Origin of the sequence: Bacillus sp. FSL W7-1582 (assembly GCF_038593325.1) — a bacterium.
In the GTDB taxonomy this organism is placed as follows: Bacteria; Bacillota; Bacilli; order Bacillales; family Bacillaceae; genus Bacillus; species Bacillus altitudinis.
On sequence record NZ_CP151987.1, the window covers coordinates 1,278,193 to 1,333,920 of the forward strand.

Genomic DNA, 55,728 nt, shown 5'->3' on the forward strand with positions numbered 1-55,728 from the left:
ATTTATCGATGGTTAAATATATTAGCGATCGAATCGGTGTCATGTACTTAGGACATCTCGTGGAGATGACTAGCAGTGATGCTTTATATAAAACACCGCTTCATCCATATACACAAGCATTGCTGTCTGCTATCCCGATTCCAGATCCTGATGTGGAAGATAAACGCAAGCGGTTTATTTTAAAAGGAGAAATTCCAAGTCCAGTGAATCCGCCAAGCGGCTGCGTATTTCGGACAAGATGTCCTGCTGCAATGGATGTATGTGCGGACAAAAAGCCAGTATTACAAGCAGTCGAAGAAGGGCATGAAGTGGCTTGTCATTTATATGATAGGAAATAGATAGAGGGAAGAAGGTAAGCATTTAAAAAGCCAGCGAGTAGACAAGCTGGCTTTTTGGCTTTTATGAACGCCTAATAGGTAATGTACAGCATCTAAAAGAGCCGCCGGATTTAATGATTTCTGAAAAATCTACTTCAATGACGGTGTAGCCGTGGGCTGTTAATGCAGCATTTGTTTCTTGGTTGATTGGTAAGCTGATGACTTTTTTCTGTCCAATGGACAACACATTTGGTCCAAGTGTGAACTGCTCTTGCTCACTTATTTCAATGAGATCATAATGCTTTGTGAGCATATGAAGATCCTTTTCCGTAAAAGCTTCAGGGTAAATCAAGATCTCATGATGAGAAAGAATATTCATCACACAATCAAGATGCAAAATGTGAGAAGGAAGATGAATAGGAATGATGTCGTGATTCGGCAGTTCTTTTTTGAGCTGCTGGATGGCGGCTAGATTTGTTCTTTTGCTGATCCCCACAAATACCCGGGTTTGGTCTACAAGCACATCGCCGCCTTCAATCGTTCCATCATCCAGCGTGATGGTTGTCCATCCTTTTGTCTGTGCCCATTCTTTTAAGGAATGTTCTTCTCCTTGTCTGACAGGGGCTGCCATATTTGAAACAAATAAAGTCTGTCCAATTGTAAATCCAATATCCCGAGTGAAGACTTGTTCAGGGAAACGTTCATTTGCAGGAAGAAGGACAGGCCGGACATGATGGTTTTTCAGCGTTTGGATGAATTGCTTATGCTGCGTGAGGGCTTTGATTTGAGAAATATTTTCTCTTGCAAAATGCTTTTGGGTTTCATTGATGATCTGTTTAATTTCCATATAAATTGGACTGCATAAGAGGACTTCTTGTAAATCATCATATTCACTCATACATTGCGGCGTTTTATACACTTTCTCTGATTTCATAGAATCCATCAAAGGGCCTCCTTGTTTATCGATAGTTATATTATTCCTCCTTCTAGTAAATGTTGAAACATTTCCGAAAGAAAATCTCTCATGAGAGACTAAAGCAAAAAGTTTAGACAAACCTAATAGAATAGTGTTTAATAAAAGTCGTTCCGCATCAACGAAAACAGCAAGAAGGAGCTATGACGATGAGTGAAGAAAATTTCAAATACTGCAAGGAATCAAAAGTTGTGAAAACCAGCAGGGTATTCCCCCTCGATACGAATAACCACCAAACGTTATTTGGCGGAAAATTAATGAGTTATATAGATGACATTGCTTCCATCTCGGCAGCAAGACACAGCCGTAGTGAAACAGTCACCGCATCAATGGATTCAGTTGATTTTTTAGAGCCGATTGGACAGAAAGAGTCCGTCTGCTTAGAATCTTATGTGACATGGGTCGGCACATCTTCTATGGAAGTATTCGTCAAAGTCATTAAAGAAAACTTGATGTCTGGAGAACGCAGACTCGCAGCAACTTCATTTCTTACCTTTGTCTCGCTGGATGAAAACGGGAAGCCAAAACGAGTTCCACAAGTCATGCCGGAAACAGATGAAGAAATCATGCTTCATCAAACAGCGAAGCAGCGGGCAGAGGAAAGAAAAAGCCGCCGAAAGCATAGTAAAGCTTTGGCTGACGCACTTGGGACGGATAAGCCTTGGGCGTAAAAATCACCCTTTAAGCGGTGATTTTTTTCTGAGTCGGTATCTTGCATGGCAAGATAGTGTGTGGTAAGATCAAACTATCTTGTCATGCAAGGTACTGAAAGCGGAGGATCGATGATGACACAATCAACACAAATGCTAAAAGGAATTTTAGAGGGATGCCTGCTGTCGATTATTTCTGAAGGTGAAATTTATGGCTATGAAATGACAAAGAAGCTTGCGCACTATGGGTTTGATCAAATTAGTGAAGGCAGTATTTATCCGATCTTGCTGCGCATGCAAAAAGAACAACTAGTTCATACGTCTACAAAAGTATCGGCGAGTGGGCCGAAAAGGAAATACTATACGCTCACACAAAGAGGCGAAGAAGCGCTGACGGATTTTACCATGCGATGGCATGAGCTGTCAGGGAATGTAGAGCGATTATTACATAAAGGGAAGTGAGAAGATGGTAACAAAAGAAACGAGACACATCTTATTAGAGCTGCAACTCTATCTCATATCAAAAGGGAAAAATCAGGACGAGATCGACGAAGTGATGGATGAATTAACGACACACGCTGTCGAAGCTGAGAAAGATGGGAAAACAGGGGAAGATGTATTTGGCGGAGATCCACGGGGCTTTGCTGATGAGCTAGCGAAAGAGCTCTCTAGAAATCATAAAGACTGGGTTCCGTTTGTCAGTGCTTTTTTAATTGGATCTCTTTTTTACATGATGTTAGCAGATGCCATCAGTCAAAGTTTATCGTATTCTTGGTATGCACTCATTGGTTATCCGCTCATCATAGTGGCCAATGTGATCATGACCATTGTGATGTTTAGAGCTTCTGCCTTTCAAACAAGCAGGAGGGCATTCTTTTACTTTTGGATATTAGGTGTTTTTCAGATGACAGCCTTGATCACAGTGAAATTATTGGACCAAAAACTTGGTACTCCTTTACTTGTGCTGACCTCGAGCCAAAGATGGGGCGTCATTCTTCTGTTGCTGCTGTGTATTGTCTTATTAAATGCCATATTAAAGGCGAATATGATGTCGCTCATTCCGTTGATCTTCTTTGGACCGCAACTCCTATTCGAATGGCTTGGATGGACATCGCCTCTCATGCTTCTTTTCACAAGTCTGGTATCCATTGTGATTTTAGTCTTGCTCACAATCGCTTTTTACAGAAAACAAACAAGAAAAATGAACATTTAATGTAGATAGAGCACATCACTTGCGATGTGCTTCAGCGTGTAGACAAACCCTCGCATTCTTTGTCAGTCCTGCGTGCTGGTGCTCACGAATGTCAAATTCGCTCCGCGCCAGTACTCGTCCTTCCTAGACTGCAAAGGTTTTCTATCACGCTGAAAAGAAGACAAAGGGCTAAAATAAAGTTCATTTTAGCCCTTTGTCAACAATCTGGAGCACATCACTTGCGATGTGCTTTTCTTTTTCTAAAAAAATGTAGATATGGGATCACATTTTTCTTTACAATGAGAAGAGGACAAAAATGAAAAGGGGTTCTGTGATTGGATATTGTATGGGGGTATGTACTCGTTTTTATATTGGCTGCTTTACCTTTTTTTGAAGTGGTTGGTGTCGTTCCGCTGGGGATTTTAAGTGGTCTGCATCCTGTGACAACGGCAGTTATTGGATTCGTCGGCAACTTTCTTACCGTCTTGCTACTCATCGTCTTCGTGGACCGATTTAAAGCGTGGTGGCTGAAAAGGAAAGAGGAGAAACATGATGAAAAAGGAGAGAAAAAACAGCTGAAAGCCAAAAAGGTTTGGGAACGGTATGGTCTCCCTGGTTTGGCACTTATCGGTCCTTTTATCATTGGCAGTCATTTAGCGGCTTTTATGTGTATGAGCTTCGGTACGAAAAGAAAACAAGTCACTGTGTGGATGACGGTCAGTTTAATCATGTGGACCGCATTAGCTGCTAGTTTAACGGGTGCGGGGTTCCATTACTTTGCCCCAGATTCAAATGGGTTGTTCGGAGATATTTTTAGCAAGTAAGCAGGGGGGATAAAAAATGGCACATCAAACACGGATCGTGCTTGAAACAGAGCGTCTCAGACTGAGAACAATGGATGAAGACGATGCGCCTTTTTTATATGAAAAGCTATTCCAAGATGCAGAGGTCATGAAGTATTATCCTTCACTAAAGGATGAAAAGCAGACAAAAGAGTGGATTGCTTGGAATCAAAAGAATGACCGCACATTTCATACGTCCCTGTGGATCATTGAAGAAAAAGAAACGAAGGAACCTCTTGGTCAAAGCGGAATTGTTCTCCAAAACGTCGAAGGACAAACAGAGCTTGAAATTGGCTATATGCTAAAGAGATCGGCATGGGGAAAAGGATATGCTGTTGAGGCTGCAAAAGGCTGTCTTGCGTATGGTTTTGACGAAATGAAGGTGAGGCGAATGGTCAGCTTAATTCGCCCTGACAATGAAGCGTCAGTCAAGGTCGCAATGAAAATGGGGATGAAAAAAGAAAAAACCATTTCAAAATGGGATCAAATGATTGATGTTTACAGTGTTACTCGTGACGGAAAAAGCGGCTCGCTTGAATCATAAGGAGAGCCGCTTTTTCTTTTATAGACGCTGTTCTAACTGAAGTAAATATTTCTTTCGTTCGATTCCCCCGCCATATCCGCCAAGTTCACCGCTTGTTTGAATGACTCGGTGACAAGGAATGATGATGGCCAACTGATTGGCACCATTTGCATTTCCAACTGCCCGAACCAAATGGGGATCGCCAAGCATGATGGCAAGATCTCGATACGATCTCGTTTCGCCTGGCGGAATCTGTAATAGAAGATCCCATACCCTTTTCTGAAAAGGGGTGCCATGTATAGCAAGTGGCACAGTAAACTGCGTGAGTTTCTTTTCAAAATATAAGGCCAATTCCTTTGCTAATTGCTGATGGACGTTTGTTTCTCCAACTAAAATACGGGCATGATGTTTTTTTCTGATGTTCTCAATTTCTCTTTCTAATCCTCGCCTGTCCATAAATTCAAGCAAATACACATGGGTTGCATCTGAAATGCTCATCATCCGCCCAATCGGAGTGGAAATAAAATTCGCATGCAAAATATTGACTTGCGCCTTTTTGGGTGGATTTCCCATGATTTTCGTAAAGGCATCATTGAAGGCACTGGAAGACTCGTAACCGAAGGTGACTTGCTGATCAATGACTTTTTTTCCGTTTAGAATCTCTTTAAACGCTAGTCCCATTCGGCGTGATCTAGCATATTGAACAAAGGTCATTCCATAGATTTCTTTAAATTTTCTCCGAGCTGTTGCAGAGTGAATCCCTAATTGGCGAAAATCTTCTTCTTTCCATCGTTTCTCAGGACTCTCTTCAACTGCTGATACAAGTGTTTTGACTTCTTCTGGAATGCTGTTAGGATATGTTAAAGGCGTGCATCGCTTACACGGCCGATACCCTGCAAGCAGCGCCTCCTCTGCTGTAAAGAAAAACTCGCAGTTTTCATATTTTGGTTTTCTAGCAGTACATGTGGCATGACAGAAGATGCCGGTTGTTTTAATACCTGCAAAGAACGTGCCGTCATATTGCGGATTCTTATCAACAAGTGCTTGATAAAATTCGTGTTTTTGTTCGTCGGTCATCATCATTTGATCCACCTCTTGTTTTATTATATCAGTGATGTGGTCGTTCCTCTTTCTAACATTTAGTATACTTCGCTTTCATCCACTTTCTTTCGAAAAATGAACAAGTATATTTGAAGGGGAAAAGCAAAGTGGTAGACCGGCATATCAGGGTGTGATACACTTTTTTATACAGAATCGGCTTTACGCTAGATCTGCTTATCATGAATTGGTTTTCTAGGGTTCCGTGCGGGCAGCGCAGTCTGGACCGAGAGAAAACACATAGGGTCCTCTAAGAATGGGCCGTATGGACACGGAGGGATAAAAGCCCGGGAGATTTGATCAAACGATCGATTTCCGGGCTTTTTTTATTGCTTGGAATCGGTAAGAAAGGAAGAGATCGAATGAAATGGGGAAATGTTTTGATTGCAGCCGTATTTGAAGTCGGCTGGGTAATGGGGTTGAAATATGCTGGCTCTATATTGGAATGGAGTGCAACCATCGTTTGTATTGTCGTCAGCTTTTATTTACTCCTGAAAGCCACGACGGTACTTCCAGTTGGCACACTTTACGCCGTTTTCACCGGACTTGGAACAGCCGGTACGGTCATAGTAGGAATGGTCATGGGTGAGCCGGTACAGCTAGTAAAATTACTTTTGATCATGGTCCTTTTAAGCGGTGTATTAGGACTCAAATTGACCACAGGTGAAAAGAAAGGGGAGGCTGAATCGTGAGCTGGCTTTTACTCATTGGGGCAGGCATCTTAGAAATGCTTTGTGTCACCATGATGAATCAATTCCAGAAAGATCGCCATGTCAAATGGATTTTCTTCATAGCAGCTGGATTTTCGCTTTCCTTTCTGATGCTGTCTCTTGCGATGAATACAATTCCGATGGGAACGGCGTATGCGATTTGGACAGGAATCGGAGCAGCTGGAGGAGCGATTGTTGGGATGCTGTTTTATGGTGAGTCGAAAGACGCAAAACGTATTTTATTTATCGCACTGATTTTATCAGCAGCGGTCGGGTTAAAAATCATTGAATAAGAAAAGGCTGGCAATCATATGCCAGCCTTTTTGCTACATCGAATGATGATTGGAATCGTTTTCATTTTTGCGGTAAAGTTGACTCACAAGCAGAAAACACACACCAAATGTAAGTAAAGGAATGAGTCTTTCTCCGGTCATAAATAGATAAATGCCCGTGATGAGACATACGATGCCGAGCCAAAAGCTCACTTTACCAAACAAAGTCATGTTTTTCATCTCCATCACTCCTTTTGTGATAAAAGGTCTATTCATATTATATCACGCCAGGTGCAGAATTGAATGAATATTCAATAAAAAATACGACGCTTAATTGCTTTTTCTCTTTCCAGTCCAGTATAATATTTCATTAGAATGAAAAATGTAAATGAGGTCATAAGACATGAGAACATTGATTACAGAGAAACTTGAATTACACAGACAAAAGCATGAACAAAAAGGCAGGCTTTTAGTCAGTTGCCCGGATCAGCCTGGTATTGTGTCAGCTGTTTCTACTTTTTTATTTGAACATGGAGCAAACATCATTGAATCTAGTCAATACACAACAGATCATGAGAGCGGCCGGTTCTTTTTAAGAATTGAATTTGATTGGAAAGACATTTCTGCCAACTTAGATCAATTGAAAAGCAGTTTTGAGCCAATTGCGCAATCATTTCATATGACGTGGAGCATGTCGCGTGCAAGTGATCTGAAAAAGCTGGCGATCTTTGTATCCAAAGAGCTTCATTGTTTACATGAACTTTTATGGGAATGGCAAAGCGGTAATTTAATGGCTGAAATAGCGGTTGTCATCAGCAATCATGAAACGGCAAAAGATACAGTCGAAGCACTCGGCATTCCATTCCACTTCGTGAAAGCAAATAAAGACATTCGCCAAGATGCAGAAAAACAGCAACTTGCATTATTAGAAGAGTATGATATTGATGCGGTTGTGCTTGCGAGATACATGCAAATTTTGACGCCAGCCTTTATTGAACAGCACCCGAACAAAATCATTAATATTCATCATTCCTTCCTGCCGGCTTTTATAGGGGCTAACCCTTACAAGCGTGCATATGAGCGAGGGGTTAAACTGATTGGCGCGACTTCCCATTATGTCACCAATGATTTAGACGAAGGACCAATCATTGAACAGGATATTGAGCGGGTAGATCATAGAGATGATGCAGAGGCATTAAAAAATATCGGCCGCACGATTGAGCGCAGCGTGCTTGCCCGTGCTGTCAAATGGCATCTAGAAGATCGAATCATTGTCCATGAGAATAAAACGATTGTGTTTAATTGACCGCTTGACTTTTCTGAAGCAATTGGTGATAATATAAAAAAATTAACGAGCGTTGAGAAGGAATAGTAAGCAGGACCTGCTGTGTAAAGAGAGCAAATGACACGCTGAAACATTTGCCGCAGACAGCTGCTGAACCTACCCTTTGAGCCTTAGAGGAAAAATCTAAGCGCATGCCTGGCGTTACAGGAGTTGAGTGGAATAAGCAAACGTATGCTTATTCAATGAAGGTGGTACCACGGAAAATCCCTTTTTCGTCCTTTACATAAGGAGAAAAAGGGATTTTTTATGTGGTGAAAGGTATAGCGGAGGGAATCAATGATGAAAAAGCAAAGGATCGTCATAAAAATTGGTAGCAGTTCATTAACAGAGCAAAAGGGAGCCATTGATGAACAAAAAATGCAGGATCATGTCAAAGCCATCGCAAAGCTAAAAGAGGCAGGGCATGAAATCATCCTCATTTCGTCAGGTGCCGTTGCGGCGGGATTTGGCAGTTTAGGATATCCGTCAAGACCTGTGACCTTAAAAGGGAAGCAGGCTGCTGCTGCTGTTGGTCAAGGCTTGTTAATGCAGAAATATACAGAACTATTTTCACAGTTTCAGATGACGCCTGCACAAATGCTTTTAACACGTAATGACTTTTCAGATCGTACAAGATATCGAAATGCTTACGCAACGATGATGGAGCTGCTCGAAAGAAAAATTTTACCGATCATTAATGAAAATGATTCTGTGTCCATCGAGGAGCTTACCTTTGGTGATAATGACATGTTATCAGCACTGGTCAGTGGCTTAATTCATGCAGACCAATTGATCATTTTAACAGATATCAACGGAATTTATGATGCCAATCCAAGTGAGAATCCTGATGCGAAGCGGTTTGATGTGCTGACTCACATTTCAGATGAATTGTTCTCATATGCGAAGAGTACGGGTTCAAAGGTTGGAACAGGCGGGATGAAATCTAAGCTTTCAGCTGCACAAACAGCTCTCTCCCTTGGCGTTAAAGTCTTCATTGGCACAGGTGCAGGAGAAGACAAGCTTCTTCACATTCTCGCTGGTCAAGGGGACGGCACATATATTGGTGAACAAGACTTATCATCAGTCAATAACCGTCGCCAATGGATTCAATTCCACTCACCAGTCTCTGGGAAGATCATGATTGATGCGGGAGCAGAGGCGGCGATTTTGCATAATGGAAAAAGTCTTCTTCCAGCTGGTGTCATTGATGTAGCTGGTGAATTTTCTAAAGGAGAGGTCGTCGAAGTTGTTGGTCCAAACGGGTTAGTCGGTAAAGGACAAACATTGTATGATTCAGATGAGCTTCTTGGCATTAAAGGGATGCGAAGTCATGAGCTTTCTTATGAAAAACCTGAAGTCATTCACCGAGATCACTGGGTTCAGCACGTACAAAACTGAGGAGGGAAAACGATGAATGAAGTTCTAGAAAAAGCAAAAAAGGCAAGCGCGGCCAAAGATCAGCTGCTATTAAAAACAACTGAACAAAAGAATGCTGCATTAGACGCTATTGCAAAAGCATTAAAAGCATCTTCAGCGTATTTAATTGCCGAGAACCAAAAAGATGTTCAGGCGGCTATAGACAAAGAGTTCACGCCATCTGTGATCGACAGAATTACATTAACAGAAGAGAGAATTGAAGCGATTGCAGACGCTACGCATCAACTCATTCAGCTCAAAGACCCAATTGGCGAAACATTAGAGACCATTCAAAAAGAAAACGGGCTTTTCATTGAAAAAGTACGTGTGCCTCTTGGAACGGTTGGGATGATTTACGAAGCAAGACCAAACGTGACAGTCGATGCGGCCACTCTTTGCTTGAAAACTGGAAATGCTGTGATTCTTCGAGGAAGTTCATCGGCCATTCATAGTAATAAAGCGATTGTGAAAGTCATTCACGAAGCGCTGCAACCAACGGATATTCCCGTAGACAGTGTACAATTGATTGAAGATACAGGCCGTGAGACAGCTAAAACCCTGTTCACTTTAAATGACTATCTAGATGTCCTGATTCCACGTGGCGGGAAACATTTAATTGATCTTGTTGTGAGAGAGTCTACTGTTCCAGTACTTGAGACGGGTGCAGGGAATTGTCATATTTACATTGATGAAACAGCCCAAAAAGAAATGGCTGAACAAATTGTTCTGAATGCGAAAACACAAAGACCATCTGTTTGTAATGCCATTGAGAGCATTGTCATTCATGAAACATGGGCAAAAGAACATGGTGCTTCGCTCTTTGAAGCACTTCAGACACATGGTGTAGAGATACGGGGCGATGAAGCAGTATGTGCACTTGCACCGAGTGCCACATTAGCTAAGGCCACTGATTTTGAAACGGAATTTTTAGCGCCGATTGTCAGTATTAAAACCGTCAAGACCATGGAAGAGGCGATACAGCATATTCAAATGTATAGCTCTAAGCATTCTGAAGCGATCATTACGGAAAACGACCAGCATGCGGCACTTTTCTTAACAGCCGTTGATGCTGCCGCTGTGTATCATAATGCATCTACCCGGTTTACAGATGGCTTTGAATTTGGCTACGGAGCGGAAATCGGCATTAGCACACAAAAATTGCATGCTAGAGGACCAATGGGTCTGCCAGCCTTAACCTCTGAAAAATTTGTCATTCGTGGTCAAGGACAAATAAGAGAATAACCAATCCAAAAAGAGAGTCTTATCGCACAAGGCTCTCTTTTTCCTTTCATTTTTGTATTTCTCCGGTCAAGTATGATAAAATATGGTAATGTTTTATATTTTGAGAAGATTGGAGAAGGCAACGTATGGCGAAAATCATTCCCTCTTCGGATATTGGAGTGAAAATCAACAAGTGGTATGAATTAATCCGCAGATTTGATTCAGAACAAGCAGAACAGTTAAAGCAGGAAATTCGCACCTCTCTTGATTCAATGGAAGAAGATCAGAATTTGCTTCTCTATTTTTCTTTAATGGAATTCAGGCATGAGGTCATGCTCGATTATTTAAAGCCATTAAAGGAAGGAAAGCTTCGCGCCAACTTTTCCGAGCTTTCGAAAGAAATAGATGAGCATCAAACGCATGTCACAGGCATGCTTGAATATTACTATCATTTCTTCAGAGGCATGTATGAGTTCGGCCGGAGAGAGTACATTGCTGCCATATCGTCCTATCAAAAGGCAGAGCACAAGCTTTCTTTTGTATCCGACGATATTGAACGTGCAGAATTTCATTTTAAAATGTCAGAAATATATTATCACATGAAACAAACACACATTTCGATGCACCATGCCAAACTAGCGCTGGATGTCTATATTCAGCACGAACTATATGCGCTTCGTACCATTCAGTGTGAATTTATTGTAGCCGGTAATTATGATGATATGAGAAGGCATGAAAAGGCATTGCCACATCTCGAAAGAGCACTTGCAAGGTCAAGAGACTTTCAGAATGTGCGTTTTATTGCTTCTTCTTTGTTTAATATGGGCAACAGCTATTACAGAATGGGAGACTTGAACCGCGCACTCGACTTAATGAAAGAATCCATCTCATTATTTGATCAAAACCAATCTGATCATCTTCGTCGATCGATAGACCCTCTTTATACAGCCGCTCAGATCTTATACAAACAAGGTAAAAACAATGAAGCATTATATTACAGAGAAGAATGTATGAAACGAGCAGAAGCTCTGCAGGATGACATTCATATTCAGAAGACCATTTTTTTAGAAGCGTTGTACTTACGACAAGATGCAGAGCATATTAAACGAATTTTCCATTTTTTAGAATCTTCCTATGCATATCCAGATATAGAAGAGCTGGCTTTAGACACCGCAAAGTATTATAATGAAATGGAGGATTATGAAAAATCTTCCATGTTCTATGGGGAAGCGGAACATGCTCGTATCTATATTCAGAGAGGGGATTGTTTATATGAATTTTAAAAAATGGGCAGTCGTCTGTACAAGCATCACGATCTTGGCATTATGGATCACATCACCTAATGCCGACCCCGATAACAGAAACCATACGCTAGAAAAACCGAATCCGCAGCATATCACGATCTAAAAAGCCCTTTTTAAAGGGCTTTTTTTTATTGCCTTGATTGGTTCCATCATCGTGCGATGTACATTCATAAAAATAAAAAAAGGAGGAAAGATGAAAGTGAGTGTTTTTCATTGACTCTTGAATTTAGATTGTGTACAATTAAATTGTAGAAAATATTATTAGAGCGAAAGAGGGTTATATTCATGTCAGAAGTTTTATTTACTGCAACGGTATCAGCTGTAGGAGGAAGAGAAGGTAAGGTTGTTTCAACAGATGGTGTACTAGAGCATGATGTAGCAATGCCAGGAACGCCAAGAGCGAAAAAGCTTGAGAAAGCAACGAATCCAGAGCAATTATTCGCAGCGGGCTATTCTGCATGTTTTGATTCAGCCCTTCAAATGGTCGCAAGACAAGAGCGTATCCGTTTTGAAAGTGAAGTAACGGCACATGTAAGCTTAGTCAAAGACAGTTCAGACGGCGGTTTCAAACTAGGTGTCAAATTAGAAGTAAAAGGAACTGGAATTGAGCAATCTGCACTTGATGAACTTGTTCATAAAGCACACGGCGTTTGCCCATACTCAAAAGCAACGCAAGGAAACATTGAAGTAGAATTAGTAGCTGTCGCTCAATAATAGACATCAAAAAAAGGCTGAGGGAATATTCCCTCAGCCTTTTGATTGTGTTAATTTTTGCAAAAGCTCATGTAAAGAAGCGCGAAGTGTTTTCAGCTCTTCTTCTGATCTGCCTGTTCCAGACAGCATTTGAAATGGAATCGAAGTGGCCTTCTCTTGTAAAGCTTCTCCGTATTCTGTTAAACGAATTTGGACCGAACGCTCATCCTCTTTCGAACGTTCGCGGATGATGAGTCCATTTTGTTCCATTCGTTTTAGCATAGGTGTGAGTGTACCGGAGTCTAAATATAAAAGCTCTCCCATTGTTTTCACATTTAATGTCCCATGCTCCCATAACAAAAGCAGTGCCAAATATTGCGGGTATGTGATATTTAACTCTTCTAATAATGGTTTATACTGCTTCGTCATTTCTCTTGAACTTGCATATAACAAGAAACAAAGCTGATTTTCCAGCTTCATATGTTCAAATTCATTTGTCATATCTGTCACCAACTATTTTTTGTCATACTTATCATTGTATAAGATTTTCTTCCTTTTTAAAATAAATACAGACTAAAAATGAAAAATTCTTCAATGTGCCATAAATGTTTGAGCAACGAATAGAACGTGAAAGGTATAAGTAGAAGAAGGAGGAGATCAAGATGAAACCATTATTTACTGCAAAAGTAAAAGCACAGCACGGAAGAGCAGGACATGTTCGTTCTGATGATGGTGTGCTTGACCACAACATTGTGATGCCAAACGCAAAGAAAGATGGAGAAACTGGTACGAATCCTGAGCAATTATTTGCAGCGGGTTATGCGGCCTGCTTCGGAGGGGCGCTTGAACAAGTCGCCAAGAAGCAAGGTGTCGAAATTGAATCAGAAGTAGAAGGACATGTCAGTCTATTAAAAGATGAAAGTGATGGCGGTTTTAAACTTGGCGTGAAGCTGATTGTTTCCGCTAAAGGGCTTGACCATGACAAAGCGAAAGAGCTTGTTGAGGCTGCACATGAATTCTGTCCATATTCAAAAGCAACAAGAGGAAACATCGAAGTAGAGCTTGAAGTGGCGGAATCATGAAAAGAAAAAAGGGCTAAAATTTAGCCCTTTCTCAACAATCTACTGACACCTGCTGTGGAGCAGGTGTCTTTTTTTAATATTCTTTCTTTTTGTCGTATGTGTCCCATGCTTCAAATGGAGCAAGGGTTTTTTGAAGGGTCAGCTGGTAAAATGGAATGTTTCTTGATTCGTATTCTTTGTTGATTTCTTCATAAATAAAGGAGTCATCAAAACCAGAAGTCGCTGCATCCTTATGTCCAGCGGCAAAATATACGGCCTTTGGTCTAGCCCAATAGATAGCTCCAAGACACATTGGACAAGGCTCACAGCTTGTATACAAAATACAGTCTTCTAATTGGTATGTATGTAGTGTTTGGCACGCCTTTCGAATGGCTGTCACTTCTGCATGTGCGGTTGGATCATTACTCGTTGTGACATTGTTGCTTCCCTCTGCTATAATCTGACCGTCTTTGACAATGACCGCTCCAAAAGGGCCGCCTGTGCCACTATTTACTCCTTCTACTGCAAGATCAATTGCGCGTTGTAAAAAAGCTTCGTGATTCATTGTCTTCCTCCCTTTGTTCGACTGACTTCTCTAGTATAAACGAATCATGATAGAAAAGGAATCATTGTAGGAGGAGATCGAACAGGACAATTTACGGATAAAAAACCCCTGCCAAATGTTCAGCAGGGGAAGAGTGAGTTAATTATGCGTGCTGCGCTAGCTTTTTACGAGCGACTTCAGCAGCTGTCACCATGTTTTTCAAAGCAGCAATGGTTTCAGGTTCTTGTCTTGTTTTCAGTCCACAGTCAGGGTTGACCCAGAAGCGATCTGTCGGACAGACGTTCAGTGCATCATCAATGATTTTACTCATTTCTTCAACAGCTGGAACGCGCGGGCTGTGGATGTCATATACCCCAAGTCCAAGGCCTTTCAAATACGGGTGTTTTTCTAAATAATCGAGGAACCCGCCATGACTGCGTGAATGTTCAATCGTAATCACGTCTGCATCAAGGTCTTCAATCGTATCAACAATATCCTCGAAGTTGCTGTAGCACATATGTGTATGAATTTGCGTTTCATTTTGAACAGACGATGTCGATAGACGGAATGACTCTGCTGCCCAGTTTAAGTATGCTGCCCAATCACTCTCTTTTAAAGGAAGACCTTCTCTTAGCGCAGGTTCATCCACTTGAATCACTTGAATACCCGCTGCTTCTAACGCTTCTACCTCTTTGCGTAAAGCAAAAGCGATTTGGAAGGCAATGTCTTTACGAGAGATATCTGTTCTTGGGAAAGACCAGTTTAAGATCGTGACAGGCCCTGTCAGCATTCCTTTGACTTTTTTCTCCGTTAAGCTTTGAGCGTAAACCGTTTCTTTCACTGTCATTGGCTCTGTAAATTCTACATCTCCATAAATGATCGGCGGCTTCACGCAGCGTGATCCATAAGATTGAACCCAAGCGAATTTTGTAAAGGCAAATCCAGCGAGTTTTTCACCGAAGTATTCAACCATGTCTGTACGTTCAAATTCTCCATGAACGAGTACATCTAGGCCAATCTCTTCTTGAATATCAATCCATCTTTTTGTTTCTTTTTTAATAAATTCATCATACTCTGCATCTGTCCACTCATTTTTGCGCCATTTTTGACGAGCACTGCGCACCTCAGCTGACTGAGGGAAGCTTCCGATTGTTGTGGTTGGAAGAAGCGGCAGTTCAAGAGATTCATTTTGAATGCGTAGTCGTTCTTCAAAAGCAACTGGACGTTTAAAATCTTTTGATGAAAGATTATTGCGTTCTGCTGTCAGGTCCGCATTCGTTCCTTTCGCGAATTCTTTTAACGTCAGAAGTGCTTCATTTGCTGCATGGATGTCTGCATCAATGGCAGCCGCTCCTTTTGATAAGCCTTCTTTTAATAGCGTTAATTCAGCCAGTTTTTCAGTGGCATAAGAAAGTCCGTTTAATAGTTTTTCTTCAAGCTGTTCGCTTGGATGTTTTGCAACTGGGACATGTAGCAGGCTGCTTGAAGGCTGCAGCCATACTTCTTTCGGCTGCACGTCAGCAATCACTTCAGAAATAAACGATAATCTTTCTCCTAGATCTGATCTCCAAATATTTCTGCCGTCGATGATACCGGCTGCTAAAATTTTATCTTTTGGGAAGCCGTGTTTTTTCAATTGTTCAAGGTTTCGTCCTTGATCATGGACAAAATCAAGACCGATGGCTTCAACAGGATACGTCACAAGCTCTTCATAGGCATCTACTGAGTCAAAGTATGTTTGAAGGAGAACGTTTAAGGCAGGTACAGCTTCTTTAATCGTTTGATAGATGGCTTTTACTGCTTTCACGTCTTCACTTGAAGCTGTGACTAAAGCAGGCTCATCAATTTGAACCCATTTTACACCGGCTTCTTCAAGCTCTTTTAACAACTGAGTATAAAGCGGCACTAGGCGCTGCTGAATCTCTTTCACTTCATTGGCTTCATAGCCTTTAGAAAGAGAAACAAATGTATAAAGACCAAGGACGACAGGTTTTGTTTCAACACCAAACGCTTTTTTCACCTTTTCGTATGCTTCAAGCGGTTTGTTATGTGTGAGTTTGAATTCTGTGCTTTTTTCGTATTCTGGAACGATGTAGTGATAGTTTGTATTAAACCATTTTGTCATTTCACTTGAGACAGCATCTTTTGTTCCTCTTGCCATCGCAAAGTATGTATCTAGCGGGTCTTTCAAGCTGCGGAAGCGCTCTGGAATCCAATTGAACATAACGGCAGTATCCAGCACGTGATCATAGAAGGTAAAGTCTCCAGAAGGAACAACGTCAATTTGTTGATCAATTTGAGTTTTAATAGCGGCTAAAAATTGTTCATCGAGTGTGCTTAAGAGGGTTTCTCGGTCAGTTTGACCTTTCCAATAAGACTCAAGTGCTTTTTTCCATTCTCTGTTTAAACCAATTCGCGGGAAACCTAGATTACTTGTTTTAACAATTGTCAATTCCAATTCCTCCTCTAAATATAAAAAGACACTCACACTCATGGTCAAGATTGATGAGGGCAAATGTCTGGTTTAAAAAGACAAAATGTGTGTGCGAAAGAAGGCGTAAGTATCAATGACGAACGCTTTTCCGACATCTCCTATCAACCGTAGGGGGTTTGATGTGATAGAGCGGCTGGTATCCTGGCTCGCGAATTTGCAAGCTTTTCATCCTTCCCATCTTAATGACAGTGGATGATTAACGAAAAGCTCTCCTCACTTACAGTGGCGGGACCGCGCCGGATTTTCACCGGTCTTCCCAATTAAAATTCGATGTGTGATCGAATTACCGACTCTCAAACTATGAATTTATTGTGTTCGATTATATAACGTTCACTTCATTTCGTCAAAGTAAATTTTGAATAATTTTAATTAAAAAAATCCTGAGAAAATTCTATCTTTTCTCAGGACCTAACATGTACCTATAGAGACAAAAGTTCTGCTTCCAAAGTTTTCTCAAGAAGCACATCTGGTGCAGTTAAATATAAAAACCCATTTCCTACAAGGGTTTTCGATTGTTTTAGCGGAAGGGTTCTCCGTACGAGTTGAGCATATACCTCAGGTTCTGTCAGCTTACGCTGGAACGCTTCTTCTTCGGCATTTTTAATAATGGCGAGTGCACCGCTCACATGAGGGGCAGCCATGGAAGTGCCTGTTAGTCTTCCGTATTTATGGTTAGGGAGAGTGGATAAAATGTCTTCACCTGGAGCGACGAGGTCGATTTCTTTATTCGCATTGGAGAATTCAGAGGATTCTCTTGCAAGAGAGACAGAGCCGACGGCAATGACCTCATTGTATGCAGCTGGGTAGGAGAACTCTTCAGTACGCTCGTCTCCGTCACCTTCATTTCCTGCTGCGCAGACAACAAGCACACCGCTGCTTACCGCATGTTGGATGGCCTTTTGCAGTTCTGGTTCATTGCTTGGCCCACCGAGAGACATGGAAATGATATCAACCTTCTGCTCAACCGCATAGTTAATGCCATTGATAATCCATTCGTATTTCCCGCTGCCATTTTTCCCTCCAAGAACTTTTACGATCAACAGCTTGGCTTCAGGCGCAACACCTAAAATGCCGCCATTTTGATCCGTTGCTGCAATCGTTCCTGATACATGGGTACCATGCCCGTTGTAGTCTTTTACATTCTCAGCATCTCCATTGTCATCATCGGTAAAGTTTTTTCCTCCGATAATCTGATCTTTTAAATCGGGATGCTCCGTGTCGCAACCTGTATCAAGGACAGCAATGGTTATGCCTTTTCCTTTGAAGCCACTTGACCAAAGTTCGGGTGCTTTAATCTCCTGAATACTTTCCGGCGTCTCTTTCGCTTCCATCACATTGGCTTTTACTTCATACGGAATTAAGCGAATTTCACCTTTCATAAGAAAGCCCTCCTTATTTTGTTTTCAAAGTAGATTCAGGTTGCGTAATGTTATTGTATAAAACAAATGTTTGATCGGAAAGGGTCAATTGTAATAATTTTTCAAATAATCAAATAATTATTCATTGTGCAGTTCTCCTCATATCTTGCCGAAAGAAGTCACCTTTTGAGGAAAACTCTTAGTATCATATGAAAAAGAAGGAAATGCTGCATAGTGAGCTTGCACCTGTATAGATGAAAATGGGTGAAAAGAACTAAAAAAGGCAGAGCGAAAAAGCAATCATATAAAAAGATAGATGATGACAGAAAAGAAAAAGGTACATGCCATGTGCGGATGATTGTTTTTTCATTATAATGATCGAAAGAATATAGAATGTAAAAAGTATTTGACATTTTTTAAGTGGATGATATGATTGAAATGTAAAAAGTATTTGACATTTTGATTGGGAGGGGACTAACCGTTGGATGTTGTAAAAGTTGTGTATTCAGTCATCTTATTAGTGGTCGGACTGTTCATCTTTATCGCGCCTATGATTCAAAAGGGTGATGAAAGAAAGAGATTTATCTACTCAAAAGCTCAATCGTATGCATTTATGGTGGTCATCGGTATGCTTTTATTAGAAGTCGCAAAGTCTATATTTTTAACGACTCAAGGGAACAATTCTGATAAGGGGTTTGGGATTTCTCCCATCATGTTCCTAACTGTAATTTCGGTCATATATTTAGTTACATTACTCATATACAGAAAAAAATATGGTGATTAAATTGCAAAATCATATAAGAGAACTAAGGAAATCCATTAAATTATCCCAAGAAGAACTTGCTAAACGGTGTAAGGTCTCGAGACAAACCATCAATGCCATTGAAAACGATAAGTACGACCCTACTTTACAATTAGCCTTTGACATCGCCTCTGTTTTGAATACGACTGTAGATGAGCTTTTTGTCAGTCAACCTAAAAAGAAGTAAGGGACTAGCCTCAGAAAAGAGGCTTTTTTTGTTGATTTGTGTAATGTGAAAGAATCAGCTGAAAATAAAAATCAACCATATTACATAACAATTCCTCATTCATGAAAAATAAGATATGAAGATTGTGACTGTTCCAATGGAGAAAGGCAACATATAATAATGGAAAGACAAGCTTGCCTTTTAGATAGGAGAGATAGAGATGAACAAAGGGAAGATACTCGTGGTCGAAGATGAAAAGAAAATTGCAAGAGTGCTGTCATTAGAACTTGAATATGAAGGATATGAGGTCACAGTCCAAGATACAGGGATGAAAGGGCTCCAGGCGCTCGAGGAGGAGAGTTTTGATTTAGTGCTTCTAGATGTCATGCTTCCAGAATTAAGCGGACTTGAAGTGCTTAGAAGGGTTCGAAAGACAAATACGGCAACACCGATCATTTTGATTACCGCAAGAGGAAGTGTTCCCGATAAGGTCAGCGGTCTTGATCTTGGGGCAAACGATTATATTACAAAACCCTTTGACATAGAAGAATTATTAGCGCGAATTCGTGCACAGCTGAGGTTCAATCACAATGCGCAAGAGGAAAAGGAAATTGAGCTAAGTATTGCAGATTTAACGGTGAATGAGAAAACAAGAGAAATTCAAAGAGGCGGTCAGACGCTTGAGCTGACACCGAGAGAATATGACCTGCTTGTTCATTTATTGAAACATCAACAGCAAGTGCTCACAAGAGATCAGCTTTTAACAGCTGTTTGGGGTTTTGACTATTTTGGTGACACGAACGTGGTTGATGTCTATATTCGCTATTTAAGGAAAAAAATCGATTACCCGTTTGAAAAACAATTGATTCACACAGTGAGAGGTGTGGGTTATGTGATGAAAGGATAAAGCATGAGATTAAAAAATAAGATCCAGCTTTATACATCGTTGTCCTTGTTTTTAATGGTGCTGCTGTTTCATACAGCGATTTATTTTATTTTTTCGATGACCTTGACGCAAAAAGATATGTCCAGACTGTCGGAAGTAGCTGAAAATATTGCGATTGCACTAAAGAAGTCAGAAGAAGAGGGCCTTCCATCTTCAGAGCTTCTGAAAGCGTATCTGCCTCAAAATGGTATGATCCGTGTCGTCACAGAGAAAGGTGAATCAAAGCTGACCGTCACGAAGGAATCTACGTTTAGCTCACTTCCTTTTACATACGAATCTGGTCAGACAGCAGAAATTCAAGAATACAATAAGCATATGATTGCGTTCGCGGCTATCCCTGTCATTTGGACAAATGGGGACATTGTGTCGCTGCAAGTTTATGAAGAAATTGAAAATACAGAAGAGAACTTGGCGTTATTAAAAATGATTTTAATCGCTGCTGGCGTTTTGTTTATTGTGCTTTCTTATTTTGCAGGCCACATTTTAACGAAACAAATTGTCCGCCCAATTAGTAGAATGACCAATACGATGAAAGCAAGTATGAGAGAAAAGGCATTTAAACGAATTGAATTAACAGGCGATTCAAAGGATGAACTGTATCAAATGGGTCAAACCTTTAATGAAATGGCCGAAATTCTCGAGAAACATTATGAGAAAGAACAGCAATTTTTGCACGATGCTTCTCATGAATTGAAAACACCCATTACCGTCATCATGAGCTACAGCAATTTACTAAAACGCTGGGGGCAAAGCCGGCCAGAGGTCGTAGAAGAATCCTCTCAAGCCATTCATGATGAGGCAAAAAAAATGAAAAGGCTGACAGATCAACTACTCACATTGGCGAAAAATGGGCAGCCGCTTTACTTGGACATGAAGCCGGTTGATCTTGGTCATTTGTGCAGCCAAGTTGGCCATACACTTGAAGTGGCAACCAATCGAACCATCCTTACTCATGTACAAACAGATCAGCCTGTTATTGCTGAAGGGGACGAAGAGAAGATCAAACAGCTTTTGACCATCTTGATTGATAATGCGGTTAAATATAGTGCAGAGCCAGTTGATGTGAACTGCGGACGAGCAGGAGAGAAACCGTTTATTTCGGTTGTTGACAAAGGAATTGGCATAAAAGAAGAGGATCTGCCGAAAATCTTTGACCGCTTTTTCCGTGTGGATGAAGCGAGAAACAGTGAGACGGGCGGTACTGGACTTGGCCTGTCAATTGCGAAGCAAATTGCTGAAGAGCATGGGGCTGAGCTAAAGGTAGACAGCCGTATCGGTGAAGGAACCGTGATGACCATTCTTTTTCAGAAATAAGTAGGTCTTTTCTCATCAATTTCTCATTTCCTCCTTATAAAATAGGAAATAGGAAGGAGGCGCTGCATGTCTAGAAAACTGAAAATGCTGCTTACGCTCGCAGGATGTCTTTTCATTCTTGTGGCTTTTGCAATGCTCATGATTCAAACCATTGACAAAAAAATATTAAGCGAAGCAGACATTAAAAAAATCATCGCAAAAGACTACAATGGAAACATCACAAATATTAATCTGATCAACCATAAACAGGACTATACATTGACGCTTGAAAATTCAAATGGCATCTATCAAATCATTGCATCTTCCTCAAGCGGTCAAATGAAAGAGATGAAACAATTAAAGAGCTATCAAAAACCAAATGAGAAAAATGCCGAACTCCAAGCAGAAGAGGTGGCAGTGAAAAAAGTGAAGGGTACCGTGATTCAAAAGAAAGAAAAATCGGATCGCTTTATCTTTACGATTCAATCAAAAAAAGAACTGTATCAAGTGGATGTTGAGAAAGACACGTTCAAGGTGATTGAAGCAGAAAAGAAAAAGCCAACCTCTAAAGAAAAGAAGCTCACAAAAATAACGGTAGAAGAAGCCATTCAGATTGCCGTAAAAGAAGTGGGCGGCACAGTGGATGATGCAGATCTTGAAACTTTTAGCGGAATGCTCGTGTTTGAGGTAGAGCTCGATTTGCCGGATGGAAGAGAGGCAGAGGTGTTAGTGAATGCCTATACAGGAGATATTGAAGGCATTACGTACGAAAACTAATCATTTTCTCATGATTTTCTCATCTTCCTTTCCTTCCTTTATCATCTTGTTTTTTTAAGATAAAGGAGAAATAAACAGAGGAGGAATGAAATATGATAAAAAAAGTACTAGTCGCTACAGCATTCACAGGAGCACTTGTTGCAGGTGGTTTCACCCTTCAAGCGCAAAATACAAATCAAACGGCAAATGCCGAACAAGTGGTGCAAAAGAAATCTTCATTTGTCTCAAAGAAACAGGCTGAAAAAGCAGCATTAAAAGTTGTGAAAGGCTATGTAGATGATGTAGATCTTGAGCGTAAAAAAGGAAAATGGGTATATGAGGTCGAGATTAAAAAAGGCGGCTTTGAATATAAAGTATATGTCGATGCCAAAACAGGCAAAGCGCTCAATGATCCAGTCAAAGAAAAGAAACAAAATGTAAAAATCACCAAAAAACAGGCTGAACAAATTGCCCTTGCAAAAGTAAAAGGAACAGTCACAGATTCAGAATTAGATAAAGAAAATGGTGTGTACTTGTATGAAATTGAAATTACGACACCAAGCGGCGAAGAAGTTGATTTTGAGATTTCCGCTAAAACAGGCAAAATCCTCAAGCAAGAATGGGACGATTAAGGTATAAATGAACCTTACACTTTTATGTGTAAGGTTTTTTCATTGGGACAAACTACTTGAAAGGAGGCGAGAGAATATGATGAAGAAAAAAGAAGAAGAACAGACGATGGATCGTGCGGAATATGTTCCCCATCCTGATGGAGAAGGATATGCTTTGTTTTTGCATGATTCCTTTCATCTCCTCTCCCAAGAGGATATGAATCAGCCAGAAGAGGAATAAAAGACATGAAAGGGCGATGGTCAACTTGTCTATCGCTCTTTTTTTGAAAAGAAAGCGAATACATCAGGAAACTTGGCATCTTGCTTATTGACATCATTGCGCTTTTTCTGTAATCTCAGTGTGTCAACAATATGAGACTTCGTTAGGTGAGGCTCCTGTATGGAGATACGCTGCTGCCCAAAAATGTCCAAAGACGCCAATGGGTCAACAGGAATCATCGACATAAGGTGATTTTTAATGCAGCTGGATGAATCCTATGCCATACAGTGCTAAAGCTCTACGATTGAAGGAGCAAGTGTTTATTTGTCATGCTTACAAAGCGCCTTCATTCGGTTGAAGGTGCTTTTTTATGAGAAAAGGAGGTGTGGGGATGGATCATCCCGATTCGAGACACATAGAGAGTATGTCAAAAGATCAGATTGACACATCAGATAGAGGAGATCCTGACCCCCGCACAATCTAAGGGATTCGGGTATCTCCTGATTTTGGGGAGGTAACAGCGATGATACAGAACATTACGTACGATGAACTCATTTTACGCATCATTATTTTACTAAGAGATGGAAAACGTAAAGAATTTAAAAACATTATGGAAGAACTGCAGCCTTATGATATGGCCTACTTATTCAAGGAGCTTCCAGAAAAACATCGCGGCCGCTTTCTCAGCTTTTTAACAGTCGATGACGTGACGGAAATGATGGGTGAACTGGAGCGGGAATATCAAGAGATTGTTCTTGAAAAAGTAGGGAAAGACAAAGCCACCTTCGTCACAAACAAAATGGATAACGATGACCTTGCCAACTTGTTTGATGAGATGGAGGATGAGCTGAAGGATCAGCTTTTATCTAACATGGAGGCAGAGGAATCCAAAGCCGTCCAGCTTCTCATGAATTATCCTGCTGAGACAGCAGGCCGGATCATGACCAACCGGTACGTTTGGATTCCGCAGCATTATACGGTTCAAGATGCCGTGGTGAAGCTGAAAAGCTTTGCTGAAATTGCCGAATCGATCAACTACTTATATGTCATAAATGATCAAAAACAGCTTGTAGGGGTACTCTCATACAGGGATCTTATTTTAGGTGAGCCAGATGAAAAAGTGCAGGATCTTATGTTTACAAGAGTCATTGCCGTTGGTGCCTTTCAAGACCAGGAAGAAATCGCAAAGCTCATTGAGCGATATGATTTCCTTGCCATCCCTGTTGTAGAAGAGAACAATGTCTTAGTCGGAATTGTGACAGTCGATGATATCATTGATGTTGTGATTCAAGAGGCAGGAGAAGACTATGAAAAGTTTGCTGCCTCTGGTAAAGATATCACGTTCGACACACCGGCATTTGTGGCGGCATACCGACGTCTTCCGTGGCTTATTTTGCTCTTATTCATTGGGCTGATTTCAGGCAGTATCTTGAATTATTTTGAAGATACTTTGCAACAAGTCGTTGCTTTAGCGTTCTTCATGCCGATGATTGCAGGTATGACAGGGAATACAGGGACACAGTCTCTAGCGGTTGTCATTAGAGGATTGTCAAAAGAAGAATTAACGAAAAAAACCATTATGCGCTTGATTTTCAGAGAGCTGAGAACAAGTATTTATATTGGGATTGTTTGTTCAATCATTATTACGGTCGTTGCCATGGTATGGCAGGGCAATATGATTTTAGGTTTTGTTGTTGGTTCCTCGCTTCTTGCAACACTGATTATTGGGACAATGGCAGGTACGGTCGTGCCGATTATTTTACACAGATTAAACGTGGACCCAGCCATTGCATCTGGACCACTGATCACAACATTGAATGATATTTTATCCTTACTCATCTATTTTGGAATTGCAACAGCATTTCTTCATACACTGATGTAGTCAAAAGACTGTAAAATGTAACGTTTTACAGTCTTTTTTGAATAAAGATTGCATATAGCGCTTCCATCCTTTACATTTTAAGGAGAAGGTGGGAGAGAAAAATGAAGAAGTTTTTATTCATTTTCATGTGCATTGTTTTGCTAAGTGCATGTTCAAGAGAAGACGAGGGGAAAGACAGAAGACTGGTGGCATCAGAGCATATGCTTGAAGCGATAACTGAAGGAAATAAACGAAAAATGGACAATGTCTATGTCGAAGGCGCAGTCCCAAGCCCAAATGACATTCTTAAATCGAAAAAGGAATGGGGAATTGAGACGCTTTCTTATGAAGATTTTCAAATGGAAGAAGCCAGCATCCACGTCTTTCATGCAAATTATAAAGATGCAAACACTGGAGAAAAAAAGGCGCTTGCCTTTCGGGTGAAAGAAGATCCTGAAAAAGGCGGCGTACGAATTGACTTTGTAGGGGTTGTTGAAGGAACTGACGCTTCATCTAAATAAAAAGAATCGTTCATATGCTTTATGATCAGTCAGGCATAAGTTGAGATGATGTAAAAGGATAGAAGAGCTGAAAGAATGTCGCTCTATCTATCCTCTTTTTTTATCACACATGATCTTATTTATGAAACAATGATCTGTCTCAGATCACTTATTCGTGATGCCCATTAACTCCATAAATTGTGACAGGGCACTGGTCATGTACGAATCACGTCGCCTGATCAACACAGTGGGCACGATTCGATGTGGTTCTGGTAATGGATGACAGGTAAATTTGCCTTGTCCCCGAGATTCAACCATAGATTTTGGTAATACGGTCACTCCCAGCCCGCTTTCAACACATTTAAGGACGCCCTCTAACGTACCATATTCCATGACCTTCATAGGAGGATAGCCGTTGTTCTCTAGCCACTTTTGCCATCGTCCTAAATAAATACAATGGGCGAATGACGAGAGCAACGGCTCATGTAAAATAGATTCTACCTGGAATTGCTCCGTGGAGTAGCTTGTAATGAGAACGAGGGATTCTTCCAATACAGGATACTCGATGATTTCTGGATGAAGAATTGGCCCATCTACCAAGGCGCCGTCTACTTTGTAGTTGAGGATAGCGCTAACTTGATCGACTGTAGGTGCCATATACAAGCTCAATTCTACTTGTGGAAATTTTTTGTGATATTCTGTGAAAATGCTGGGCAATCTTGTAGATGCGGTGGACTCTATAGATCCAATGTGTAAAGATCCCCGCGGAGTAGAGGAAAGCTTTACTGCTTCTATCGCTTCTTCGTAATCGTATAGTAATTTATTTACATAGGGAAGCAATTCACGTCCTGCAGGCGTTAAAGATATTTTCTTATGATATCGATAGAGAAGAGGTACACCTAACTCTTGTTCAAGACGTTGGATTCTTGCGGTGACATTGGACTGCACATAATTTAATTTTTGAGCAGCTTTTGTGATGCTTTGTTCAATGGCAACGGCTTTAAATACTTCCAAAGATTTAATATCCAAACTAACTCTCCTTTTTTGCATCACAAATTGTGATGATCTATATGCTATTTTTTGATTTTACGTGATCCAATGAAGTATGTAAACTGAATGATAGAAGAGGTTGATGCTCATTGCGTCCCTTTTATTTGATCGAGAGGAGAAAATGAGAATTTTTTAGCTGTGGCAATTAAAACAGACGTTTCCATTTAATAAGGAGGGGAATCGATTGATTTCAAAGGTAAATATCGAAGAAAAATTTTCGCAAATAAATGATTATTGGAATCCTAGAATAAGTGGAGAGTTGAACGACTCATACATGAAAATGGTGAAAATTAAGGGTGAATTCATTTGGCATCACCATGATGATGAGGATGAAATGTTCTTTGTGTGGAAAGGCAATCTAGTCATCCGTTTTAGGGATAGGGAAATAACGCTTAATGAAGGAGAATTTCTTGTGATTCCAAAAGGAGTTGAACATCAGCCAATTGCTGAAGAAGAAGTTCACTTGCTCTTAATTGAACCCAAAACGACGCTAAACACGGGGAATGTGCTCAATGAACGAACTGTTTCGATTCCTGAACAAATTTGAAAAACTAAATCGTTAAAGATCAAGCATCTTAGGTGATAAATAGTTGAATGGTTGTTTTAGCTAATAACGAGGCTGCAATTGCTGCCTCGTTTTGCTGTTTCAATGATTCATTGGCTTTCGTTGTCTGAAATAGACTCTTCTGCAAGAATCGGTCTTTGGGTAAGTTCGTGCTTTCATCGTTCCATATTCAGGTGCTAAGTCAATTTTGCCGAGTAAGCGATTTTTATTTAGTTCATCGATTTTTGTACCGGAAGTGTGCGTTAATTTGACCTTCCAGCATTTTTTTCTTATATTGTCCGCTTTTTAATGCCTGTTCTTTTTTCTTCATGTCTTTTAAAATTTCCGCTGTCTGCACACCATCTTCCCGTTTATTGGCGATATCCATTAAACGTTCTACATCAGAAAAAGAATATTTTCGTGTGCCTCTTGTTGAGCGCTGGGGGTAGATGAGTTTCCGTTCCTCATAATATCGGATTTGCCTGACGGAAAGCCCTGTTAATTCACTGACAATCCCGATTGAAATGACTTTTTTATCTTTATAAGATACATCTTCCTGCGTCATATCCTCACCCCTGCAAGTCTTTTCTTCATATTATATCGAACAGTCAGTAAAAAAACCTAACGTTTGTTAGATAATATAACACAAAAATGAAAAAACAAAAAACAATGGAAGGAAAATTGACATATAAAGTGCAAATCATATCACGTGAACATATGATAAGAAAAAGAAAAAATGAGGAGGAGGCGCACTTGATGGAGAAAACACAGATCATCCGTATGGCAAAAGAAATCATCGCATTAGATGTGAAGAGGGATGAACTGCTGGAGCAGTTCATGCAGGCTGCGGGTCAGAATGCACATGCTCTTCTTAGAGCCGTACAAAATGATTTGTATAAAAAGTCCTCATAAGCACCCGATCCATATCCATTGATAGGAGGGGAGATGTCGTGCGGCGTATATTAAAAGAAGCTTTAGCGAAAGAAAGACATTATTATACGAAGCAGCTTTGCTCACTTGGGGTGTATAGCCCTGATATGACCAAGAACATGACAATTAGTGACTTAAAAAAAGAGTATCATTTCTTTTTCAACAAAACCGATCGCTATCTTTAACATCCCTTATCATGTGCGTTGTCACATGAAGGGTTCTTTTTTTGTGTGTTTAATATTATAGCAATATTGAATTTTGTAGAAATTTGACGAATCAAATGTAAGAAAATATTGAGCCTTTACAGATTATGTTAAAATTTGTCGTAACATGATGGTTTGCTGGAAAAGCTTTTTTTCGAGATGATTGTGAAAAATAAGAAGGATTTTAAAAGTTTATATCGAAATCTTATACATAACACGAATGGAGTCACTTATGTGGTTGAAAGGGTTTTCAAAAACGTACTTCTATTTTTTACGAAAGGCTCCAACTGCACCGCAAGAAAGCCTTGAAGTTAAAAAAATATTATAAGAGGTAGATATGTGATGAGACTATCGTTTAATGAAGAAGAAGTAGAACGTTCAATGACGCTTTACAAAGTTTTTGCAAGGGCATTTAAAAGCGTTTCCGAACACAGTATTAGAGACAGCAAGGAGCATGGATTCAATCCAACTGAATTTGCCGTTCTCGAATTACTGTATACGAGAGGTGCTCAAAAACTTCAGCAAATCGGCTCAAGACTCCTGCTTGTCAGCGGGAATGTGACGTACGTAATTGACAAGTTAGAACGAAATGGTTTCATTGAAAGAGAACAGGACCCAAAGGATAAGCGGTCAGTTTATGCCCATTTAACGGATAAAGGGCGCAGTTATCTGGATAAAATTTATCCAATCCATTCTCTTCGAATTGCGCGGGCGTTTTCTGGTCTTTCGCGTGAAGAACAGGAGCAATTAATTAGTCTGCTGAAAAAAGCAGGTATTCACAGTCAGCATTTGTTATTTAGATAAAACGAAAAGGTGCCATGGTTGGCACCTTTTAGATTGTTGACAAAGGGCTAAAATGAACTTGATTTTAGCCCTTTGTCTTCTTTTCAGCCCAGCGTGATAGAAAACCTTTGCAGTCTAGGAAGGACGAGTACTGGCGCGGAGCGAATTTGACATTCGTGAGCACCAGCACGCAGGACTGACAAAGAATGCGAGGGTTTGTCTACACGCTGAAAGGTGCCATGGTTGGCACCTTTTTTATGTATCCTGCTGATGAGCAGGATAGGCGATAAATTTTTCAATATCACTAGCTGGAAGTGGCTTGGCATAATAAAAGCCTTGTAGATCGTCACAGCCCTGCGCAGATAAAAGTTGCGCTTGTGCAAAAGTTTCAACACCTTCAGCAATGACTTCTAGAGATAGCTGGTGCCCCATTGCAATAATAGCCCCTGTGATTTGCTCAGACTTTGAATCGCTCAAAATATCCTCGATAAATGATTTATCAATTTTCAGGCGGTGAATCGGCAAATCCTTCAAATAGCTTAAAGAGCTGTGGCCTGTACCAAAATCATCAATACTAATACGGACGCCAAGTTGTTTTAGAGATGTCAGTACCTGTTTTGACTGCTTGATGTTGTCCATTGTCATGCTTTCTGTCACTTCAAGCTCAAGAAGTGATGGTTGAAGGTCGTATTTTTTTAGCGTTAGTTTAATCAAATCAATTAAGTCTTCAGAGTTAAACTGCTTAGCAGATAAATTGACCGCTACAGGAATTTTCAATTGCTTGTCATACCACAATTTTGCCTGCTGACATGCCGTGTCAATGACCCACCTTCCAATATCGATGATCAGGCCGGATTCTTCAGCAAGTTCAATGAAAGCCTCGGGTGATTTTAGAGAACCGTCTGGTGCTTTCATTCTTAAAAGGGCTTCAACACCTGTCATCTGTCTTGTTTTGGCGCTGATTTGCGGCTGATAATGAAGCACAAACTGCTTTCTTTGAATGGCATCTCGTAGCTCCAGCTCGCGATTGAGTCTGTCCTCACTCAATCTCTCCATAGATTCAGTAAAAAATTCATAGCGGCTTTGTTTATGTTTCTTTGATAAATACATGGCCATATCTGCTTTTCTCATCAATTCCATACCATTCTTTCCGTTTTGCGGAGAGATGGCGATTCCAATACTAATGGATGTAATGAGCTGATGGTTTTGAATGAAAAAAGGACGTTCAAATTGGCGAATGATGTTTTTCAAAAGCTGTTCAATTTTATGTGTGTTATGCTCCATGTGAGGAAAGATCATTAAAAATTCATCCCCGCCAATTCTTGCAATAAAGCCATTGTCAGGCAAACATTTGGTTAGTCTGTTTGCGGCGGCTTTCAACAGCAGATCGCCTATGTTATGACCAAGGGCATCATTAATAATTTTAAACCGATTTAAATCAAGAAAAAGAACTGCCGTTGACGTTTTTGTCTCTTCTTGAGCGGATAAAACATCATTTAAATGATTAATTCCGTGACGACGGTTCGGAAGTTCAGTTAGTGCATCATAATGTGCCATCACATGAATTTCTTTTTCAGCAATCTTCTGCTGGGTTAAATCCTTTAAAACGAGATAAATGCTGTCAAGTGTATGGTTGACGTGTACGGGTATGTATGTAACATGATAATAATAAAAACGATCTGCTGCTTTCAGTTCTGCTTCACGCGTAATTGCTTTTTTAGATTGATAAATAAAGTCTTCCCACATCTCAGTCGGCATGACGTATTGACTCACATCATCACCAATCCAGGAATTGCACATTTTCAAAATGTGTTTGCCTGGGTCATTCGCAGATATCACTTTTCGATCAACAGATAACACGATAATCCCATCTATATTATGTTTGATCAGTGATTGGAACCGCTGTTCATTTTCTTTTAGCTGATCTGATTGGGACATAATCCGGTGATCAATATAGGCGCCGAAAATCATGAGTGATTGGACGATAAGTGTCATCAGGCCGATGAAAATGGACAGGCTGAATGGTGACATTTCAAGAGAACCACCCGCAGCGACCTGACCATCTGAATGAAAAAACATCGTCGAAGACGCCATGCCAGTGTAATGCATGCCCGCAATAGCACCGCCCATCATCAGTGCACCCGCTATTTTTAACAGCTGATCCTCCCGCCTTTTCTCAGAGCGATGGAGCCGGAAAAAAAGGTGTAATGAAAAGAATGAAGCGAGCGCACCAATAAAAAACGAAAGAAAAAAGAGAACAGGGTCATAGCTGATGGTGACATTGGCCATTGATTCCAATCCGAGGTAGTGCATGCTGCAAATAGCTGAGCCCATCGTGATCGAACTAATCAAAAGTCGTCTTGTGGAAAGTTGCTGCTGAATACATATTGAAAAAGCAATGAAAGAACCGATAAAAGAGGTCAAAATCGATAAAATGAGTAAGGGTGTTTCATATGTGATACCAGAGCGTAGATGAAACGCCATCATGCCAATAAAATGCATTGACCATATTCCCATCCCCATGATCATCGCACCAATGATCAACCATACTCTTTTCTTTGCGCCGCTCGACTGGATCACCCGGCTGGCTAATTGAAGAGCTGAGTAGGAGGCGACAGCGGCGACAGCGACTGACAGAAAGACAAGCCATCCGTTGTAGCTTCCTGTTAAATGTGTCATGTAAGAAAACCTCCTGTATCTAAAAACAGACATATACTTAATATATCGGATCAAGTGGCGCCTGTGTTCACTTTTCCTTTACTTAAAAAGGGCATTCAGCATTTTTTTTGAACATTTTTTATAGTAAAATCAAATTTAATGTAAAAAAACGAAGAAAAGTGAATCATTTTTGGTTTTTTATTCGTTTAATAGGTGGCACGGTACGATTTGCAAGCATAGCCTGTCAAACTGATTATGTGTGAAAGGGATTGATAAACATCGAAGATTTTATTATTTCATTAGCTGATGCCTTTAAGAATTTGTCGTACTTCGGCATCTTTCTTGCATTATGCATTGAATTTGTTCCTGCTGAAGTGGTGTTGCCTCTTGCAGGTTACTGGGTTTCAAAAGGGGACATGGCCTTCATCGGTGTTGTGGCTGCCGGTTCTATTGGCGGTGTGGCAGGCCCCTTGACCTTGTACTGGTTAGGGCGTTACGGAGGCAGACCCTTTTTAAATAAATATGGGAAGTATTTCTTTGTGAAACCTGAGTCACTTGATAAATCGGATGCCTTTTTTGAAAAGCATGGTGGATTTGTTGCGTTTAGCGGCCGGTTTATTCCAGGGGTCAGAACCCTTATTTCCATTCCGTGCGGGATTGCGAAGATGAATGTGTGGGTTTTTTGCCTGTATACGTTTTTGGCGATTACGCCGATTACATTTGTGTACGTGTATTTAGGATTTGTCCTTGGAGAGAACTGGCAAGAAGTTGGAACCATTTTAGAACCGTATGTATTGCCGATTGGAATTGGTATGCTCTTATTGTTTGTTCTCTACGTGTGGCTGAAACGAAGAAAAAGAAAAACAGAAACACCAACGGCTTAATCAATGGGTGGAGATAAAAAGTCACCTGTTGACAATCCGGGGTCTGTTGATTATGATATAAGTAATCTAAATATTCTTAATCCCACCAAAGGGGAGTAGCGTCCGGTTTTTACCGGAAACAAAGTCGTCATTACATGGAACCTCATTCCATCGGCTTTGTTGGCATGATTTACATATCACATGTCTAGCAAGACCTTTGCCATTTCAGGCAAAGGTCTTTTTTGCATTCATAAGCCTTTGTCTGTTGTGGGACAATAGATAAAAAATAAGGAGGAATGATGATGGATGCAGCAATTATTTTAGAGTACGGGTGGGTTCTTCTCGTATTGATTGGATTAGAAGGGATTTTAGCAGCTGATAATGCGCTGGTTATGGCTGTGATGGTCAAACACCTTCCTGAAAAACAAAGAAAAAAGGCATTGTTTTACGGACTTGCGGGAGCATTTGTCATGCGATTTGGTTCTCTTTTTCTTATTTCGTTTTTAGTAGATGTGTGGCAAGTTCAAGCCATTGGCGCAATTTATCTTCTATATATTTCGATTCACCATATTTTAAAATCGCACGTATTTAAGAAAAAGGAAGCAGACACAAACATGAAACAAAGCGGCTTTTGGGCAACCGTCGTGAAAGTTGAGCTTGCTGACATTGCATTTGCAGTAGATTCTATTTTAGCAGCTGTTGCATTAGCTGTGACTCTGCCAGCAACAAACCTTCCACAAATTGGCGGGCTTGATGGCGGTCAATTTATTGTCATTCTATTGGGCGGTATCATTGGTCTAGTGATCATGAGGTTTGCGGCGACTGTATTTGTGAAACTGCTTAAAACGAGACCAAGCCTAGAAACAGCAGCATTTGTCATTGTCGGATGGGTTGGCGTGAAGCTGGCGCTCTATACACTTTCTCATCCAGCCATTGGGATCGTGTCCTCTCATTTCATTCATTCAACATTATGGAAAGTCATTTTCTGGACGGTTCTTCTCGCAATTGCAGCATTTGGTTGGTTTTTATCAAGTCCATCAAGAAAAGGCGGCCAGCAAAACGAGGAAAAACAAGAGATGCGGCTGGAAGAGTAGGTTTTTTGAAAGAAATATCATTTCATTTTCATAACACGTATATTACAAAAAAGGGGGGGATACCCCCTTATTTCTTTGCTTTTAAACGAAACGTTGTAAAGTAGACAAAGAAATACATGTCACAATTGAGTAACAGGAAATGAATTCCTCATTTCTTCCTTTGCGCTTCCCTCATAAATTAGCTATCATAAATGAGTAATATAGGGAGAACTGAGGTGAAACCATTGCTTAGCCTTTTGTTTAAAAAGGGAAAGAAAAAGCAAACATTAGAGCAGTCGGCAATCAACATCCAACAGGGTGATACCGAGCTGCAAAATGCATTAATCGAGCAATACAAACCATTTGTCGCTAAGACGGTTTCATCCGTTTGTAAACGATATATAGATGAAAAAGATGATGAATTCAGCGTAGGCTTAATTGCCTTTAATGAAGCGATAGAAAAATACTCTGCCGAAAAAGGCAACTCACTCCTTGCATTTGCGGAGTTAATTATTAAAAGAAAAGTAATCGACTATATTCGAAAAGAAGCAAGAAACGCGCCAACGGTTCAAATGGACCTTCAAGAAAGTGAGAATGGCGAGTACTCGCAAAGCATGATTGAAGCAGAGCTTTCTGCAAATGAATATAGGCGTTTAATTGAACAAGAACATAGAAGAGAAGAGATTGAACATTTTAAAGAACGATTGAAAGTATATGGTCTTACGTTTCAAGAACTGCTTGAGCATTCACCAAAGCATGCGGATGCGAGACAAAATGCCATTAAAGTGGCCCATACACTCGTTAAGCACGATGAACTGAGAACCATTTTATTTCAGAAAAAACAATTGCCAGTCAAACAGCTGGAAAAGCTAGTGGAAGTCAGCCGCAAAACGATTGAGAGAAATAGAAAATATATTATTGCGATGGCGATCATTATGACAGGTGATTATGTGTATTTGAAAGATTACCTTAAAGGGGTGCTTAATTCATGAGAAGAGGCATTATAGTAGAGAAAAACAAAAAATATGTCACACTGCTGACCCCTGATGGACAATTTCTGCGGACAAAGTATGAACAGCAAGACTATGAAATCGGTCAAGAAGTGACGTTTCCGAATGAATCACGTCTCGAAAGAAAAAGAGCCGGTTTTTTTGACCTGCTTCGTTTACGTCCGTTAAATGCAGGAATTCTATCAATTGCAGCAATTATTGTCGTGATCTTCACTATGATGCCATCTTTCTCAAGTCAAAAAGCATATGCATATATGACGATTGACATTAACCCAAGTTTTGAGCTGAAACTCGATCACAATTATCAAGTGATCGGTGTCACTCCGCTGAATAAAGATGCGAAGCAAGTACTGGCCAGTATGAAAGATTTAGAAAAAAACGACATGACCAAAGTCGTGCAGGAAATCATCGATGATTGTGATAAAAAAGGATACGTGAACCACTCTAAAAGCATTTATATTTCAACTGTTTATGAAAACAAGCAGGATCATACATACAAAACAAACGTAAAAAGTAAAATCAGCACCATCTCGGGGGAATATCAAAAGCGCAATTATAAGCTGGAAACTGTGGAAGGTGACCTGGAAACAAGAGAAAAGGCACAAAAAGCAGGCATTTCAACAGGAACTTATATTAGAAATCAAGAAATGCAAGACAACGAACAAGAGGACGTTAAAAAAGAAGATGAAGATCCAGCAGATGACGAGGCTGTCAAAGAAGAAGAGCCGAAAAATGCTGATGAAGATCAAAAAGACGAAGACAAAAAAGAAGATATAAAGACAGACGTTAGCGATGAGATGCAGCCGGATAAAGAGGCTCCAGAAGGCGAGGACAAAGAGCAGAAGGAAGTTGAGAGGGAAGAGCAAGGAGCTGTTCAAAAGCCTCACCAAACAAGCCCTAATCATGAAAATAAAGAGAAAAAGGGAAAAGAAGAAAAGGACCGCCCTTTTGAAAAAGACAAAGAGCAAAAAAAAAATCACTCGACTGATCCTGATGAAAAAAGACATCCAAATGGCACATCACGTGGTGATGCTGAAAAGCATGTAAAAAAAAACGACAGTGGTCAGAATCGTCCGTACGTCGAACGTAACAGAAATGACGTCAAACAAAAAGGGAAAAATACACCGCCTTCATACCGTGAAAACCGGGATGAGCCTACATATGAACAGTAAAAAAACGCCAGAATAGATCCGGCGTATTTCACCATGTCTTTATTTAGTTGAATGGCCCATTTGAGATTGCGCCTGCTGTACGAGTCTTTTTGTCATCTCGCCGCCAACAGAACCGTTTGAACGTGCGACTGTATCTGAACCGAGAGTCACGCCAAATTCTTGAGCGATCTCGTATTTAAATTGATCTAATGCTTGTTCTACTCCAGGAACAAGAAGTTGATTTCGATTTGCCATCACAGATTCCTCCTTTCACCTCATGTTTGTTGCGCCTTCTTATTTTGAAAAAAACAGCCTGCAATTATGCTGGCAATTGCTGCACAAAAAAGCCGAGGTGATGAAGGTCACCTCGGGCTCAGTTTTAAGCCTTTTTCAGCTGAAGCGTATTAAACATCATTTCTTGCGCTGTGCTTTGCAAGTGAGAAGTGAAAACGGAGAAAACTGTGGAACTGATAATGCCTTTAATCAATTGCCATTGCGGCTTCGTCAATTCTGTAAACTCTTCGTGGAGCTTGTCCGTCTGCTCTTCTGTCATTTCTCGTAAATTCGTTTCCTTTAATGGAAAATGTGTATGGTGATAAATAAAATCAAGGACGTGCGCATATGCTTCATAAAAACGGATGGGGCTGATAATATCATCCGTTCGATCTGTGATCGTATTAAATAAGGCAGATAAGATCATACGAATAGAATCAAAATCAAATACTGATTTTAAATCCCGGACAATTAATAAAATAACGACCTGATCAATGGAGTACTTCTTGCCAAGCTCTGGATGGCCGATCATATCTTTAATATCGCGCTTGATCCAGTTTTGAATGGCTGTCGATTTAAGAGAAGTCAGCTCACACAAGTTGCCAAGCTCAACGATTTCGTTCGTTGAAAGCCCGTGCTCTGATTTTTGCTTCCGCCGTTCGAGTTTTTCAAAAAACGAAGGGATTTTTAATTCATCATATTCATGTTCCTTATCGCTTTTTACAGATAAATTCAAAAGCTGAAGCGGAGTCAGATCTCCCTCGCCTTTTAGAGAATACAGAAGTCTCGTCATGTCAATTCTCGTTAATTTAAAAGTCACCATGTTCCACCTCATTTGTACGTCAAAAACGTGATTATTGATCTAATTCAACATCATAATCTCTTTTTAATGAAAATGCAAAATAAACTAAAATAGGACCGCTGCGTCACAATTTGTTCACTTTTTAGCGGATGCAAGTAGCGTAATCATTGAAATGACGAGGTTTGAGCCAGTATGATAAACATAGAAAACGATTCCTTTTTCCTTGCAATTTGAGACGTTTATTTTTATAATTTTATTAATAAGTTCAAATGAACTTAATATGACAGCGGAGGTTATGTATGGGTAAAAGAATATTTCTGTTTATATTAACGAACATTCTTGTTATCACTACGATTGGTATTGTCCTATCGGTTATTAGTGCAGCAACTGGTGTTGGTTCTTATATAGGAGCAGACGGAAGACTTAATATCCTTTATCTTCTTGTATTCAGTGCAGTTGTTGGTTTTGTAGGCTCGTTTATGTCACTAGCGATGTCTCGCTGGATGGCAAAAATGATGATGGGTGTGCGTGTGTTAAATCCAGAAAAGGATTCTTTAACATATGATGAGCAGCAGCTTGTTGACCGCGTTCACAGACTATCAAGAGCAGCAGGCCTTTCTAAAATGCCTGAGGTCGGTATTTACCAATCATCTGAAGTAAATGCTTTTGCGACAGGTCCTTCTAAGAGAAGATCGCTTGTTGCCGTATCAACTGGATTGCTTCATGAAATGGATGATGCAGCAGTTGAAGGGGTTATCGCTCACGAAGTCGCTCACGTAGCGAACGGTGACATGGTCACAATGACGTTACTTCAAGGAATCGTCAACACGTTTGTTGTCTTCCTTTCAAGAATTGCGGCATGGATCGCAAGCCGTTTCGTTTCACGTGAAGAGCTTGTGCCGATTGTTCACTTTATCGCTGTGATCGTCTTCCAAATTATTTTCTCTATCTTAGGAAGCCTTGTCGTATTTGCTTACTCTAGACATCGTGAATTCCATGCAGACCGCGGCGGTGCGGACCTTGCAGGAAAAGATAAAATGATTCATGCGCTTCGTTCACTAGAGGCGTATACATCAAGAATTAAAGATGATGATCAAGCAGCTGTTGCTACACTGAAAATCAGTGGTAAAAGAAAAGCTTCTCTTTTCTCAACACACCCTGATTTAAACGAAAGAATTAGAAGACTAGAAGCAAAATAAGAAAGATCAAAAGACATTCTGCGTAAGGATGTCTTTTTCTTTTTGATGAAAAAGTAAATAAAGCACAAAATACCTTTAAAATCTTCTCTCTTTTCATTAAAATGATAAAGTATTCGAAAAGAAAGATAAAAGAAGGAATAACCATGAATCCAATGAAAAAACTAATTGACCGGCTGTCGGCTTTTCAGCTGATTGCCCTTTACTATTTTCTTGCTGTGACCGTGTCGTTCATTCTACTCAGTCTGCCAGTGGCTCACCAAGAAGGAGTCAAATGGACATTTATTGATGCGCTGTTTACAGCTGTGAGTGCTGTCAGTGTCACGGGTCTGACTGTTGTCGATACGTCACAAACATTTAGTGTGACCGGGATGTGGATCCTTGCATTTGTTTTGCAAATCGGGGGTATCGGCATTATGACACTTGGTACATTCGTCTGGCTGGTTATGCGAAAAAGGATCGGCATTAAAGAAAGAAAATTAATTATGGCAGACCAAAACCAGAGCAACTTATCAGGAATTGTGAAACTCATGAAGCAGGTCTTATATTTAATCTTGCTGATTGAGTTTGTAGGCGGTCTGATTTTAAGTATGTATTTTCTAAAGTATTACGATGTGCAAGGCGCTTTTTTACACGGGTTTTTCTCTAGTATCAGTGCAACAACCAATGGAGGCTTTGATATTACAGGGAATTCGTTAATTCCTTATAAAGATGACTATTTCGTCCAATTTATCACGATGCTGCTCATCATTTTTGGCGCTATTGGCTTTCCGGTACTTGTCGAAGTAAAGGATTATTTATTCAATCAAGACCGAAAACATGCATCGTTTTCATTGTTTACGAAAATTACAACGATTACGTTTGGTCTCCTTGTTGTCGTTGGGGCAATTGGGATTTATGCACTTGAAGCCCGGTTTACTTTTCTAGGGAAGAGCTGGCATGAAATTTTGTTTTATTCTTTGTTTCAATCAACAGCCACCAGAAGTGGCGGGCTTTCGACATTAGATATTACGCAATTGACAGAGCCGACATTGTTATTTTTATGTTTGCTGATGTTTATCGGGGCATCTCCAAGCTCGGTAGGGGGCGGAATTCGGACAACCACGTTTGCCCTTAATTTACTTGCTCTGTTTCATTTTGCGAGAGGAAATAAGTCCATTAAAATCTTTAAAAGAGAGCTTCATCAAGCGGACATTAATAAATCCCTCATGGTGACGATGATGGCCTTTATTTTAGTGTTTGGTGCTACGTTTCTGTTAACTTTATCAGACCATCATACACTTCTTGAAACTTTATTTGAAGTTTGTTCTGCCTTCGGAACAACAGGACTGTCGCTCGGAATTACGTCTGACTTGTCCGTATTTGGTAAGTGTATTATTATGGTCGTCATGTTTATAGGACGGATTGGAATTCCAAGCTTCTTGTATTTAATTGGCCGCCGGGAAAGTGAAGCGAATTATCATTATCCGAAAGAGCGTGTGATCATCGGCTAACCAGCATTCCTACTGAATGCTGGTTTCAGCGTGTAGACAAACCCTCGCATTCGTTGTCAAATCTGTGCTCCGGTGCTCACGAATGTCAAATTCGCTCCGCTCCGGTGCTCGACTTTCCTAAACTGCAAAGGTTTTCTATCACGCTGAAAAGAAGAAGAGCTAAAATAAAGATCATTTTAACTCTTTATCAACAATCAGACCAGCATTCCTACTGAATGCTGGTTTTTTTATTTCCATTATATAACTGGCTAAATCACAAAGGATGTTCGCAATCTATAGGTAAGAGGTGAAAGAGACGTGCTGGATGTGTTATGGAAAGCAATTGTAATGCTGCTCGTTGGTACTTTGCTGCTGAGAATAGCAGGGCCTAAATCCATTAGTCAATTAACGGTTCAACAGACAGTCATCATGATTTCGATTGGATCGATTATTATCCAACCCTTTATTGAGCATAATTTACTTGAAACCATTTATGCGGCCGCCATTTTTATTGTGGCGCTTGTGATTATGGAAAAGCTGTCGATTCAATTTGATTTTTTTGAAAAATTGGTTTCAGGGAAGTCTGTGGTGATTTTAGAGGATGGAGAAATGCTTGATCACAAGCTGAAAAAAACGCGGCTGACAAGGGACCAATTCAAAATGCGCTTAAAGCAGCAGGGCATCACAGACATCAGCAGTCTCAAAAAAGCAACGCTAGAAGCGAATGGGCAAATTGGATATGAGTTAAAGCCTGAGGAAAAACCAGTGACAGTCAAACAAATGAAAGAGCTATTTGATCAATTGAGCGAAGAACTAAACATGTTAAAAAGGAATGATGACAAATGAAAAGAAAAACAGCAAAAAATGAAGCACTCACGAATAATATGACGCCTACAGAAAGCATGGCACACGATCAAGGACAAACACAATTTGACGAGCAATCAGAAGACCGCCAGGCGAACCGAAATTCTCATCAAGGGAAACAGGGGGGAGCATCTCGTGACTAAAAAACATGTGAAAAGTAAAGATATGAAAGACCATAAAAAACCGATGAACCCCGATATCTTGGAAGAGGAATTTGGCAGCGAGCTGGGAGATATAAACAGCAGTAAATGGATTGATACCTTAATGAAGCCTAAAAAAAACGATGAATGTCACACTGAACAGAAAAACAAAAAATAAATAGAAAAAAACGATCCAGAGAGATCGTTTTTTCTATTTAATATAACTGTTTTGTCTGCCAGTAATGGTTCGCATTAGACTGGTCATTTTGAGCTCGATGACTGGTTGTGCAACAGTTTTAACAAATGTACTAGATAGGGTAAAGGTTAAGAGGACCGTAAGTAGCAATAGAATCAATACACTTGCCGTATTTAGAGCCCAATCATCAAACCAAGTCGTTCTTAAAAGCTTAATCACAAAGCCATGAAGTAAATAGACATATAACGTTCTTGTGCCCCATTTGGTAAAGAAAAACCGGCGTGTAGGGACTAATGCAAAGAAACTAAAGGTAGCAGCAAATGCAAGTAAATACCATGCCATTCGTTTCATCGCTGCAATGAGTCCTTCATCTCCAAGAGAAGCGTACGATTGTGACCCAAATAAAAAGGAATAATCGAATTCATAAAAATAGCAAAACATGAACACGGCCATCAGTACAAGAAGTGCAGTCAGTTTCCCTTTGCTTGTTCGGATAAATTCAAAGTGCTGCTTTTTTAAATAAAAGCCAGCTAAAAACATCGGCAAAAAGACAAACGTACGAGATAGGCTGAGCGTATCGCTAATGCTGTCCACGTAACCGACAAGTAACGCCATCGATAAACTGACGATCATTGCCCAGTGGAATGGCAGTTTTGAAAAAGGAATGAGTAGTAAGTTCCAAAAGAATAAACTGATTAAAAACCATAAAGACCATTGCGGATCAATCGGATTTAAGTTAGAGATGCTTTGATCCTGTAAGAAATAATAATACACAGAATAGATGACCTGAAAAATCAAATATGGGATGATCAGCTTAACTGCGACTTTTTTCATAAAACCTGGTTTTCTAAAACCTTTGGCAAAGAAGCCAGACACCAATATAAAAGCGGGCATATGGAATGTATAAATAAATTTATATAAGTAGAGTATCCAGTCATTATCATGTATGAATGACCGTAACAAATGACCAAAAACAACTAGAAAAATCAGAAGAAATTTTGCATTATCAAAATAACTGTCTCTCGTTGACGTCATAACATCACCTTTCCTGCTTCTTTTCGAACATAAACGTTCTAAGTGCACTGTTCCCTCATTTGCCCCATTTTAAAATACAAATTGGCTCATTTCGCTATTTGATGTGAAATTGTAGAACGGTTGTAAAAGAAGCGTAAGAAAAGAGAATCGTTATACAATCGTGTCATCCAAATGAAACAAATGAAGCAAGCCTCGTGTAAAAAGTTCTCTTTTTTTATGAGTCGAATGAAGGAACAATGAAAATCTTGTAGAAATATTGTAGAGGAATGAGGCTGGAAAAGGAGTGTAAGAGAATGACTGAAACGCTCGATGGTGCGAAAAATATCAGAAAATTAGAAAAAGAGAACGAATATTTGCGAAATGAATTGATACAGCACAAAATGCTGTTAAATAAGACGTTAGATGCGATTTTTATATTTGATCAGCACCTCAACATTATCCAAGCCAATGAAGCGACATGCCGGCTTGTGCAAACACCGAAAGAAGACCTCCTCAATAAATCCGTTCTAGATTTCCTATACGGCATCCCGAAAAACAAAATTGACTGCTCGCTTGAGATTTTTTTTCGAAAAGGAACGTTAAAAAGAGAGATCTCCATTCAACTTGAAAATGGAGAGACAAAATATATTGAATTTGTGGCGGAGCACGACGTGGTGAATCAACAATATATTGTCGTCATGCGTGATATTTCTTCAAAGAAAATATTAGAGCGAGAACGTTCGATGAATGAGCAGCTGTTTAAAGATTTATTTGATCGAGCGATTGACGGTATGGTCATTTTTGATCAGGATGGTTGTATGATTGACGCCAATCACTCTTTTTGCCAGAGCTTTGAACTTCAAAAAACAGATTTAACAGACCGCTACTTAAATGAATTTGTTGAAGAAGAAAACCTTCCAGCGCTCCAGCAGCTCTTAACTTCATTGAAAGAAACAGGGAAAGCAAAGGGAGAACTTCCTGTTACCCTTCAATCTGGGCAGCACAAATTATTCGAACTGACCATCACATCCAATGTGATGAGCGGTTTTTACATGTCCATCATGCGTGATATTACAGAAAAAAGATTAATGGAAGAAAAGCTGCTAAAAAGTGAAGAACGTTTTAGAGAAATATTCGAAAATGCGATGGATGCCATCATCATTTGGGCGGATGATGGAGAAATTGTCAGGGCAAATGAATCAGCCTGCCGAATTTTTGAATTACCGATGCATCAGCTGATTGGCAAGAAACTCATGGATTTTCTAGTCAAATCTGATCGCAGATACCGGCCGACAAGAAGACGGTATATCAGGAATCTTGAAATCAGAGAAGAACTCCTCTTTAGAATGGCGAATGGCCAATTCAAAGAGCTTGAGTTCACCTCTAAGCATGCGGTATTAGAAGGACAGCACTTAACCATTTTACGGAATGTCAGTGACAGAAAGCGAATGGAAGAGGAGCTGCGAGAAAGTGAGCTCAAATTTCGTAAAGTATTTAATGGCTCTATGGATGGCATTGTTCTTTTCGATAATCAATACCGGATTATAGATGTGAATCCTTCCGCAAGTGAACTGCTTGGCCTCAAAGATGATCACTTAACGGAAATGAACCTTTTTCATATCCTTGCGCCATATCAAATTGAAAATTTGGCGCAGCCAGCTCAGGCGATGTCATTAGACGAGATGGACAATGAAGTTCCATTTGTGCTGAACCATCCAGATCAACGTATTTTGGAGTTTTCTTTTAAACGAAATATTATTCATAACATGAATTTGGCCATCTTTAGAGATGTGACTGAACGCAAGGAATTAGAGGAGCGGGTAAGAAAATCGGATACGCTTCATGTTGTCGGAGAGCTTGCCGCAGGAATTGCTCATGAAATTAGAAATCCAATGACGGCTTTAAAAGGCTTCATTCAGCTGCTCAAAGGAAACATTGAAGGGGAGTATTCGCTCTATTTTAATGTCATCACATCAGAGCTAAAAAGAATCGAATCCATCATTACAGAATTTTTGATTTTAGCGAAACCGCAGGCCATCATCTATGAAGAAAAAAATGTCGTGCAAATTGTCAAAGACACGATGGACCTTCTTCACGCACAGGCCAATCTTGGCAATGTACAAATGCATTTAGATGTGCTGGATGATATTCCGCTCATCTACTGTGAACAAAATCAATTGAAGCAAGTCTTTATTAACATTTTAAAAAATGCGATTGAAGTAATGCCTCAGAAAGGAAATGTATACGTGAGCATTCAAAGGAAGGGGGAGGAGCACATTGTGATTTCTCTTCGTGATGAAGGCTGCGGCATGACAGAGGATAAACTAAAGCGTCTCGGAGAACCATTTTATACAACAAAAGAAAGAGGCACTGGACTTGGGTTAATGGTTAGTTATAAAATTATTGAAGAGCATCAAGGAACCATTGAAGTAGAGAGTGAAGAAGGGGTCGGAACAGTGTTCCATCTCACGCTTCCACTCCGGCAGCAGAAACAAGAAGGGGAGCTTTAATGTGTATTATACAGTCTATACCGCACCAATCGGGGCATTATACATACTAGAGAAAGATGGTGCCATCATTGAAGTGAAGTTTGATGATGAATCGTTTTTGGTCAAAGAACAGAGAGACCATTTTAAACAAGAAGACACGCCTGTATTAAAAGAAGCGAAAAAACAGCTGGATGAATATTTTAAGGGCGATCGGAAAGTGTTCGATCTCCCGCTCAAGCAAGCAGGCTCTCCGTTTCAAGAGCAAGTGTGGGAGGCACTTTCTACTATTCCGTATGGTGAATCAAAAAGCTATGCTGATATTGCAGAAGCGATCGGTAATCCAAAGGCTGTCAGAGCCATTGGACAAGCTAATAGACGCAATGCATTGCCAATTTTTATCCCGTGTCACCGGGTCATTGGAAAAGACAGGACTCTGACTGGCTATGCAGGGACGAAGACAGGGATGAAAGCGATCCTGTTAGAATTAGAAGGCATCCCATTTGTTCAAAAATAAATGAATTGACCTGTTCCAAATGTTTAGTGAGCGACATATCCTTTTATTAAGCTAAAAAAGTTGGTCTAGGGAAAAAGGAGGCTGCTAACATGTTATGGGGCAAAAAAGATAAAATGTACGCCGTCACATCACTATGTGTCAAAATGAACGTGTTGACAGAAGAACAGAAAAAAGAAATATTAGCAAAAACGAACGAAACAAAAAAGCGCGGTGCTCTTAAATGATAAGAACCCCGCGCTTTTGTTTGATTAAAGTGACACGCTTTCAGTAAATAGTGCATCAATCTCTTCTGTATAGTTGGAAGTGATAATGCCTTTTTCTGTAATGATCCCGGAAATGAGATGGTGAGGAGTGACATCAAAGGCAGGGTTAAATACCTGCACGTCAGGAGGCGCTATTTGGATGCCGTTTAATTCCTTTACTTCCTGCGGGTCGCGTTCTTCAATCGGAATATCTGACCCATCCTGAGTTGACACATCAAAGGTCGAAAGAGGCGCTGCCACAAAAAATGGAATTTGAAAGTGTTTAGCCAAAATAGCCAGACTTAACGTTCCAATTTTATTTGCTGTATCACCGTTTCTAGCGATTCGATCTGCACCAACAATAACGGCAGAAATTTGTTTTTCTTTCATCGTATGGGCTGCCATATTATCCGTGATAAGCGTCACATCTACACCGCCCTGCATCAATTCCCATGTCGTCAGACGAGCGCCTTGAAGGACAGGACGTGTTTCACATGCGTAAATGTGAAGATCGAGGTTTTTCTTTTTCGCTAAATAAAAGGGTGCAAGCGCTGTTCCGTACCGGCTTGTGGCAATCGAGCCTGCGTTACAAATGGTCATAATTCGATCACCAGATTTAAAGAGCTGAAGAGCATTTTGACCGATTTGCCGACATGTTTCTTCATCTTCGATTTGAATTTGAATGGCTTCATGGACAAGATCAGTTTTGGCTGCATTCACCGAAGCAGCACGCTCAATGCGCTGATAAAGCCGGTCTAATGCCCAGGCAAGATTCACAGCGGTTGGACGAGCACTGTTTAAATATTCTTTCAGGCGAGCGACTTCTCGCTTAAAGAGATCAATGTCTTCTGTATCAATCTCTTGTGCACTGAGTGCGAGCCCAAAAGCCGCTGTAATGCCAATAGCAGGTGCTCCGCGCACTTTTAGCGTCACAATGGCATCATACACATCTTCTTTTGTATATAAATGCTCAAACACGGTTTCAGCAGGTAATTTTTGCTGATTCAAAATGTTGATACGGTTTTCTTCCCATTCGACGGAACGGGGAACTTCAAATTCTTTAGACAAAACTCGTCACTCCTTTACAGTTTGCTGGAATAATGCGACGAGGTCAGACGCTGTTTCCACTGCTTGATATTGTTTGATCAATGTTTTTCCTAGTGTAAGTGCTGCTTTTTTCTGCTGAAGCCTTCTAGAATGTGATGGAATCGCATCAAGATCAGCCGCATGCGCAAGACCGATGGTTCGGCGAACAAGCTCACAGCCAGCAAAGCCGGTGGCTTCTTTTAAAATACGGTCAAACGTTGTTTCTAAAAAGCTGTCCGATACACTAAACGCTTCAATACTGTCTTCTTTCCATGCTTTTGTGAACACTTCTTTGAATGTTGCCCACACATTGACGACATGATCAAAAAGGTGCTGCTGATCCTGCTCATTCTCATGAGATAAAGCATTGATGAACAGATTGGCAATAAAGTGACCGATATCGAATCCGAAAGGACCGTAAAAAGCGAACTCTGGATCAATGATTTTCGTTTCCGTTTCGTTTGCAAAAATACTGCCTGTATGAAGATCTCCATGTACCAGTGTTTCAGCAGAGGTTAAGAAGATCCGTTTCAATTCGGCTGCTTTTGCTTGCAGTTCAAGATCAGCCCATAGTGCTTGTGCCTCTTCTCTTAATTGCTCTTCGAAGTCATTCGTTTCGCTGTCAAAGAAAGGATCTGTGAAGACGAGTTTTTCTGTAATGTCACAAAGATCAGGATTCGTAAACTGTTTCACGAATTGTTTTTTGATTTTAGGATTTGTGGCAAAGTCAGACGTGTAAAATAGTGTTTTGCCTAAAAATTCTCCGACATGATCTGATAAATACGGGTATTGTTTTCCGGCAATTAGCCCTTTTCTGACGATTTCAAGGTGTGATAGATCCTCCATTGCCGTCACTGCAAGAGCTGTATCCGAATAATAGACGGCTGGTACGAGATGTGGTGCATACTCTGATTGCTTGATGAGTGCTGCACTTTCAATTCTTGCGCGGTCTAATGTCAGCGGCCAGCTTTCTCCAACGACTTTTGCGTAAGGAAGGGCCTGCTTGATAATCAGTCCTTTTGCTTGTTTGTGATCATAAATATGAAAGACGTAATTTAAATTTCCGTCGCCAATTTCAGTACATGTCAAATGACTGCTCTCTCGAATCAAGCCAAGTCTAATGGCAAGTGCAACTGCCGAACTTTCTGTTAATTCTTCATATGATGCCGTAAGTGTAACCAATTGCTTCCCCTCCAAATCATATAAAAAAGCCTCTTTCTCCTGAGAGAAAGAGGCTTGATGGCGTGTATGCTCGAAGCCTCTCTTATCTCTCAGCACATACGTCTGATGGAATTAGCACCGTGCCCTATAAGACAATGAATTGTCTTGGCGCTGTTCTTGCTGCGCCCCACTTCACAGTGGTATTAACGGTCGGTTGCTGTTGGGGTCAAAAGGCCAAATCCCTCGCCCAACTCTCGATAAGAGAAATCAATATGTAATTGTTTCATGTCTGCTTGCATTTCTTAATTCTAGATATTATCAGAGCTGCAGTTCACATGTCAATCTTTTTTCAAAATTGCTTTACAATTCATAAAACAATCCATTACAGTGATTGTATTGTCACGTAACTTGAATAGAAGGTGAAAAAATGGAATTCCAGCAATCAGATGTATTGAAACATTTACCGAAACAATTTTTTGCGTCGCTTGTTCAAAAAGTGCAGAAGAAAATGCAGGAAGGGGCAGATGTGATTAATTTAGGTCAAGGAAATCCTGATCAGCCCACTCCTCCACATATTGTGAAAGCGATGCAGGAAGCGGTAGCAAAACCTGAAAATCATCAATACTCCTCATTCCGCGGGACAGCGAAACTAAAGAAGGCTGCAGCTGCTTTTTATGAAAGAGAATATGGCGTCACGCTTGACCCAAAAACAGAGATTGCCATCTTATTTGGAGGGAAAGCGGGACTAGTCGAATTGCCTCAATGTTTACTGAATCCAGGTGATACGCTGCTTGTTCCAGATCCAGGATATCCAGATTACTGGTCAGGCGCTGTGCTTGCCGGAGCTCGCATGGTCACAATGCCTCTTCTTGAACAAAATGATTTTTTACCTGACTACCACCAACTGTCTAAGGAAGATAAGAATCAAGCAAAATTGATGTACTTAAATTACCCAAATAATCCGACTGGTGCGACTGCAACCCGGACATTTTTTGAAGATACTGTTGCGTTTGCGAGTGAAAATAAGATGTGTGTAGTCCATGATTTTGCATATGGTGGCATAGGATTTGACGGCGAAAAGCCCCTCAGTTTCCTGCAAATAGACGGAGCAAAAGAGACAGGTATTGAAATCTATACATTGTCCAAAACGTATAATATGGCTGGCTGGAGAGTCGGTTTTGCAGCAGGGAATGCCTCTGTTATCGAAGCCATTGAGCTTTATCAGGATCACCTGTTTGTGTCACTGTTTAAAGCAACTCAAGATGCAGCAGCAGAAGCACTTTTAAGCGATCAAACGTGCGTCCAAGTACAAAATGATCGGTACGAAAAAAGACGAAACACTTGGATTGCTGCATGCAAAGAGATTGGCTGGGACGTCAGTGCGCCAAAGGGCTCTTTTTTTGCTTGGTTAAAGGTGCCTGAAGGGTATACATCTGAAACTTTTTCTGATGTATTATTAGAAAAAGCACATGTTGTTGTTGCACCGGGGAATGGCTTTGGTGCTCACGGTGAAGGCTACGTCAGAGTCGGTCTTTTAACAAGTGAGGAGCGGCTAAAGGAAGCCGCTGATCGTATCGCTGCCTTGCAGTTATTTGAAAAAAAGCCATTGACAACGTAAAAAAATGGTGCGATAATTCAGGCAATATTTAAGAAAATTGAATATTCTTATCAAGAGTAGGCAGAGGGACTAGCCCAATGAAGCCCGGCAACCGACTTCCATGAAGCACGGTGCTAATTCTTGCAGCAAGCGCTGAGAGATAAGATTCGGATGAATGAGACGAAACCTCTTTAACGCGCTGATCAAGCACTTAAAGAGGTTTTTTTATTGACCATATACAGGACGCAATCGAAAGGGGATTCCTAGTGAGTGAACTACTGGCAACATACGTATTAACACATCGAGAGGATGAACAAATAGACCGAAAAGCAGAGCAGATCGCACTTGGGTTAACGGTCGGGTCATGGACGGACTTGCCGCAGCTCAAAAAGGAGCAGCTGAAAAAACATAAAGGCCGTGTGGTGAGCGTAAAAGAACAGTCCCCCGCAATTGGTGGTCTGTATCAATCAGAGGTGACCATTGCTTATCCTGAGGCGAACTTTTCAGCTGATATACCAGCGGTGTTGACGACGATTTTTGGAAAGCTTTCACTGGATGGGAAAGTAAAGCTCGTCGATATCGAATTTTCGGAAAGGTTTAAACGCTGTCTTCCAGGACCGGTATTTGGCATTGAGGGGATACGAAAGAAAGTAGGCGTGTTTGATCGGCCGCTATTGATGAGTATTTTTAAAGGCGTGATCGGCCGTGATATGGAGGATTTAAAAGAACAGCTCCGCTTACAGGCTTTAGGTGGAGTAGACTTCATCAAAGATGATGAGATTTTATTTGAAAGCCCATTAGCGCCTTTTGAAGATCGAATCAAGGAAGGAAAAAAGATATTAAAAGAAACATATGAAGAGACAGGACATCGCACGCTTTATGCTGTTAATTTAACTGGGAAAACTTTTGATTTGAAGGATCGAGCAAGAAAGGCAGCCGAACTCGGGGCTGATGCGCTTTTATTCAATGTTTTTGCCTATGGACTTGATGTCATGCAAAGCTTGGCTGAAGATCCAGAGATCCGATTGCCGATCATGGCACATCCGGCAGTGAGCGGTGCAATGACATCCTCTCCAGACTATGGATTCTCGCATTCTCTTCTTTTAGGCAAATTAAATCGATATGCTGGCGCTGATTTAAGTCTTTTTCCCTCTCCTTATGGATCAGTCGCCCTTCCGAAAAAAGATGCCATTGGCATTTTCGAAGCATGTGTGAAAGAGGATACAGTTCAACAAACATTTCCTGTCCCTTCAGCAGGCATTCACCCGGGAATGGTGCCGATCTTAATCAAAGATTTTGGACTTGATCATGTCATTAATGCAGGCGGGGGAATTCACGGACATCCGCGGGGAGCAATTGGAGGAGGGAAAGCCTTTCGTTCGATCATTGATGCGGTGGTCAAAAAAGAGTCTATCGAAGAAAAAGCATCAACTTGTCAAGACTTACAAGCAGCACTTGATCTTTGGGGAAGGGTAGCAGAATAAATGAAAAAACCAATTGTATGTTGTGATTTTGATGGTACGATTACGAAAAATGATAATATCATTCGCATCATGAAGCAGTTTGCTCCAAAAGAATGGACGAAATGGAAGGATGGTGTTCTAGCAAAAGAGATCACGATCCAAGAAGGCGTCGGGCAGATGTTTCAGTTACTGACGAGTGATCAGAAAGAAGCCATTCGGTCATTTATTTTAGAGGATACAGAGATTCGTGAGGGATTTGAACAGTTTGTCGATGATGTCAAAAAAGCAGACATTCCTTTCTATGTACTCAGCGGCGGTATGGACTTTTTTGTCTATCCTATCCTTGAAGGGATTGTCGAACAAGAGAATATTTATTGTAACTATGCATCATTTAAAGAAGACCATATTCAAATTGAATGGCCGCATGCCTGTGATTCAGAATGCCAAAATGGCTGTGGCTGCTGCAAGCCTTCCATTATTCGAGAACTGACGCAGGAAGATGACTTTATTATCATGATTGGTGATTCAGTGACTGATATTGAGGCAGCGAAACATGCGGATCTCACGTTTGCGCGTGATTATTTACTGAACGAATGTAAAGAGCTAGGGCTCGTACATCAAGAGTATGAAACATTTGTTGATCTAAAAGCGCAATTTGATCAAATAAAGGAAGTGAAGGAATGGCAGACGAGAAGAGTAAACGCTGGAAGGAACTAGCAGACGTCAAACGTGAATTGGCACAAAGAGACTGGTTTTACGGAACGAGCGGCAATTTATCGATAAAAGTGTCGGATGATCCCATCACGTTTTTGGTGACGGCAAGCGGCAAAGATAAACGAAAAGAAACCGATGAAGATTTTGTTCTTGTTGATGCAGCAGGTCAGCCGGTTCATCCGAATCAGCCGCTCAGGCCATCAGCTGAAACACTGCTTCACACATACGTTTATGAGCGGACGAAAGCAGGATGTTGTCTTCACGTCCACACGATCGATAACAATGTCATTTCTGAGCTGTATGGCGATAAAGGAGAAATTCGTTTTAAAGGTAATGAAATCATTAAAGCGCTTGGTTATTGGGAAGAGGATGCAGAAGTTGCTGTTCCTATTATTGAAAACCCAGCTCATATTCCGCACCTTGCAGAGCAATTTGCAGTGCACCTGACGGACGATGCTGGTGCTGTACTCATTCGTAATCATGGCATCACCGTTTGGGGGAAAACCGCATTTGAAGCCAAACGAGTCTTAGAGGCTTATGAATTTTTATTTACCTATCATTTGAAAGTAGCGCTTTATCAAAAGCAGCTTGTTAAATAAAAAGGAGGAAACACACATGGCGACCATTTACATTCATAATGAAGAGAACACGTTACTTGAGAACGAACAAGAGGTCCGGGCGTATTTAGAACAGCAAGGGGTCATTTATGAACATTGGGATATTGAAAAACTACCAAAACAGTTATCAGAAAAGTACGATTTAACAGATGATGAAAAGGAAGAAATTTTAACTGTGTTTCAAGAGGAAATAAAGAGTATTTCCGAGCGAAGAGGATACAAAGCGCAGGATGTGATTTCATTATCAGATGCGACTCCTAACCTGGATGAACTGCTTCAAAACTTTAAACGTGAGCATCATCATACGGATGATGAAGTCAGATTTATCGTGAGCGGTCATGGAATCTTTGCCATTCAAGGCAAAGACGGCGTCTTTTTTGATGTGAGACTGAATCCAGGTGATTTAATTTCTGTGCCCCCGAATATTCGTCACTACTTTACACTTCAAGAAGATCGTCAAGTCGTCGCCGTTCGCATATTTGTCACAACTGAGGGCTGGGTGCCAATTTACGAAGAAGAAACGGTTTAATAGTGGGAGCTGATCATTTCGCATGAGGCGGAAGATCAGCTTTTTTTTAGGAAAATAGACATAAAATGAGAGAGAAAATAGTTGATTTTGGTCTTCTGCATAGGATAAAATTCTGTTTAATCAATGTGTCAGTCCTGTCCAATTTTGAAGTTTACCCCCAGAATTCATTGGGTAAAAGGTCTTTAGGCTGTAAAAAATTAAATAAAATAAGCATATTTAATTTAATTTACAAATAAAGTATAATTTTGGTGTCGGATCATTTAGAGCGTAGACAGACGAATTCAGAGCGGGAGCTGAGATCATGAATATTTATGTACGGAAAGAACAGCTATTAATGTCAATTGATGAAAAGAGAAGACAAATGGTAGAAGCTGCTCAAGTAGAAGGCTATACAGGTGAGACGACAATTAAATATAGTCAAGAACTGGACAACCTGATGAATGAGTATCAGTATCTTCTTTTTCATGAACAACAATCTGTTGCTTCCTTTCATGATCTTGTATCACAAATGAGTCTCCTTTCTGTCAATCGTCCTTCTTATTGACATCAAAAAACCGGTCTTGCCATTAGCAAAACCGGCTGAATGTTTCAGCTATTAGTGTGCAGAAGGGAGCATGATGATCACGGTTGTTCCTTTATTCACTTCGCTCTCGATATCGATTGTCCCCCCATACATCGAAATGATCCGTTTACACACAACAAGCCCAAGACCTGTTCCTTTTTCCTTCGACGTAATAAAAGGCAGGAAGATATGTTTCAGCATCTCTTCTGGTATACCTTCACCTGTATCTTTCACTTTTATGATGACCTGTTCTTTTTCAGCCTCAATGACAATCTTCAAATGACCGCCATTTGGCATCGCTTCTAACGAGTTTTTCGCTACATTCAATACCACTTGTTTAATGTGATCCTTCGTGCAATACACGCCAACATCTTGAATGGTATTGATTTGCAAATCAACCTCGACATTATAAAGGTTCGCCTCAGAAAATACAATTGGCATGATCTCACTCACAATTTCTTTCACAGAATTATTTTGCCACTTTTCAGCCGTTGGTTTTCCAAGCACAAGAAACTCACTGACGATTTGGTTAATCCGTTTAATTTCTTCCTCAATGACAGAAAAATAAAGCTGATCCTCTTCTGAACGATACTTCTTTTGCAAAAGTTGAATAAACCCGCTAATGCCTGTTAATGGATTGCGAATTTCATGCGCTGTACTTGCTGCGAGTGTTCCAATGAGTTCAAGTTTTTGTGCTTCATTTTGGTGGCGTTCCTGCTGGGTTTGTCGTCTTAAAATGATATATTGGACGAGTGTGAATAAGATATTTAAGAGAATAAATGCACTGGATAAAGGAAACAGCATCACAGACAGTACTTCACTTGTTGTCGCACGCTGCGGAAAAACCTCCAGCTTCCAGCTGTTTTCATCTAAATATGTAGACACGGTGCTATCACTTTCAGATGCTGGCTGTGGCCCACTTGTAAACACAACGTCTCCATTTTGATTCAGCATCTTAAAATGAAGCTCTGGGTTTAATACATTCATAATATTTCTTAAATAATCAATTTGAATCGCAGCGACTAGCACATCCGTGACTTCGTCGTTTTCATTCAAAACAGGGACACAAATGGAGAGAATCCGCTGCTTAGTAATGCGGCTTACATAGTTATCTGTGATGACGGTCTGTTTTGTGACTTGAATACGTTTAAAGTAATCTCTAAATGACAGGTTGATTTTTTCCTTTAATGGTGTGGTGCTGGCTGTGACATTTCCTTTTTGGTCTAGGAGATACAGGCCTGAAAAACGAGGTTCTTGTTTATAGATTTTCTCTAGGATGTTTTGTACTCTTTTCGTTTCAAGCGGCTGGTCAAATCCCATGGCAAGGGAAGTTAATCTTGCTTCTGTTTCACTGATTAAATAATTCATTTGGTTTTTGTGAATATTTAACATAAGTGTAGCGGTTTGTTTGTTTTTTACATCAATTTTCTCAGTTTCTTTTTCATAGATAAAATAACTAATGATGAGGGTTGGAATCACGACCAAAATAAGGTAAAGCTTGATCTTCTTCCAAAACCCTTTCAGTATACTCATGATTCATCGCTCCAACGTATTACCTAATAGACTTATTATAGCATTGAACCTATCTTTATTACGATGACTTGTGAGATTTTTAAAAAATTAGGTGATTCGTTCTGGTCTCTTTTTCATGCTAAAAATGGTTCAACATGTTGACATTTTACTTATTGTTTATTAATGTCACATTAGTGGGTTGCATTTCATAAAGGATGATAAAAAATGGAAAATCATAATGTTGAGAAATCTTTGAAATTATTTATTGTACTATCACGTGCCTATCGCTCCATTAACCACCACATGAACAAACATATTGTGAAGCACGGTCTGAATCCGACTGAATTTGCTGTATTAGAATTGCTGTATCATAAAGGTGATCAGCCGCTTCAGCAAATAGGTGATAAGATCTTACTCGCAAGCGGAAGCATCACGTATGTGGTTGATAAATTGGAGAAAAAAGAACTCCTTAGCCGGAAAGCTTGTGCAGAAGACCGCAGGGTGACATTTGCACATATTACGGAGCAGGGAAGAGCTTTACTTGATGACATCTTCCCAGATCATGCAAAAGAGATTCACGAGATGATCAGTGTGCTTAGTGAAGAGGAAAAGGATGCCTGCATCGATATGCTCAAACATGTAGGACTGCGTGCCAAGCATTTATATGATCATAAAGAATAAACACATAAAAAAGGAAGCCGCTGGCTTCCTTTTTAGTATGTAGACTAATCCTCGCATATGGTGTCAGTCCTGCGCACCGATAAACGACAAGCGCTTTCAATCGCGCTCATAAGAAAGACAAAGGACTAAAATAAACATCATTTTAGCCCTTTGTCATGATCTGAAAGGAAGCTGCTGGCTTCCTATTTATTTTGCTTTTTTCTCAATTGGCAAAATAAGAACTTCGACGCGTCTGTTTTTACTTCTGCCTTCTGCGGTATCGTTAGAGGCAATCGGTTTAAATTCACCGTAACCTTTTGTGCTAAAGTTCTCTTGGTCTAGGTTGCTGTTTTCAAGGAGAATATTTAAAAAGTTGACCGCACGAATGGCGCTTAAATACCAGTTGGATTCAAATTCAGAATTCCGAATCGGAACGTTATCTGTATGTCCGCTAATAACGATATCACGAGCAGGGTTAATGACGAGCAGCTTTGATATTTCTTTGGCTAACGGAACATCCTGCGAGCGGATCACCGCTCGCCCAGAATCAAAGAAGATGCTGTCTTCAATTGTAATAAGCAGACCTTCATCCGTCAGCTTTGTTTCAAGCTTCGAACCAAGTTTTTTATCCGCAATGAATGAATCTACTTGCTTTTTAACCTTTGTTAATACCGCTTGATCACGAGCTTTCGCTTTTGCTTCTTCTTCTTCATCTTCTGCTGATTTTTTGGTTTGATTACTGTTTTCTGTTTCTTCGGTGCTCTGCATGCTCGATTGGTCCATTACGCCAGTGCCGCCAGTAAAGACAACATTAAACGATTTAGCCATCTGTTCATATTTTGCCGCATCAATGGAGCTAGATGCAAACAGCACAATGAAGAGGGCGAGAAGAAGCGTAAGAAGATCGGCGTAAGGGATCAGCCAAGACTCATCTACATGGTCTTCATGATCATGTTTTTTACGTTTCCTAGCCATTCTGTTTTTCTCCTTCTTCAATGACAAGATTTGCACGTTCTTTTGCTGGTAAGTACATCAGAAGTTTTTGCTCAATGACCTTTGGAGACTGGCCTTCAAGGACAGAAAGAATCCCTTCAATCATAATGAGACGAAGCTTTACTTCTTCTTTTGATTTACGCTTCAGCTTGTTGGCAAATGGATGCCACAACACATACCCTGTAAAAATCCCTAGCAGTGTGGCGACGAAGGCAGCACT

65 protein-coding genes, 6 riboswitches and 1 other annotated feature (2 of these 72 cut by a window edge) are annotated in these 55,728 nt (G+C 40.4%); of the genes, 47 read left to right on the top strand and 18 right to left on the bottom strand.

Translation table 11 applies throughout. The annotated features are described in order from the left end of the window. Positions 1–338 carry the final stretch of an oligopeptide/dipeptide ABC transporter ATP-binding protein gene (locus NSQ11_RS06510; protein ID WP_008346217.1) on the top strand. The gene continues 631 nt to the left of window position 1, outside the view, so only the last 338 of its 969 coding nucleotides appear in the window; its start codon lies beyond the left edge, outside the window; it ends in the stop codon at positions 336–338. A gap of 61 nt (positions 339–399) precedes the next feature. Here NSQ11_RS06510 and NSQ11_RS06515 read toward each other — a convergent pair whose 3' ends face one another. After that, a complete protein-coding gene (locus NSQ11_RS06515) occupies positions 400–1,260 on the bottom strand; it encodes a dimethylarginine dimethylaminohydrolase family protein (RefSeq protein WP_041507407.1) in 861 nt (286 codons plus the stop codon). A gap of 179 nt (positions 1,261–1,439) precedes the next feature. Here NSQ11_RS06515 and NSQ11_RS06520 point away from each other — a divergent pair, with 179 nt between their 5' ends. The 5 genes from NSQ11_RS06520 to NSQ11_RS06540 all read left to right on the top strand — a co-directional run bounded on the left by NSQ11_RS06520 (position 1,440) and on the right by NSQ11_RS06540 (position 4,518). Next, a complete protein-coding gene (locus NSQ11_RS06520; RefSeq protein ID WP_048001636.1) occupies positions 1,440–1,961 on the top strand; it encodes an acyl-CoA thioesterase in 522 nt (173 codons plus the stop codon). Between the two features lie 114 nt (positions 1,962–2,075). Further along, positions 2,076–2,402, top strand: coding sequence for a PadR family transcriptional regulator (locus NSQ11_RS06525; RefSeq protein WP_212338789.1), 327 nt, complete (start codon positions 2,076–2,078; stop codon positions 2,400–2,402). 4 nt (positions 2,403–2,406) lie between these two features. After that, on the top strand, positions 2,407–3,153 hold the full coding sequence (locus NSQ11_RS06530) for a hypothetical protein (RefSeq protein WP_234935808.1): 747 nt from the start codon (positions 2,407–2,409) through the stop codon (positions 3,151–3,153). Between the two features lie 314 nt (positions 3,154–3,467). Continuing rightward, a complete protein-coding gene (locus tag NSQ11_RS06535; protein WP_144610166.1) occupies positions 3,468–3,956 on the top strand; it encodes a small multi-drug export protein in 489 nt (162 codons plus the stop codon). 16 nt (positions 3,957–3,972) lie between these two features. Then, a complete protein-coding gene (locus tag NSQ11_RS06540) occupies positions 3,973–4,518 on the top strand; it encodes a GNAT family N-acetyltransferase (RefSeq protein WP_017359129.1) in 546 nt (181 codons plus the stop codon). A gap of 18 nt (positions 4,519–4,536) precedes the next feature. Here the strand turns inward: NSQ11_RS06540 and NSQ11_RS06545 are convergent, their stop codons facing one another. After that, positions 4,537–5,580, bottom strand: coding sequence for a trifunctional transcriptional activator/DNA repair protein Ada/methylated-DNA--[protein]-cysteine S-methyltransferase (locus tag NSQ11_RS06545; RefSeq protein WP_024719619.1), 1,044 nt, complete (start codon positions 5,578–5,580; stop codon positions 4,537–4,539). A gap of 199 nt (positions 5,581–5,779) precedes the next feature. After that, a riboswitch (guanidine-I (ykkC/yxkD leader) is annotated at positions 5,780–5,891 on the top strand. 66 nt (positions 5,892–5,957) lie between these two features. Between NSQ11_RS06545 and NSQ11_RS06550 the strand changes: the two genes are divergently transcribed. Beyond that, a complete protein-coding gene (locus tag NSQ11_RS06550; protein ID WP_024719620.1) occupies positions 5,958–6,287 on the top strand; it encodes a multidrug efflux SMR transporter in 330 nt (109 codons plus the stop codon). Further along, complete coding sequence (locus NSQ11_RS06555; RefSeq protein ID WP_017359126.1) at positions 6,284–6,598, top strand: multidrug efflux SMR transporter; 315 nt, start codon at positions 6,284–6,286, stop codon at positions 6,596–6,598. Before NSQ11_RS06550 ends, NSQ11_RS06555 begins: the two co-directional genes overlap by 4 nt. Positions 6,599–6,631: 33 nt before the next feature. Here the strand turns inward: NSQ11_RS06555 and NSQ11_RS06560 are convergent, their stop codons facing one another. Further along, positions 6,632–6,817: a hypothetical protein gene (locus tag NSQ11_RS06560; RefSeq protein WP_017359125.1), complete on the bottom strand. Its 186-nt coding sequence runs from the start codon at positions 6,815–6,817 to the stop codon at positions 6,632–6,634. Positions 6,818–6,980: 163 nt separating this feature from the next. Between NSQ11_RS06560 and purU the strand changes: the two genes are divergently transcribed. From purU to NSQ11_RS06590, 6 genes are all read left to right on the top strand, one after another. After that, positions 6,981–7,883: a formyltetrahydrofolate deformylase gene (gene purU, locus NSQ11_RS06565; RefSeq protein WP_007498809.1), complete on the top strand. Its 903-nt coding sequence runs from the start codon at positions 6,981–6,983 to the stop codon at positions 7,881–7,883. Positions 7,884–7,926: 43 nt separating this feature from the next. Next, positions 7,927–8,145, top strand: a binding site (T-box leader). 56 nt (positions 8,146–8,201) lie between these two features. After that, entirely contained in the window at positions 8,202–9,299 is a 1,098-nt protein-coding gene (proB, locus tag NSQ11_RS06570) for a glutamate 5-kinase (RefSeq protein WP_079919277.1), read from the top strand. Between the two features lie 12 nt (positions 9,300–9,311). Beyond that, the gene (locus NSQ11_RS06575) at positions 9,312–10,559 is read left to right on the top strand and encodes a glutamate-5-semialdehyde dehydrogenase (protein WP_048002072.1); all 1,248 of its coding nucleotides are present in this window, start codon (positions 9,312–9,314) and stop codon (positions 10,557–10,559) included. A gap of 125 nt (positions 10,560–10,684) precedes the next feature. Continuing rightward, entirely contained in the window at positions 10,685–11,821 is a 1,137-nt protein-coding gene (locus tag NSQ11_RS06580; protein ID WP_008346192.1) for a tetratricopeptide repeat protein, read from the top strand. After that, positions 11,811–11,945 (top strand): hypothetical protein, encoded by a 135-nt coding sequence (locus NSQ11_RS06585; RefSeq protein ID WP_008346190.1) that lies wholly within the window; start codon positions 11,811–11,813, stop codon positions 11,943–11,945. The genes NSQ11_RS06580 and NSQ11_RS06585 overlap by 11 nt, the downstream gene beginning before the upstream one ends. Before the next feature lie 182 nt (positions 11,946–12,127). Then, the gene (locus NSQ11_RS06590) at positions 12,128–12,556 is read left to right on the top strand and encodes an organic hydroperoxide resistance protein (RefSeq protein ID WP_017367099.1); all 429 of its coding nucleotides are present in this window, start codon (positions 12,128–12,130) and stop codon (positions 12,554–12,556) included. 33 nt (positions 12,557–12,589) lie between these two features. Here the strand turns inward: NSQ11_RS06590 and NSQ11_RS06595 are convergent, their stop codons facing one another. Beyond that, on the bottom strand, positions 12,590–13,036 hold the full coding sequence (locus NSQ11_RS06595; protein ID WP_008346188.1) for a MarR family transcriptional regulator: 447 nt from the start codon (positions 13,034–13,036) through the stop codon (positions 12,590–12,592). Positions 13,037–13,197: 161 nt separating this feature from the next. On the opposite strand from NSQ11_RS06595, the gene NSQ11_RS06600 reads away from it, so the two are divergent. Continuing rightward, on the top strand, positions 13,198–13,617 hold the full coding sequence (locus NSQ11_RS06600) for an organic hydroperoxide resistance protein (protein ID WP_008346186.1): 420 nt from the start codon (positions 13,198–13,200) through the stop codon (positions 13,615–13,617). Positions 13,618–13,690: 73 nt separating this feature from the next. Here the strand turns inward: NSQ11_RS06600 and NSQ11_RS06605 are convergent, their stop codons facing one another. The 3 genes from NSQ11_RS06605 to NSQ11_RS06615 all read right to left on the bottom strand — a co-directional run bounded on the left by NSQ11_RS06605 (position 13,691) and on the right by NSQ11_RS06615 (position 18,013). Next, a complete protein-coding gene (locus tag NSQ11_RS06605) occupies positions 13,691–14,161 on the bottom strand; it encodes a nucleoside deaminase (protein WP_008346184.1) in 471 nt (156 codons plus the stop codon). A 142-nt stretch (positions 14,162–14,303) separates the two neighbouring features. Then, positions 14,304–16,592 carry a 5-methyltetrahydropteroyltriglutamate--homocysteine S-methyltransferase gene (gene metE, locus NSQ11_RS06610; RefSeq protein WP_171465273.1) on the bottom strand — a complete coding sequence of 763 codons (2,289 nt, stop codon included), beginning with the start codon at positions 16,590–16,592 and terminating at the stop codon, positions 14,304–14,306. Between the two features lie 155 nt (positions 16,593–16,747). After that, a riboswitch (cobalamin riboswitch) is annotated at positions 16,748–16,940 on the bottom strand. A gap of 113 nt (positions 16,941–17,053) precedes the next feature. Continuing rightward, positions 17,054–18,013: a S8 family peptidase gene (locus NSQ11_RS06615; RefSeq protein WP_007498796.1), complete on the bottom strand. Its 960-nt coding sequence runs from the start codon at positions 18,011–18,013 to the stop codon at positions 17,054–17,056. Between the two features lie 460 nt (positions 18,014–18,473). On the opposite strand from NSQ11_RS06615, the gene NSQ11_RS06620 reads away from it, so the two are divergent. The 9 genes from NSQ11_RS06620 to NSQ11_RS06660 all read left to right on the top strand — a co-directional run bounded on the left by NSQ11_RS06620 (position 18,474) and on the right by NSQ11_RS06660 (position 25,168). Then, positions 18,474–18,776, top strand: coding sequence for a hypothetical protein (locus NSQ11_RS06620; protein WP_008346180.1), 303 nt, complete (start codon positions 18,474–18,476; stop codon positions 18,774–18,776). Then, complete coding sequence (locus tag NSQ11_RS06625; RefSeq protein WP_169476040.1) at positions 18,766–18,981, top strand: helix-turn-helix transcriptional regulator; 216 nt, start codon at positions 18,766–18,768, stop codon at positions 18,979–18,981. The genes NSQ11_RS06620 and NSQ11_RS06625 overlap by 11 nt, the downstream gene beginning before the upstream one ends. Before the next feature lie 199 nt (positions 18,982–19,180). Continuing rightward, entirely contained in the window at positions 19,181–19,867 is a 687-nt protein-coding gene (locus NSQ11_RS06630) for a response regulator transcription factor (protein WP_008346176.1), read from the top strand. 3 nt (positions 19,868–19,870) lie between these two features. Next, the gene (locus tag NSQ11_RS06635) at positions 19,871–21,220 is read left to right on the top strand and encodes an ATP-binding protein (RefSeq protein WP_008346174.1); all 1,350 of its coding nucleotides are present in this window, start codon (positions 19,871–19,873) and stop codon (positions 21,218–21,220) included. Between the two features lie 66 nt (positions 21,221–21,286). Then, on the top strand, positions 21,287–21,976 hold the full coding sequence (locus tag NSQ11_RS06640; protein ID WP_025207229.1) for a PepSY domain-containing protein: 690 nt from the start codon (positions 21,287–21,289) through the stop codon (positions 21,974–21,976). 92 nt (positions 21,977–22,068) lie between these two features. Then, positions 22,069–22,587 carry a PepSY domain-containing protein gene (locus NSQ11_RS06645; RefSeq protein ID WP_008346169.1) on the top strand — a complete coding sequence of 173 codons (519 nt, stop codon included), beginning with the start codon at positions 22,069–22,071 and terminating at the stop codon, positions 22,585–22,587. 76 nt (positions 22,588–22,663) lie between these two features. Further along, on the top strand, positions 22,664–22,807 hold the full coding sequence (locus tag NSQ11_RS06650; RefSeq protein ID WP_008346168.1) for a hypothetical protein: 144 nt from the start codon (positions 22,664–22,666) through the stop codon (positions 22,805–22,807). A gap of 131 nt (positions 22,808–22,938) precedes the next feature. Continuing rightward, positions 22,939–23,102: riboswitch (M-box (ykoK) riboswitch) on the top strand. A 207-nt stretch (positions 23,103–23,309) separates the two neighbouring features. Next, entirely contained in the window at positions 23,310–24,668 is a 1,359-nt protein-coding gene (gene mgtE, locus NSQ11_RS06655; protein WP_007498785.1) for a magnesium transporter, read from the top strand. A gap of 101 nt (positions 24,669–24,769) precedes the next feature. Then, positions 24,770–25,168, top strand: coding sequence for a hypothetical protein (locus NSQ11_RS06660; protein WP_017367106.1), 399 nt, complete (start codon positions 24,770–24,772; stop codon positions 25,166–25,168). 144 nt (positions 25,169–25,312) lie between these two features. Here NSQ11_RS06660 and NSQ11_RS06665 read toward each other — a convergent pair whose 3' ends face one another. Further along, entirely contained in the window at positions 25,313–26,176 is an 864-nt protein-coding gene (locus tag NSQ11_RS06665) for a LysR family transcriptional regulator (protein ID WP_019743439.1), read from the bottom strand. A gap of 205 nt (positions 26,177–26,381) precedes the next feature. Between NSQ11_RS06665 and NSQ11_RS06670 the strand changes: the two genes are divergently transcribed. After that, the gene (locus tag NSQ11_RS06670; protein WP_017367108.1) at positions 26,382–26,744 is read left to right on the top strand and encodes a cupin domain-containing protein; all 363 of its coding nucleotides are present in this window, start codon (positions 26,382–26,384) and stop codon (positions 26,742–26,744) included. A gap of 232 nt (positions 26,745–26,976) precedes the next feature. On the opposite strand, the gene NSQ11_RS06675 is transcribed toward NSQ11_RS06670, so the two are convergent. Next, positions 26,977–27,306 carry a MerR family transcriptional regulator gene (locus NSQ11_RS06675; protein ID WP_007498778.1) on the bottom strand — a complete coding sequence of 110 codons (330 nt, stop codon included), beginning with the start codon at positions 27,304–27,306 and terminating at the stop codon, positions 26,977–26,979. A gap of 191 nt (positions 27,307–27,497) precedes the next feature. Here NSQ11_RS06675 and NSQ11_RS06680 point away from each other — a divergent pair, with 191 nt between their 5' ends. The 3 genes from NSQ11_RS06680 to NSQ11_RS06690 all read left to right on the top strand — a co-directional run bounded on the left by NSQ11_RS06680 (position 27,498) and on the right by NSQ11_RS06690 (position 28,678). Next, positions 27,498–27,653, top strand: coding sequence for a hypothetical protein (locus NSQ11_RS06680; RefSeq protein ID WP_008346151.1), 156 nt, complete (start codon positions 27,498–27,500; stop codon positions 27,651–27,653). Positions 27,654–27,691: 38 nt separating this feature from the next. After that, on the top strand, positions 27,692–27,856 hold the full coding sequence (locus NSQ11_RS06685) for a hypothetical protein (protein ID WP_008346148.1): 165 nt from the start codon (positions 27,692–27,694) through the stop codon (positions 27,854–27,856). Positions 27,857–28,213: 357 nt separating this feature from the next. Beyond that, entirely contained in the window at positions 28,214–28,678 is a 465-nt protein-coding gene (locus tag NSQ11_RS06690) for a MarR family transcriptional regulator (RefSeq protein WP_088004396.1), read from the top strand. Between the two features lie 234 nt (positions 28,679–28,912). On the opposite strand, the gene NSQ11_RS06695 is transcribed toward NSQ11_RS06690, so the two are convergent. Further along, positions 28,913–31,336 carry an EAL domain-containing protein gene (locus tag NSQ11_RS06695; protein WP_342501322.1) on the bottom strand — a complete coding sequence of 808 codons (2,424 nt, stop codon included), beginning with the start codon at positions 31,334–31,336 and terminating at the stop codon, positions 28,913–28,915. Between the two features lie 248 nt (positions 31,337–31,584). Here NSQ11_RS06695 and NSQ11_RS06700 point away from each other — a divergent pair, with 248 nt between their 5' ends. The 4 genes from NSQ11_RS06700 to NSQ11_RS06715 all read left to right on the top strand — a co-directional run bounded on the left by NSQ11_RS06700 (position 31,585) and on the right by NSQ11_RS06715 (position 35,433). Further along, a complete protein-coding gene (locus tag NSQ11_RS06700; protein ID WP_007498772.1) occupies positions 31,585–32,199 on the top strand; it encodes a DedA family protein in 615 nt (204 codons plus the stop codon). Positions 32,200–32,277: 78 nt separating this feature from the next. Continuing rightward, a riboswitch (yybP-ykoY riboswitch) is annotated at positions 32,278–32,384 on the top strand. Between the two features lie 96 nt (positions 32,385–32,480). Continuing rightward, positions 32,481–33,272, top strand: a complete 792-nt coding sequence (locus NSQ11_RS06705) for a TerC family protein (RefSeq protein WP_025207235.1) — start codon at positions 32,481–32,483, stop codon at positions 33,270–33,272. A 215-nt stretch (positions 33,273–33,487) separates the two neighbouring features. Further along, entirely contained in the window at positions 33,488–34,243 is a 756-nt protein-coding gene (gene sigI, locus NSQ11_RS06710; RefSeq protein ID WP_008346139.1) for an RNA polymerase sigma factor SigI, read from the top strand. Beyond that, the gene (locus tag NSQ11_RS06715) at positions 34,240–35,433 is read left to right on the top strand and encodes an anti-sigma factor domain-containing protein (protein WP_019743081.1); all 1,194 of its coding nucleotides are present in this window, start codon (positions 34,240–34,242) and stop codon (positions 35,431–35,433) included. The genes sigI and NSQ11_RS06715 overlap by 4 nt, the downstream gene beginning before the upstream one ends. Before the next feature lie 39 nt (positions 35,434–35,472). Here the strand turns inward: NSQ11_RS06715 and NSQ11_RS06720 are convergent, their stop codons facing one another. Both NSQ11_RS06720 and NSQ11_RS06725 read right to left on the bottom strand, forming a co-directional pair. Then, the gene (locus tag NSQ11_RS06720) at positions 35,473–35,667 is read right to left on the bottom strand and encodes an alpha/beta-type small acid-soluble spore protein (RefSeq protein ID WP_017367112.1); all 195 of its coding nucleotides are present in this window, start codon (positions 35,665–35,667) and stop codon (positions 35,473–35,475) included. Between the two features lie 124 nt (positions 35,668–35,791). Next, the gene (locus NSQ11_RS06725) at positions 35,792–36,508 is read right to left on the bottom strand and encodes a DUF1836 domain-containing protein (RefSeq protein WP_017367113.1); all 717 of its coding nucleotides are present in this window, start codon (positions 36,506–36,508) and stop codon (positions 35,792–35,794) included. Between the two features lie 278 nt (positions 36,509–36,786). On the opposite strand from NSQ11_RS06725, the gene htpX reads away from it, so the two are divergent. The 5 genes from htpX to NSQ11_RS06750 all read left to right on the top strand — a co-directional run bounded on the left by htpX (position 36,787) and on the right by NSQ11_RS06750 (position 40,337). Further along, positions 36,787–37,686, top strand: coding sequence for a protease HtpX (gene htpX / locus NSQ11_RS06730; protein ID WP_019743079.1), 900 nt, complete (start codon positions 36,787–36,789; stop codon positions 37,684–37,686). Between the two features lie 143 nt (positions 37,687–37,829). Continuing rightward, positions 37,830–39,176: a TrkH family potassium uptake protein gene (locus NSQ11_RS06735; protein WP_007498761.1), complete on the top strand. Its 1,347-nt coding sequence runs from the start codon at positions 37,830–37,832 to the stop codon at positions 39,174–39,176. 297 nt (positions 39,177–39,473) lie between these two features. Next, a complete protein-coding gene (locus NSQ11_RS06740; RefSeq protein WP_017359458.1) occupies positions 39,474–40,001 on the top strand; it encodes a YetF domain-containing protein in 528 nt (175 codons plus the stop codon). Next, positions 39,998–40,162, top strand: coding sequence for a hypothetical protein (locus NSQ11_RS06745; RefSeq protein ID WP_008346124.1), 165 nt, complete (start codon positions 39,998–40,000; stop codon positions 40,160–40,162). Before NSQ11_RS06740 ends, NSQ11_RS06745 begins: the two co-directional genes overlap by 4 nt. After that, positions 40,155–40,337 carry a hypothetical protein gene (locus tag NSQ11_RS06750; RefSeq protein WP_008346122.1) on the top strand — a complete coding sequence of 61 codons (183 nt, stop codon included), beginning with the start codon at positions 40,155–40,157 and terminating at the stop codon, positions 40,335–40,337. Before NSQ11_RS06745 ends, NSQ11_RS06750 begins: the two co-directional genes overlap by 8 nt. Positions 40,338–40,370: 33 nt before the next feature. Here the strand turns inward: NSQ11_RS06750 and NSQ11_RS06755 are convergent, their stop codons facing one another. Next, positions 40,371–41,390 (bottom strand): acyltransferase family protein, encoded by a 1,020-nt coding sequence (locus NSQ11_RS06755; RefSeq protein ID WP_007498757.1) that lies wholly within the window; start codon positions 41,388–41,390, stop codon positions 40,371–40,373. 293 nt (positions 41,391–41,683) lie between these two features. Here NSQ11_RS06755 and NSQ11_RS06760 point away from each other — a divergent pair, with 293 nt between their 5' ends. The 3 genes from NSQ11_RS06760 to NSQ11_RS06770 all read left to right on the top strand — a co-directional run bounded on the left by NSQ11_RS06760 (position 41,684) and on the right by NSQ11_RS06770 (position 44,596). Then, positions 41,684–43,879: a PAS domain-containing sensor histidine kinase gene (locus NSQ11_RS06760; RefSeq protein WP_024719640.1), complete on the top strand. Its 2,196-nt coding sequence runs from the start codon at positions 41,684–41,686 to the stop codon at positions 43,877–43,879. Between the two features lies 1 nt (position 43,880). Further along, complete coding sequence (locus NSQ11_RS06765; protein WP_017359455.1) at positions 43,881–44,372, top strand: methylated-DNA--[protein]-cysteine S-methyltransferase; 492 nt, start codon at positions 43,881–43,883, stop codon at positions 44,370–44,372. Positions 44,373–44,461: 89 nt separating this feature from the next. Further along, on the top strand, positions 44,462–44,596 hold the full coding sequence (locus NSQ11_RS06770) for a hypothetical protein (protein WP_017359454.1): 135 nt from the start codon (positions 44,462–44,464) through the stop codon (positions 44,594–44,596). Between the two features lie 24 nt (positions 44,597–44,620). Here the strand turns inward: NSQ11_RS06770 and mtnA are convergent, their stop codons facing one another. Beyond that, on the bottom strand, positions 44,621–45,682 hold the full coding sequence (gene mtnA, locus NSQ11_RS06775) for an S-methyl-5-thioribose-1-phosphate isomerase (protein WP_017367119.1): 1,062 nt from the start codon (positions 45,680–45,682) through the stop codon (positions 44,621–44,623). Between the two features lie 6 nt (positions 45,683–45,688). After that, positions 45,689–46,882 carry an S-methyl-5-thioribose kinase gene (gene mtnK, locus NSQ11_RS06780; protein WP_148780187.1) on the bottom strand — a complete coding sequence of 398 codons (1,194 nt, stop codon included), beginning with the start codon at positions 46,880–46,882 and terminating at the stop codon, positions 45,689–45,691. Between the two features lie 79 nt (positions 46,883–46,961). After that, positions 46,962–47,125: riboswitch (SAM riboswitch) on the bottom strand. Positions 47,126–47,288: 163 nt separating this feature from the next. On the opposite strand from mtnK, the gene NSQ11_RS06785 reads away from it, so the two are divergent. From NSQ11_RS06785 to NSQ11_RS06810, 6 genes are all read left to right on the top strand, one after another. Continuing rightward, positions 47,289–48,479 (top strand): pyridoxal phosphate-dependent aminotransferase, encoded by a 1,191-nt coding sequence (locus tag NSQ11_RS06785; protein WP_135226810.1) that lies wholly within the window; start codon positions 47,289–47,291, stop codon positions 48,477–48,479. A 44-nt stretch (positions 48,480–48,523) separates the two neighbouring features. Further along, a riboswitch (SAM riboswitch) is annotated at positions 48,524–48,625 on the top strand. Between the two features lie 99 nt (positions 48,626–48,724). Continuing rightward, positions 48,725–49,942, top strand: a complete 1,218-nt coding sequence (mtnW, locus tag NSQ11_RS06790) for a 2,3-diketo-5-methylthiopentyl-1-phosphate enolase (RefSeq protein WP_135226811.1) — start codon at positions 48,725–48,727, stop codon at positions 49,940–49,942. Beyond that, entirely contained in the window at positions 49,943–50,638 is a 696-nt protein-coding gene (locus NSQ11_RS06795; RefSeq protein WP_135226812.1) for a 2-hydroxy-3-keto-5-methylthiopentenyl-1-phosphate phosphatase, read from the top strand. Then, entirely contained in the window at positions 50,602–51,234 is a 633-nt protein-coding gene (locus NSQ11_RS06800) for a methylthioribulose 1-phosphate dehydratase (RefSeq protein WP_048002296.1), read from the top strand. The genes NSQ11_RS06795 and NSQ11_RS06800 overlap by 37 nt, the downstream gene beginning before the upstream one ends. 16 nt (positions 51,235–51,250) lie before the next feature. Then, positions 51,251–51,781, top strand: a complete 531-nt coding sequence (locus tag NSQ11_RS06805; protein WP_008346104.1) for a cupin domain-containing protein — start codon at positions 51,251–51,253, stop codon at positions 51,779–51,781. Between the two features lie 301 nt (positions 51,782–52,082). Further along, positions 52,083–52,325 (top strand): aspartyl-phosphate phosphatase Spo0E family protein, encoded by a 243-nt coding sequence (locus tag NSQ11_RS06810; protein ID WP_008346101.1) that lies wholly within the window; start codon positions 52,083–52,085, stop codon positions 52,323–52,325. 51 nt (positions 52,326–52,376) lie between these two features. Here NSQ11_RS06810 and NSQ11_RS06815 read toward each other — a convergent pair whose 3' ends face one another. Continuing rightward, positions 52,377–53,876 (bottom strand): ATP-binding protein, encoded by a 1,500-nt coding sequence (locus tag NSQ11_RS06815; RefSeq protein ID WP_008346092.1) that lies wholly within the window; start codon positions 53,874–53,876, stop codon positions 52,377–52,379. 204 nt (positions 53,877–54,080) lie between these two features. On the opposite strand from NSQ11_RS06815, the gene NSQ11_RS06820 reads away from it, so the two are divergent. Further along, positions 54,081–54,536: a MarR family transcriptional regulator gene (locus NSQ11_RS06820; protein WP_003211701.1), complete on the top strand. Its 456-nt coding sequence runs from the start codon at positions 54,081–54,083 to the stop codon at positions 54,534–54,536. A 186-nt stretch (positions 54,537–54,722) separates the two neighbouring features. Here the strand turns inward: NSQ11_RS06820 and motB are convergent, their stop codons facing one another. Continuing rightward, positions 54,723–55,490: a flagellar motor protein MotB gene (motB, locus tag NSQ11_RS06825; RefSeq protein WP_024719648.1), complete on the bottom strand. Its 768-nt coding sequence runs from the start codon at positions 55,488–55,490 to the stop codon at positions 54,723–54,725. Next, positions 55,483–55,728: the end of a flagellar motor stator protein MotA gene (gene motA, locus NSQ11_RS06830; RefSeq protein WP_008346088.1), read on the bottom strand. Its footprint extends 549 nt past the window's final position; the window shows 246 of its 795 coding nt (coding positions 550–795); the start codon falls outside the window, past its right edge; its stop codon occupies positions 55,483–55,485. Before motA ends, motB begins: the two co-directional genes overlap by 8 nt.

Excerpts from the sequence above, each read along its gene's own strand:
- NSQ11_RS06515 (WP_041507407.1), bottom strand. The coding sequence starts at position 1,260 with ATGGATTCTATGAAATCAGAGAAAGTGTATAAAACGCCGCAATGTATG.
- NSQ11_RS06520 (WP_048001636.1), top strand. The coding sequence starts at position 1,440 with ATGAGTGAAGAAAATTTCAAATACTGCAAGGAATCAAAAGTTGTGAAA.
- NSQ11_RS06525 (WP_212338789.1), top strand. The coding sequence starts at position 2,076 with ATGACACAATCAACACAAATGCTAAAAGGAATTTTAGAGGGATGCCTG.
- NSQ11_RS06530 (WP_234935808.1), top strand. The coding sequence starts at position 2,407 with ATGGTAACAAAAGAAACGAGACACATCTTATTAGAGCTGCAACTCTAT.
- NSQ11_RS06540 (WP_017359129.1), top strand. The coding sequence starts at position 3,973 with ATGGCACATCAAACACGGATCGTGCTTGAAACAGAGCGTCTCAGACTG.
- NSQ11_RS06545 (WP_024719619.1), bottom strand. The coding sequence starts at position 5,580 with ATGATGATGACCGACGAACAAAAACACGAATTTTATCAAGCACTTGTT.
- NSQ11_RS06550 (WP_024719620.1), top strand. The coding sequence starts at position 5,958 with ATGAAATGGGGAAATGTTTTGATTGCAGCCGTATTTGAAGTCGGCTGG.
- NSQ11_RS06560 (WP_017359125.1), bottom strand. The coding sequence starts at position 6,817 with ATGAAAAACATGACTTTGTTTGGTAAAGTGAGCTTTTGGCTCGGCATC.
- purU (WP_007498809.1), top strand. The coding sequence starts at position 6,981 with ATGAGAACATTGATTACAGAGAAACTTGAATTACACAGACAAAAGCAT.
- proB (WP_079919277.1), top strand. The coding sequence starts at position 8,202 with ATGAAAAAGCAAAGGATCGTCATAAAAATTGGTAGCAGTTCATTAACA.
- NSQ11_RS06575 (WP_048002072.1), top strand. The coding sequence starts at position 9,312 with ATGAATGAAGTTCTAGAAAAAGCAAAAAAGGCAAGCGCGGCCAAAGAT.
- NSQ11_RS06580 (WP_008346192.1), top strand. The coding sequence starts at position 10,685 with ATGGCGAAAATCATTCCCTCTTCGGATATTGGAGTGAAAATCAACAAG.
- NSQ11_RS06585 (WP_008346190.1), top strand. The coding sequence starts at position 11,811 with ATGAATTTTAAAAAATGGGCAGTCGTCTGTACAAGCATCACGATCTTG.
- NSQ11_RS06590 (WP_017367099.1), top strand. The coding sequence starts at position 12,128 with ATGTCAGAAGTTTTATTTACTGCAACGGTATCAGCTGTAGGAGGAAGA.
- NSQ11_RS06595 (WP_008346188.1), bottom strand. The coding sequence starts at position 13,036 with ATGACAAATGAATTTGAACATATGAAGCTGGAAAATCAGCTTTGTTTC.
- NSQ11_RS06600 (WP_008346186.1), top strand. The coding sequence starts at position 13,198 with ATGAAACCATTATTTACTGCAAAAGTAAAAGCACAGCACGGAAGAGCA.
- NSQ11_RS06605 (WP_008346184.1), bottom strand. The coding sequence starts at position 14,161 with ATGAATCACGAAGCTTTTTTACAACGCGCAATTGATCTTGCAGTAGAA.
- NSQ11_RS06615 (WP_007498796.1), bottom strand. The coding sequence starts at position 18,013 with ATGAAAGGTGAAATTCGCTTAATTCCGTATGAAGTAAAAGCCAATGTG.
- NSQ11_RS06625 (WP_169476040.1), top strand. The coding sequence starts at position 18,766 with ATGGTGATTAAATTGCAAAATCATATAAGAGAACTAAGGAAATCCATT.
- NSQ11_RS06630 (WP_008346176.1), top strand. The coding sequence starts at position 19,181 with ATGAACAAAGGGAAGATACTCGTGGTCGAAGATGAAAAGAAAATTGCA.
- NSQ11_RS06635 (WP_008346174.1), top strand. The coding sequence starts at position 19,871 with ATGAGATTAAAAAATAAGATCCAGCTTTATACATCGTTGTCCTTGTTT.
- NSQ11_RS06640 (WP_025207229.1), top strand. The coding sequence starts at position 21,287 with ATGTCTAGAAAACTGAAAATGCTGCTTACGCTCGCAGGATGTCTTTTC.
- NSQ11_RS06645 (WP_008346169.1), top strand. The coding sequence starts at position 22,069 with ATGATAAAAAAAGTACTAGTCGCTACAGCATTCACAGGAGCACTTGTT.
- NSQ11_RS06650 (WP_008346168.1), top strand. The coding sequence starts at position 22,664 with ATGATGAAGAAAAAAGAAGAAGAACAGACGATGGATCGTGCGGAATAT.
- mgtE (WP_007498785.1), top strand. The coding sequence starts at position 23,310 with ATGATACAGAACATTACGTACGATGAACTCATTTTACGCATCATTATT.
- NSQ11_RS06660 (WP_017367106.1), top strand. The coding sequence starts at position 24,770 with ATGAAGAAGTTTTTATTCATTTTCATGTGCATTGTTTTGCTAAGTGCA.
- NSQ11_RS06675 (WP_007498778.1), bottom strand. The coding sequence starts at position 27,306 with ATGACGCAGGAAGATGTATCTTATAAAGATAAAAAAGTCATTTCAATC.
- NSQ11_RS06680 (WP_008346151.1), top strand. The coding sequence starts at position 27,498 with ATGGAGAAAACACAGATCATCCGTATGGCAAAAGAAATCATCGCATTA.
- NSQ11_RS06695 (WP_342501322.1), bottom strand. The coding sequence starts at position 31,336 with ATGACACATTTAACAGGAAGCTACAACGGATGGCTTGTCTTTCTGTCA.
- NSQ11_RS06705 (WP_025207235.1), top strand. The coding sequence starts at position 32,481 with ATGGATGCAGCAATTATTTTAGAGTACGGGTGGGTTCTTCTCGTATTG.
- NSQ11_RS06715 (WP_019743081.1), top strand. The coding sequence starts at position 34,240 with ATGAGAAGAGGCATTATAGTAGAGAAAAACAAAAAATATGTCACACTG.
- NSQ11_RS06720 (WP_017367112.1), bottom strand. The coding sequence starts at position 35,667 with ATGGCAAATCGAAATCAACTTCTTGTTCCTGGAGTAGAACAAGCATTA.
- NSQ11_RS06725 (WP_017367113.1), bottom strand. The coding sequence starts at position 36,508 with ATGGTGACTTTTAAATTAACGAGAATTGACATGACGAGACTTCTGTAT.
- htpX (WP_019743079.1), top strand. The coding sequence starts at position 36,787 with ATGGGTAAAAGAATATTTCTGTTTATATTAACGAACATTCTTGTTATC.
- NSQ11_RS06735 (WP_007498761.1), top strand. The coding sequence starts at position 37,830 with ATGAATCCAATGAAAAAACTAATTGACCGGCTGTCGGCTTTTCAGCTG.
- NSQ11_RS06745 (WP_008346124.1), top strand. The coding sequence starts at position 39,998 with ATGAAAAGAAAAACAGCAAAAAATGAAGCACTCACGAATAATATGACG.
- NSQ11_RS06755 (WP_007498757.1), bottom strand. The coding sequence starts at position 41,390 with ATGACGTCAACGAGAGACAGTTATTTTGATAATGCAAAATTTCTTCTG.
- NSQ11_RS06760 (WP_024719640.1), top strand. The coding sequence starts at position 41,684 with ATGACTGAAACGCTCGATGGTGCGAAAAATATCAGAAAATTAGAAAAA.
- NSQ11_RS06770 (WP_017359454.1), top strand. The coding sequence starts at position 44,462 with ATGTTATGGGGCAAAAAAGATAAAATGTACGCCGTCACATCACTATGT.
- NSQ11_RS06785 (WP_135226810.1), top strand. The coding sequence starts at position 47,289 with ATGGAATTCCAGCAATCAGATGTATTGAAACATTTACCGAAACAATTT.
- NSQ11_RS06795 (WP_135226812.1), top strand. The coding sequence starts at position 49,943 with ATGAAAAAACCAATTGTATGTTGTGATTTTGATGGTACGATTACGAAA.
- NSQ11_RS06800 (WP_048002296.1), top strand. The coding sequence starts at position 50,602 with ATGGCAGACGAGAAGAGTAAACGCTGGAAGGAACTAGCAGACGTCAAA.
- NSQ11_RS06805 (WP_008346104.1), top strand. The coding sequence starts at position 51,251 with ATGGCGACCATTTACATTCATAATGAAGAGAACACGTTACTTGAGAAC.
- NSQ11_RS06810 (WP_008346101.1), top strand. The coding sequence starts at position 52,083 with ATGAATATTTATGTACGGAAAGAACAGCTATTAATGTCAATTGATGAA.
- NSQ11_RS06815 (WP_008346092.1), bottom strand. The coding sequence starts at position 53,876 with ATGAGTATACTGAAAGGGTTTTGGAAGAAGATCAAGCTTTACCTTATT.
- NSQ11_RS06820 (WP_003211701.1), top strand. The coding sequence starts at position 54,081 with ATGGAAAATCATAATGTTGAGAAATCTTTGAAATTATTTATTGTACTA.
- motB (WP_024719648.1), bottom strand. The coding sequence starts at position 55,490 with ATGGCTAGGAAACGTAAAAAACATGATCATGAAGACCATGTAGATGAG.